The sequence below is a fragment of the Actinomadura oligospora ATCC 43269 genome (genome assembly GCF_000518265.1).
GTDB classification, from domain to species: domain Bacteria; phylum Actinomycetota; class Actinomycetes; order Streptosporangiales; family Streptosporangiaceae; genus Spirillospora; species Spirillospora oligospora.
Window position 1 is genome coordinate 114,539 of sequence record NZ_JADG01000012.1, and the last position, 56,254, is coordinate 170,792.

At 72.7% G+C, this 56,254-nt stretch carries 51 protein-coding genes and 3 tRNA genes (2 of these 54 cut by a window edge); 21 read left to right on the top strand and 33 right to left on the bottom strand.

Going from position 1 to position 56,254, the window contains the following annotated elements; genetic code table 11:
* A protein-coding gene (locus P696_RS0120665) for an aldehyde dehydrogenase family protein (protein ID WP_026413821.1) crosses the window boundary here: on the top strand, positions 1-610 show its end. The gene continues 851 nt to the left of window position 1, outside the view; the window shows 610 of its 1,461 coding nt (coding positions 852-1,461); its start codon lies beyond the left edge, outside the window; its stop codon occupies positions 608-610.
* Between the two features lie 46 nt (positions 611-656).
* Here P696_RS0120665 and P696_RS0120670 read toward each other — a convergent pair whose 3' ends face one another.
* Positions 657-1,460: an SDR family oxidoreductase gene (locus tag P696_RS0120670; RefSeq protein ID WP_026413822.1), complete on the bottom strand. Its 804-nt coding sequence runs from the start codon at positions 1,458-1,460 to the stop codon at positions 657-659.
* Between the two features lie 16 nt (positions 1,461-1,476).
* Positions 1,477-2,829 (bottom strand): cytochrome P450, encoded by a 1,353-nt coding sequence (locus P696_RS0120675; RefSeq protein ID WP_026413823.1) that lies wholly within the window; start codon positions 2,827-2,829, stop codon positions 1,477-1,479.
* 282 nt (positions 2,830-3,111) lie between these two features.
* Between P696_RS0120675 and P696_RS54620 the strand changes: the two genes are divergently transcribed.
* Positions 3,112-4,062 carry a L,D-transpeptidase family protein gene (locus tag P696_RS54620; protein WP_051467936.1) on the top strand — a complete coding sequence of 317 codons (951 nt, stop codon included), beginning with the start codon at positions 3,112-3,114 and terminating at the stop codon, positions 4,060-4,062.
* A gap of 147 nt (positions 4,063-4,209) precedes the next feature.
* Here P696_RS54620 and P696_RS0120685 read toward each other — a convergent pair whose 3' ends face one another.
* From P696_RS0120685 to P696_RS0120705, 5 genes are all read right to left on the bottom strand, one after another.
* On the bottom strand, positions 4,210-7,191 hold the full coding sequence (locus tag P696_RS0120685) for an AMP-binding protein (protein WP_026413824.1): 2,982 nt from the start codon (positions 7,189-7,191) through the stop codon (positions 4,210-4,212).
* A 192-nt stretch (positions 7,192-7,383) separates the two neighbouring features.
* Positions 7,384-9,051 carry an AMP-binding protein gene (locus P696_RS0120690; protein WP_026413825.1) on the bottom strand — a complete coding sequence of 556 codons (1,668 nt, stop codon included), beginning with the start codon at positions 9,049-9,051 and terminating at the stop codon, positions 7,384-7,386.
* 229 nt (positions 9,052-9,280) lie between these two features.
* Entirely contained in the window at positions 9,281-9,646 is a 366-nt protein-coding gene (locus tag P696_RS0120695; RefSeq protein ID WP_026413826.1) for a DUF3054 domain-containing protein, read from the bottom strand.
* A gap of 107 nt (positions 9,647-9,753) precedes the next feature.
* Positions 9,754-9,830: transfer RNA gene (locus P696_RS0120700), tRNA-Met, on the bottom strand.
* 179 nt (positions 9,831-10,009) lie between these two features.
* Positions 10,010-10,086, bottom strand: a tRNA-Met gene (locus P696_RS0120705).
* Positions 10,087-10,180: 94 nt separating this feature from the next.
* Here P696_RS0120705 and P696_RS46975 point away from each other — a divergent pair.
* Entirely contained in the window at positions 10,181-11,482 is a 1,302-nt protein-coding gene (locus P696_RS46975; protein ID WP_051467937.1) for a cytochrome P450, read from the top strand.
* Here P696_RS46975 and pruA read toward each other — a convergent pair.
* Positions 11,430-13,061, bottom strand: coding sequence for an L-glutamate gamma-semialdehyde dehydrogenase (gene pruA, locus P696_RS0120715; protein WP_026413827.1), 1,632 nt, complete (start codon positions 13,059-13,061; stop codon positions 11,430-11,432). The genes P696_RS46975 and pruA overlap by 53 nt on opposite strands.
* 127 nt (positions 13,062-13,188) lie before the next feature.
* Entirely contained in the window at positions 13,189-14,115 is a 927-nt protein-coding gene (locus tag P696_RS0120720) for a proline dehydrogenase family protein (protein WP_026413828.1), read from the bottom strand.
* Between the two features lie 179 nt (positions 14,116-14,294).
* Here P696_RS0120720 and P696_RS0120725 point away from each other — a divergent pair, with 179 nt between their 5' ends.
* Both P696_RS0120725 and P696_RS0120730 read left to right on the top strand, forming a co-directional pair.
* Positions 14,295-15,437 carry a PucR family transcriptional regulator gene (locus P696_RS0120725; protein WP_084337940.1) on the top strand — a complete coding sequence of 381 codons (1,143 nt, stop codon included), beginning with the start codon at positions 14,295-14,297 and terminating at the stop codon, positions 15,435-15,437.
* Between the two features lie 245 nt (positions 15,438-15,682).
* On the top strand, positions 15,683-16,129 hold the full coding sequence (locus tag P696_RS0120730) for a peptidoglycan-binding domain-containing protein (RefSeq protein WP_026413830.1): 447 nt from the start codon (positions 15,683-15,685) through the stop codon (positions 16,127-16,129).
* A 142-nt stretch (positions 16,130-16,271) separates the two neighbouring features.
* Here P696_RS0120730 and P696_RS0120735 read toward each other — a convergent pair.
* The 4 genes from P696_RS0120735 to P696_RS0120750 all read right to left on the bottom strand — a co-directional run bounded on the left by P696_RS0120735 (position 16,272) and on the right by P696_RS0120750 (position 18,912).
* Positions 16,272-16,348, bottom strand: a tRNA-Met gene (locus P696_RS0120735).
* 113 nt (positions 16,349-16,461) lie between these two features.
* The gene (locus P696_RS0120740; RefSeq protein ID WP_026413831.1) at positions 16,462-17,508 is read right to left on the bottom strand and encodes a YlbL family protein; all 1,047 of its coding nucleotides are present in this window, start codon (positions 17,506-17,508) and stop codon (positions 16,462-16,464) included.
* Between the two features lie 28 nt (positions 17,509-17,536).
* The gene (locus tag P696_RS0120745; RefSeq protein ID WP_026413832.1) at positions 17,537-17,944 is read right to left on the bottom strand and encodes a molybdenum cofactor biosynthesis protein MoaE; all 408 of its coding nucleotides are present in this window, start codon (positions 17,942-17,944) and stop codon (positions 17,537-17,539) included.
* 419 nt (positions 17,945-18,363) lie between these two features.
* Positions 18,364-18,912 (bottom strand): PPA1309 family protein, encoded by a 549-nt coding sequence (locus tag P696_RS0120750; RefSeq protein WP_026413833.1) that lies wholly within the window; start codon positions 18,910-18,912, stop codon positions 18,364-18,366.
* A 248-nt stretch (positions 18,913-19,160) separates the two neighbouring features.
* Here P696_RS0120750 and P696_RS46980 point away from each other — a divergent pair, with 248 nt between their 5' ends.
* Entirely contained in the window at positions 19,161-22,295 is a 3,135-nt protein-coding gene (locus P696_RS46980; RefSeq protein WP_170026534.1) for a UPF0182 family membrane protein, read from the top strand.
* Positions 22,296-22,896: 601 nt separating this feature from the next.
* On the opposite strand, the gene P696_RS0120760 is transcribed toward P696_RS46980, so the two are convergent.
* Positions 22,897-23,292: a DUF6069 family protein gene (locus P696_RS0120760; protein ID WP_026413834.1), complete on the bottom strand. Its 396-nt coding sequence runs from the start codon at positions 23,290-23,292 to the stop codon at positions 22,897-22,899.
* 131 nt (positions 23,293-23,423) lie between these two features.
* Between P696_RS0120760 and P696_RS59365 the strand changes: the two genes are divergently transcribed.
* Both P696_RS59365 and P696_RS0120770 read left to right on the top strand, forming a co-directional pair.
* On the top strand, positions 23,424-25,259 hold the full coding sequence (locus tag P696_RS59365; protein ID WP_084337886.1) for a histidine kinase: 1,836 nt from the start codon (positions 23,424-23,426) through the stop codon (positions 25,257-25,259).
* The gene (locus P696_RS0120770; RefSeq protein ID WP_026413835.1) at positions 25,247-25,900 is read left to right on the top strand and encodes a response regulator; all 654 of its coding nucleotides are present in this window, start codon (positions 25,247-25,249) and stop codon (positions 25,898-25,900) included. The genes P696_RS59365 and P696_RS0120770 overlap by 13 nt, the downstream gene beginning before the upstream one ends.
* A gap of 7 nt (positions 25,901-25,907) precedes the next feature.
* Here P696_RS0120770 and P696_RS0120775 read toward each other — a convergent pair whose 3' ends face one another.
* Positions 25,908-26,300 (bottom strand): hypothetical protein, encoded by a 393-nt coding sequence (locus tag P696_RS0120775; RefSeq protein WP_026413836.1) that lies wholly within the window; start codon positions 26,298-26,300, stop codon positions 25,908-25,910.
* A 70-nt stretch (positions 26,301-26,370) separates the two neighbouring features.
* Positions 26,371-27,537 carry a serine hydrolase domain-containing protein gene (locus P696_RS0120780; RefSeq protein WP_026413837.1) on the bottom strand — a complete coding sequence of 389 codons (1,167 nt, stop codon included), beginning with the start codon at positions 27,535-27,537 and terminating at the stop codon, positions 26,371-26,373.
* 269 nt (positions 27,538-27,806) lie between these two features.
* Between P696_RS0120780 and P696_RS0120785 the strand changes: the two genes are divergently transcribed.
* The gene (locus tag P696_RS0120785; RefSeq protein WP_026413838.1) at positions 27,807-28,334 is read left to right on the top strand and encodes a hypothetical protein; all 528 of its coding nucleotides are present in this window, start codon (positions 27,807-27,809) and stop codon (positions 28,332-28,334) included.
* A 71-nt stretch (positions 28,335-28,405) separates the two neighbouring features.
* Here P696_RS0120785 and P696_RS46990 read toward each other — a convergent pair whose 3' ends face one another.
* A complete protein-coding gene (locus P696_RS46990; RefSeq protein WP_034486045.1) occupies positions 28,406-29,095 on the bottom strand; it encodes a hypothetical protein in 690 nt (229 codons plus the stop codon).
* A 73-nt stretch (positions 29,096-29,168) separates the two neighbouring features.
* The gene (locus P696_RS0120795; protein WP_026413839.1) at positions 29,169-30,254 is read right to left on the bottom strand and encodes an NAD-dependent epimerase/dehydratase family protein; all 1,086 of its coding nucleotides are present in this window, start codon (positions 30,252-30,254) and stop codon (positions 29,169-29,171) included.
* Between the two features lie 89 nt (positions 30,255-30,343).
* Between P696_RS0120795 and P696_RS0120800 the strand changes: the two genes are divergently transcribed.
* From P696_RS0120800 to P696_RS0120810, 3 genes are read left to right on the top strand one after another with little or no spacing between them, the layout of a single operon-like run.
* Entirely contained in the window at positions 30,344-31,768 is a 1,425-nt protein-coding gene (locus P696_RS0120800; protein ID WP_026413840.1) for a zinc-dependent metalloprotease, read from the top strand.
* On the top strand, positions 31,765-31,941 hold the full coding sequence (locus P696_RS56090) for a hypothetical protein (protein ID WP_157429819.1): 177 nt from the start codon (positions 31,765-31,767) through the stop codon (positions 31,939-31,941). Before P696_RS0120800 ends, P696_RS56090 begins: the two co-directional genes overlap by 4 nt.
* Positions 31,938-32,492, top strand: coding sequence for an NUDIX hydrolase (locus P696_RS0120810; protein WP_034486048.1), 555 nt, complete (start codon positions 31,938-31,940; stop codon positions 32,490-32,492). Before P696_RS56090 ends, P696_RS0120810 begins: the two co-directional genes overlap by 4 nt.
* A gap of 172 nt (positions 32,493-32,664) precedes the next feature.
* Here the strand turns inward: P696_RS0120810 and P696_RS0120815 are convergent, their stop codons facing one another.
* Together P696_RS0120815 and P696_RS0120820 are read right to left on the bottom strand one after the other, a co-directional pair.
* Positions 32,665-33,450, bottom strand: coding sequence for a hypothetical protein (locus P696_RS0120815; protein WP_245627750.1), 786 nt, complete (start codon positions 33,448-33,450; stop codon positions 32,665-32,667).
* Positions 33,447-33,998, bottom strand: a complete 552-nt coding sequence (locus tag P696_RS0120820; RefSeq protein WP_245627751.1) for a M48 metallopeptidase family protein — start codon at positions 33,996-33,998, stop codon at positions 33,447-33,449. Before P696_RS0120820 ends, P696_RS0120815 begins: the two co-directional genes overlap by 4 nt.
* Before the next feature lie 379 nt (positions 33,999-34,377).
* On the opposite strand from P696_RS0120820, the gene P696_RS0120825 reads away from it, so the two are divergent.
* Entirely contained in the window at positions 34,378-35,169 is a 792-nt protein-coding gene (locus P696_RS0120825; RefSeq protein ID WP_026413844.1) for an SDR family oxidoreductase, read from the top strand.
* 36 nt (positions 35,170-35,205) lie between these two features.
* Here the strand turns inward: P696_RS0120825 and P696_RS0120830 are convergent, their stop codons facing one another.
* Complete coding sequence (locus tag P696_RS0120830) at positions 35,206-36,000, bottom strand: enoyl-CoA hydratase/isomerase family protein (protein ID WP_026413845.1); 795 nt, start codon at positions 35,998-36,000, stop codon at positions 35,206-35,208.
* 206 nt (positions 36,001-36,206) lie between these two features.
* Between P696_RS0120830 and P696_RS0120835 the strand changes: the two genes are divergently transcribed.
* Positions 36,207-37,541, top strand: a complete 1,335-nt coding sequence (locus P696_RS0120835) for an ABC1 kinase family protein (RefSeq protein ID WP_026413846.1) — start codon at positions 36,207-36,209, stop codon at positions 37,539-37,541.
* A 368-nt stretch (positions 37,542-37,909) separates the two neighbouring features.
* Here the strand turns inward: P696_RS0120835 and P696_RS0120840 are convergent, their stop codons facing one another.
* The 3 genes from P696_RS0120840 to P696_RS0120850 all read right to left on the bottom strand — a co-directional run bounded on the left by P696_RS0120840 (position 37,910) and on the right by P696_RS0120850 (position 38,968).
* A complete protein-coding gene (locus P696_RS0120840) occupies positions 37,910-38,179 on the bottom strand; it encodes a hypothetical protein (protein WP_026413847.1) in 270 nt (89 codons plus the stop codon).
* 7 nt (positions 38,180-38,186) lie between these two features.
* Complete coding sequence (locus P696_RS0120845) at positions 38,187-38,465, bottom strand: WhiB family transcriptional regulator (RefSeq protein ID WP_051467986.1); 279 nt, start codon at positions 38,463-38,465, stop codon at positions 38,187-38,189.
* A 125-nt stretch (positions 38,466-38,590) separates the two neighbouring features.
* Positions 38,591-38,968 (bottom strand): hypothetical protein, encoded by a 378-nt coding sequence (locus P696_RS0120850; RefSeq protein ID WP_026413849.1) that lies wholly within the window; start codon positions 38,966-38,968, stop codon positions 38,591-38,593.
* A 308-nt stretch (positions 38,969-39,276) separates the two neighbouring features.
* Between P696_RS0120850 and P696_RS52710 the strand changes: the two genes are divergently transcribed.
* On the top strand, positions 39,277-39,819 hold the full coding sequence (locus tag P696_RS52710; RefSeq protein WP_157429820.1) for a hypothetical protein: 543 nt from the start codon (positions 39,277-39,279) through the stop codon (positions 39,817-39,819).
* Between the two features lie 841 nt (positions 39,820-40,660).
* On the opposite strand, the gene P696_RS59370 is transcribed toward P696_RS52710, so the two are convergent.
* The gene (locus tag P696_RS59370; protein WP_425394159.1) at positions 40,661-40,939 is read right to left on the bottom strand and encodes a hypothetical protein; all 279 of its coding nucleotides are present in this window, start codon (positions 40,937-40,939) and stop codon (positions 40,661-40,663) included.
* Between the two features lie 233 nt (positions 40,940-41,172).
* Here P696_RS59370 and P696_RS0120865 point away from each other — a divergent pair, with 233 nt between their 5' ends.
* Positions 41,173-42,261, top strand: a complete 1,089-nt coding sequence (locus P696_RS0120865; protein WP_026413850.1) for a hypothetical protein — start codon at positions 41,173-41,175, stop codon at positions 42,259-42,261.
* Between the two features lie 216 nt (positions 42,262-42,477).
* Here the strand turns inward: P696_RS0120865 and tesB are convergent, their stop codons facing one another.
* Both tesB and P696_RS0120875 read right to left on the bottom strand, forming a co-directional pair.
* Entirely contained in the window at positions 42,478-43,341 is an 864-nt protein-coding gene (gene tesB / locus P696_RS0120870; protein ID WP_026413851.1) for an acyl-CoA thioesterase II, read from the bottom strand.
* Positions 43,342-43,408: 67 nt separating this feature from the next.
* Positions 43,409-45,496, bottom strand: coding sequence for an ATP-dependent DNA helicase UvrD2 (locus tag P696_RS0120875; RefSeq protein WP_026413852.1), 2,088 nt, complete (start codon positions 45,494-45,496; stop codon positions 43,409-43,411).
* 121 nt (positions 45,497-45,617) lie between these two features.
* Here P696_RS0120875 and P696_RS0120880 point away from each other — a divergent pair, with 121 nt between their 5' ends.
* On the top strand, positions 45,618-45,902 hold the full coding sequence (locus P696_RS0120880; RefSeq protein WP_034486051.1) for a glutaredoxin domain-containing protein: 285 nt from the start codon (positions 45,618-45,620) through the stop codon (positions 45,900-45,902).
* A 160-nt stretch (positions 45,903-46,062) separates the two neighbouring features.
* Complete coding sequence (locus tag P696_RS47000; RefSeq protein ID WP_064744085.1) at positions 46,063-46,734, top strand: transmembrane-type terpene cyclase; 672 nt, start codon at positions 46,063-46,065, stop codon at positions 46,732-46,734.
* 15 nt (positions 46,735-46,749) lie between these two features.
* On the opposite strand, the gene nudC is transcribed toward P696_RS47000, so the two are convergent.
* The 3 genes from nudC to P696_RS0120900 form a co-directional block, all read right to left on the bottom strand.
* Entirely contained in the window at positions 46,750-47,673 is a 924-nt protein-coding gene (nudC, locus tag P696_RS0120890) for an NAD(+) diphosphatase (protein WP_026413854.1), read from the bottom strand.
* Positions 47,674-47,742: 69 nt separating this feature from the next.
* On the bottom strand, positions 47,743-49,125 hold the full coding sequence (locus P696_RS0120895) for a dipeptidase (protein WP_026413855.1): 1,383 nt from the start codon (positions 49,123-49,125) through the stop codon (positions 47,743-47,745).
* Positions 49,126-49,274: 149 nt separating this feature from the next.
* A complete protein-coding gene (locus P696_RS0120900) occupies positions 49,275-49,883 on the bottom strand; it encodes an HD domain-containing protein (RefSeq protein ID WP_026413856.1) in 609 nt (202 codons plus the stop codon).
* 149 nt (positions 49,884-50,032) lie between these two features.
* Here P696_RS0120900 and P696_RS58825 point away from each other — a divergent pair, with 149 nt between their 5' ends.
* The 3 genes from P696_RS58825 to P696_RS0120915 all read left to right on the top strand — a co-directional run bounded on the left by P696_RS58825 (position 50,033) and on the right by P696_RS0120915 (position 54,506).
* Positions 50,033-51,166, top strand: a complete 1,134-nt coding sequence (locus P696_RS58825; RefSeq protein WP_026413857.1) for an ATP-grasp domain-containing protein — start codon at positions 50,033-50,035, stop codon at positions 51,164-51,166.
* 269 nt (positions 51,167-51,435) lie between these two features.
* Positions 51,436-52,923 (top strand): IucA/IucC family protein, encoded by a 1,488-nt coding sequence (locus P696_RS47005; protein WP_051467942.1) that lies wholly within the window; start codon positions 51,436-51,438, stop codon positions 52,921-52,923.
* A complete protein-coding gene (locus P696_RS0120915; protein ID WP_026413858.1) occupies positions 52,920-54,506 on the top strand; it encodes an IucA/IucC family protein in 1,587 nt (528 codons plus the stop codon). The genes P696_RS47005 and P696_RS0120915 overlap by 4 nt, the downstream gene beginning before the upstream one ends.
* A 114-nt stretch (positions 54,507-54,620) precedes the next feature.
* On the opposite strand, the gene P696_RS0120920 is transcribed toward P696_RS0120915, so the two are convergent.
* The 3 genes from P696_RS0120920 to P696_RS0120930 form a co-directional block, all read right to left on the bottom strand.
* On the bottom strand, positions 54,621-54,929 hold the full coding sequence (locus P696_RS0120920) for a hypothetical protein (RefSeq protein ID WP_026413859.1): 309 nt from the start codon (positions 54,927-54,929) through the stop codon (positions 54,621-54,623).
* 63 nt (positions 54,930-54,992) lie between these two features.
* The gene (locus P696_RS0120925) at positions 54,993-55,802 is read right to left on the bottom strand and encodes a class I SAM-dependent methyltransferase (RefSeq protein WP_034486185.1); all 810 of its coding nucleotides are present in this window, start codon (positions 55,800-55,802) and stop codon (positions 54,993-54,995) included.
* Between the two features lie 135 nt (positions 55,803-55,937).
* Positions 55,938-56,254 carry the final stretch of an ATP-dependent helicase gene (locus P696_RS0120930; protein WP_026413861.1) on the bottom strand. It continues 3,058 nt past the right edge of the window, so only the last 317 of its 3,375 coding nucleotides appear in the window; its start codon lies beyond the right edge, outside the window — the gene reads right to left on this strand; it ends in the stop codon at positions 55,938-55,940.

Genomic DNA, 56,254 nt, shown 5'->3' on the forward strand with positions numbered 1-56,254 from the left:
CCAGATCTGCATGTCCGGCGACCGGGTCCTGGTGCACGAGTCGCTGGCCGCCGAGTTCACCGAGCGGTTCGCCGCCAAGGTCGCGGCGCTGCCGTCCGGGGACCCGTCGGTGCCGTCCACGGTGATCGGGCCGCTGGTCACGCGAACCGCCGCCGAGCGCGTCGCGGCGCTGGTGAAGGACGCCGTGGACCGGGGCGCGACGGTCGTCACCGGCGGGGGCGCGCCCGACGGGGCCGTCCACCCGGCGACCGTCCTCACCGGCCTGCCGGAGGACGCCGAGCTCTACCACGGCGAGGCGTTCGGCCCGGTGTGCGTGATCGACACGTTCGCCACCGACGACGAGGCCGTCGCGAAGGCCAACGACACCGAGCACGGCCTGACCGCCGGGATCATCACCGAGAACGGCACCCGCGGGCTGCGCGTCGCGCGCCGGCTGAAGACCGGGATCGTGCACGTCAACGACCAGTCGGTGGGCGACGAGCCGCAGGCGCCGTTCGGCGGGTTCGGCGCGTCCGGCCACGGGCGCTTCGGCGGCCGTTGGGGCCTGGAGGCGTTCTCGAACACCCGCTGGGTGACCGTCGCCACCGAGCAGGCGCACTACCCGTTCTGATCCGCCGGCCCAGCGATCCCGGGGCCCTGAGGCCCCGGGACCGCGGCTAGCTTCGGATGCGGTCGTCGTAGGCCTTGCGGGCCTCGTGGTCCCAGTTCAGGAACACCTTGTCGAGGCGGTACGTCCTCATGACGGCCTCCCGGACGCGTTCCGGGAACAGCTGCCCGAGCCTCGTCGGGAAGGCGAGGTTCGCCGGGACGACGACCTGCGCGCGCGGACGGCCGATGGCCGCGACGACGGCGTCCGCGATGTCCTCGGGCTCGCAGTTCTTCTGCCCGCGCGGCGACGACGTCCCGGCGATGAGCTCGGTGTTGGTGAAGGACGGCAGGACGGCGGTCACGTGGACGCCGCTTCCCAGCACCTCCAGCCGCGTGGCCTCGGTGAACGCGACGACGGCGGCCTTGCTCGCGTTGTAGAGCGCGAGGCCGGGCGTCGGGAGCAGGCCCGCGAGCGAGGCGATGTTCACGACGTGGCCGCGTCCGCGCGGCAGCATCCGCTCGAGGGCGAGCTTGGTGCCGAGCATGACGCCGTGCACGTTGATGTCCACGCAGCGGCGCGCGTCCGCGTCGGACTCCTCGGTCACCGGCCCGATCGGCATGATCCCGGCGTTGTTGACGAGGACGTCGACGGGCCCGTGCGCGACCTCGGCCTCCGCGAGGAACGTCTCGAACGACTCGCGCGACGTGACGTCCACCGGGAGCGCCGTGACGCCCAGCCCCTTCCCTGCGGCCTTCACGGCGGATTCGTCGATGTCGCCGATGACGACCGTCCCGCCCCTGGCCTTGCACGCGCGCGCGGTGGCGAAGCCGATGCCGCGCGCCGCACCGGTGATGACGACGACCTTGCTCATGGCATGCCCTCCAAGCTCATGGCAGACGCTCCAGGTGGACGGGGAGGCCGTCCTTCGGGGACGGCAGGGACGTGGTGTCGAGCGGCCAGGTGTAGCGTCCGGGCACGCTCCACCGGTACCGCAGCAGCCACTGGTGCATGACGCTCTTGACCTGCATCCCGGCGAAGTGCAGGCCGATGCACTTGTGCGCGCCGCCACCGAACGGCGACCAGGCGTACCTGTGCGACCTGTCCTCGCGGCGGTCCGGCGCGAACCGGCCGGGGTCGAACTCGTCCGGGTCCGCCCAGACGCTCGCCATGCGGTGGTTGGTGAGCTGCGGGACGACCACGGTGGTGCCCGCCGGGATGTGGAAACCGAGCACCTCGGTGTCCCGGACGGCCTTGCGCGGCAGCGCGGGCACGGGCGACACCAGGCGCAGCGACTCCTTCATGACCGCGTCGATGCCGGTCATGGCGTCCAGGTCGTCCGGGGTGAGGACGGGCCTGCCGAGCGCGAGCGACTCGTCCCTCAGCCGCTCCTGCCACTCGGGGTACTTGGCCAGGTAGTACGCCATGGTGGTGAGCGTGATGGTGGTGGTGTCGTGCGCCGCCATCAGCGCGAAGATCATGTGGTTGACGACGTCCTCGTCGGTGAACCGGTGGCCGTCGTCGGTCTCGGCGGCGCACAGCGCGGCGAACAGGTCGTCGCCGCCGTCCCGGCGCTTGGCGGGCAGGTGCGTCCGGAAGAACTCCTCCAGCACCCTGCGCGCCTGAAGGCCCTTGTGCCAGCGCAGGCCGGGCACCGGGAAGCGGACGTAGGCCGTCCCGGCGCGGACGGCGTCGATGAACGCGCCGTTGATCCGGTCGGCCTCCGCGCGGTCGAGGTCGATGCCCATGAACACGTCGGTCGCGAGGTCGAGGGTGAGCTGCTTGACGTGGTCGTAGACCTTGAAGCCGCGGCCGGGGACCCACGCGTCCAGGCCCTTGCCGATGCTCGGCGCCATCGTCTCCTGGTAGGTCCGGAGCCGCTGCCGGGTGAACGCCTGCTGCATGATGCGCCGGTGGTGCAGGTGCTCCTCGAAGTCGAGCAGCATGATCCCACGGGTGAAGAACGGCCCGATGAAGAAGCTCCAGGCCGGGCCGTTCGCGAACGCCTTGTCCCGGTTGACCAGCACGGCCTCGGCGGCCTCCGGCCCCTGGACGGTCACCGTCCGCTGGCCGAGCAGCCAGCTCCAGCTGACCGGGCCGAACCGCTCGTACCGGTCCCGCGACAGTTCGACCGGACGCCGCATCGCCTGCAGCGTGCTGCCGACCAGGGGGATCCCCGGCGTCCCGACGACGGGCTTGAGGTCGCTGCCCGCGGGCGGGGCGGCGAGGACGCGCGTGGCCATGCGGTACCTCCCGCGCACGGGACGGGCCGCCCGCTCGCGGCTGCCCGCGGGGCCGATCAGTCCGGTGCGCTACAAAAGTGCTGAATTTGTTCCTCTGTTGTAGCGTGCCGCTTCCCCGCGTGTCCATAGGCTCGACGCTCCGTGTGCCCGGGGGCGGCGCGCGGCTCTGGACGGCCCGCTCCGCGTCCAGCGTCGCCCAAGGGAGATGGGCTGGTAAAGGTTGAGTTCGGCACCGGGTGTCGCCGGACGCGGACGACGCGCGTCCGACCTAACGTCCGGGCCATGCTCGCCGGTCTCGCGCTCGCCGCCACCTCCGTCTTCGCCGTCCCGTCCGTGCCCGCGCTCGCGCCCGTCCCGGCGACACCCGCCGAAGCCGTGCCCGGGACGACCGCTGCGGCCGTCCCGGCGGACCCGTACCCGGGCGATTTCGACGTATCCCCCTTCTCCTACCCCGTGTCACCGCCAGGGCCGGGGAGCACGTCGACGGGGGACGCCTCGTCCACCCCGCCGAGAAACCCGGCCGCTCACCCTCCGAGGGATGTGAGGCCGTCCGAGTCCGCGGCACCGTCCGAGTCCGCGGCGCCGCCCGAGTCCGCGGCACCGTCCGAGTCCGCGGCACCGCCCGCCGCCAAGCCCGTGAGGCCGGTGAAGCGGCGTCCGGCCGTCGACCTTCGTGCCGTCCAGCGACGCCTTGAGGCGCTGCACTACGTCCCCGGACCGGCGAACGGCGCGTACACCGAGTTCACCAAGAACGCGATCTGGGCGTTCCAGAAGGTGAACGGCATGGCCCCCAACGGACGCCTGAGCCACCGCTTCATGCGCGCGCTCGCCCACCCGAAGCGGCCGCGGCGGCTGACCGCCGACCGGTCCCGCAGCCACGTGGACATCGACCTCCGGCACCAGGTCCTCACCGTGTACAAGGGCGGGAGGATCCGGATGATCTCGCACATCTCCACCGGCTCCGGACGCCACTACTGCGAGAAGGGACACTGCGGCATCGCGCGCACGCCCGCGGGCGACTTCCGCGTGACGCGCCGGATCTCCGGCTGGCACAAGTCCCCGCTCGGCTACATGTACCGGCCGCTGTTCTTCCACGAGGGCTACGCGATGCACGGCTCGATGGAGGTGCCGAACCGGCGGGCGTCGCACGGCTGCGTCCGCCTGCCGATGCTCGCGGGCGACATGCTCCCCGAGATGGTGAGGAACGGCGAGCGCGTCCACGTCCACCACTGACACCCGCCAACCAACGACCGCTAACACCCGCTGACCAGCGCTGACGCGACGGCCTGCCGACCAGCGCTGGCGCAGCAGGCTACCCACCGTCGCAGCGCGCAGCAGCTTGCTTGACCGTCGCTGGCGCGGCGGCCTGCCGACGCCGTGCTAGCGCAGGAGCTTGCGGCGGGCGGCGGGCGTGAGTGGACGGTAGGCGCCCGCCGGGTCGCGGTGGTAGGTCTCCCCCGCGTCCGGCTCGGGCACGCCCTCCTCGCGCAGCGCGCGGGGATCGAGCCGGTGGCCGAGCATGACCGGGATGGCGGTCACGACCCGGACGACCGCCGGGCGCAGTTCCGGCTCGACCCGCAGCAGGGTCTCGGCCAGATCGACCGGCTTCAGCTCCGCGCCGGGGCACAGCGTGATCGCGGCGGCGACCAGCTCGGAGTCGCCCGCCGGGACGCCGTAGACGGCGACCGTGTCGACCTGCGGGAGGTCGCCGAGGGCGTCGCGGGCCGGGCCCGGCGGGACGATCCCGGCGGGGGTGCGGATCAGCTCGGCGTCCCGTCCGACCAGCCAGAAGTCGCCGTCCTCGTCGCGGCGGAACAGGTCGCCGGTGACCTTCCAGGCGTCCTCGGGGGCGAACACGCCGCGCAACGGACGCCGTCCGAGTTGCACGGTCTCCGGGCGGACGCGTGCCAGCAGCATCCCGATCTCGCCGGGCGCGCTCTCCTCGGCGAACCCCTCCGGGCCCTCGACGAGCCGTCCGCTCTCCAGGTCGTAGCGGGCGAGCCGGACCTCGGTGCTGCCGGGCAGCGGACGCCCCAGCGAGCCCGGCTTCTTGCCGCTGAGGTTGACCAGCACGGCCTCGCCCTCGGTGGACGCGTAGAACTCCAGCACGCGCGCGGGCGCGAACCGCTCCTCCACGCGCCGCCACAGCCCGCGCGGCATGCCCGACCCGATGAACAGCCGCACCGGATGGTGCAGCTCGGCCGGGTTCGGCGGCGCGTTGACCAGGTCGCGCAGCAGCGTCCAGGTGTAGGACGCGACGGTCACGCCGTAGCGGCGCGCCTCGTCCCAGAACGTCTCGGGGTCGTAGGCGGACGCGAGCGCCAGGCGCGATCCGGCCGCGGCGGCCCCGCCGAGGCTCATCATCAGCGCGGACGGATGCTGGAGCGGCGTGATCGAGAAGACCGTGTCGGCCGGGGACAGCGCCGCGGACGACGCCGTGCCGAACGCCGACAGCGCCCACCGCCGGTTCGTGATGCGGTTCACTCGCATGTGCTCACCGTCACCGGCGAACAGGACGAACGCGGCGTCGCCCGCGCGGCCGGGGTTCGGCCGGTACCAGGCGGGCAGCGGCACGGTGTCCGGGTCGATCTCCTCCATGTCGGGGATCTCCGGGGCGTCGCCGCGCGTCTGCACGCCGCCCAGCAGGTGGACGGGCAGGTCGAGCGCCGCGGCGGCGGACGCGTTGTCCGGGTCGGCGATGACGCGCGTGACCCCGGCGAGGGCGGCCTCACGCGCGGTGTCGCCGTCCGGGCGCAGCAGCACCGCGACCGCGCCGAGCCTGCTCAGGGCGGCGACGAGCGCGAGCGCGGTGGGACGCGTGTGCATGAGGACGCCCACCGGGTCGCCCTGCCGGACGCCGATGTGGATGAGCCCCCTGACCACGGCGTCGATGCGCTTCTTCGCGGCCTCCTGCGTGTAGGCGCGCCCGTGGTAGAGGAAGAAGACGTCGTCCGGCGCGCGGTCGTGCTGCTCGTCCAGGAGGAGGCCGAGCGACATGCGGGTGTCGTGCTGGATGCGTTCCAGGCGCGCGAGCCTCGGCAGGTTCTGCGTCGCCTCGTGCGCGAGCAGGCGACTGCCCTGGACGGCGCGCGTGGCCGTCCGGACGGCGGACCGCAGCGTGTTCGCGCCGACCCCGAGGGCGAGGTTGAAGCCGTACCCGGCGGCTCCGCCGGGCGGCGCGGGCGGGACGGCCCTCTCGTCACCGACACCTCCGACACCTCCGACACCGCCGTCCACCTTGCGCACCTCGGGCGGCAGGTCGGCGGTGCCCGCGCGCCACCGCGTCCACTCCGCGACGGTCGGCCAGGTCTGCGCCATCGCGAGGGATCCGACGACGAGCCCGAAGTGCCCGGCGCGCAGCGCCATCTCGTACACCTCGGCGCGCGGCGAGGCCCGCCGGATGCCGCGGACCATCGGCGGCGAGGCGATCTCGTCGACCTCGCCGACGAACGTCAGCACCGGGCAGGTGATGTCGGCGAGGGTGACCAGGCGGTCACCGATGACGAAGCCGCCGGTCAGCATCCGGTTGTGCTGGATGAACTGGCGGACGAACTCGTTCAGCGCCGGGCCCGGCCAGGCGACCCAGCCGGTGCGCTCGAGGAACTGCCGCTGGCGTTCGCGCGGCGCGAGCGCCTCGCGGTCGTGCAGCTGGAGCAAGAAGTCGACCCGGCTGCGCACCGACTTCACCGGGCTGAGCAGCTGGAACCCGGTGCGCGTCACCCAGCCGGGGACGTCGAGGTTGCGGAGCAGCGCGTCCGGGACGCGTCCGGCGGCGTCGGTCGCGAGCCAGCTCGGCAGGCCGAACGGCAGCGCCACGGACGTGTCGGCCGGGCTGCCGAACGTCACGACCGACTCGATGCCGCGGCTGCGCCGGTAGGCGGCGGTCTGGTAGACGAACATGCCGCCCTGCGAGTAGCCGCCGAGGTGCACGTCGCGTCCGGTCGCGGCGCGCACCCGGTCGACGGCGTCGCTGACCGCGAGGACGTGGTCGGTGACCGTCCGCTCGAGCCCGCCAGGCTCGCGCTCGGGCGCGCCGAAGTCGACCACCCACGGGTCGACGCCGAGCCGGTGCAGCTCGGCGACCGCGCTCACCCGGGACGAGATGTCGTACACCTCGGCCGTGATCATCAGCGGCGGGACGAGCAGCATCACCGGCCGCTTATCGTCCTCGACGGTCTCCGCTTCCCCTCCGGAGGGGAAATAGTGGCGGAGCCGATAGGTGCGCCGCTGCGCGACGATCTCGCTGGGCGAGGCGTCCTCGTCGGTGGCGAGGCCGCCGAACCGCGCCACCTCCAGGGCGTTCTGCGCGGTCGACCCCAGCCGCGCGCCGAGCCGGAGCAGGGACCTCGCACCAGGGGGCATCGTCGACCTTCCGCCGGTAACGCCACGTAGACCACCATCGACTGTTTTATCAACAAGTGATGGTGCCGGGGTGTGATCTTGTCCTTGACGAAGGTGCAACGTGCCGAAGCTCACCCCCTGTTCCCGGACGGGCACGCTCGCCCGCCCGGACACAGAAGCCTCACCCCGCGGCGAGAACCCTTCGGCCCAGCGCTACCCGGCCAGGCGGGCGTTCGGCAGGCGGCCCGCCTGGAACTGCTCCCACATGTAGCGGCGGCGCGGCTTGCCGCTGGACGTCCGCTGGATCAGCCCGGTCCCGACGATGATCGTGACCTCGACGTCCTCGCCGACGCGGCGGCGCAGCATCTCGCGGACGTCGCCCACCCACGCCTCGTCGTTGGTCTCGGCGAACAGCGCCAGCCCCCGCTGGCCCGCGCCCGGCACGGCCGTGACCGTGATGCGCCCCTTGCCGAGCCTGCTGACCTCGGCGATGCGCGCCTCCAGGTCCTCGACGTAGACCGACCGTCCGCGCACCTTGATGCTGTCGCCCATCCGCCCGAGGACGAACAGCCGTCCCTCGTGGAAGAACCCGGCGTCCCCGGTGAAGACGGACCATCCCTGACCGGACGGGCCGTCCCCGAACCGCGTCGACTTGGCCTCGGCGCCCGCGTAGTAGCCGGGGCACGCGGACGCGCCGCCCACGACGATCTCGCCCAGCAGCCCGTCGGCCAGCTCGTTCCCGTCGTCGTCCAGGATCCGGACCGGGACGTCCTCCTCGGGCGTGCCGCAGCCGACGATCCAGCCGGACTTCGCCCCCTTGGAGTGCGCGCCCACCTCGTGCTGCTCCAGGATCCGCACCGGCTGCCCGAACGCCAGCGACGCCGGGTCCGGACGGACGGCCAGCGGCAGCCGCCAGGCGTGGTCCATGGTGACCAGCAGCGTCGTCTCGGCCATGCCGTAGGCCGGGTTGAACGCCTCGCGGTGGAACCCGAACGGCTCCAGCAGCTCGGCGAAGACCTCCAGCGAGTGCGGGTCGATCGGCTCGGCCCCGATCAGCGCCATCCGCCAGCCGGACAGGTCGACGCCCTCGAGCTGCTCGGGCTTCACCCGGCGCGCGCAGTAGGCGTAGGCGAACGGCGGCGCGGCGGTGTGCGTCGCGGTCGCGAAGCAGCGGATCCAGCGTGCGGGGTCGCGGATGAAGTGGTCCGGCCGCATCAGCCTCAGGTCGCACTGCAGCGCGATCGGGGTGATGAAGCAGCCGATCAGGCCCATGTCGTGGTACAGCGGCAGCCAGGTGGCGACCTCGTCGCCGTCCTGGAACCCGGCCGTGCGCGCGATCAGCTCACAGTTGGCCTCGAGGTTCTCCCAGGTGACCATCACGCCGCGCGGCGCGCCGGACGACCCGGACGTGAACTGCAGGATCGCGAGCTCTCCGGCGGGCTGCACCTCGGCCTCGTGCTCGGCCTGGCGGGGCGCCCACGGCTCGCCGTCCAGCCCGGCGTCGGCCATCGCGCGGGCGGCGAGGGGGGCCAGGTCGTCGGACGCGATGGTCAGGACCGGCCTCGCCTGCCGCAGGATCGCGGCGACGTGCGCGACGTAGTCGTCACCGTCCTGGAACAGCGGCGGGGTGACCAGGCAGACGGTGGCGCCGGCCGCCCACACCCCGAAGTAGGTCTCCACGCAGGTGAAGTCGGTCGGCAGGACGACGCAGACCACGTCGCCGGGCCGCACCCCCGCCTCGATCAGCGCACCCGCGGTGCGCCGCGCCGCGGACGCCAGCCGGCCGTAGTCGTGGTGGTCCCAGCCTCCGTCGTCGGTGGCCAGGCTGACGCCGCGTCCGGTGTTCGGCTTGTCCAGCCAGTTCCGCAGTGCGGATGCCATCGGTGTCCCCTTATGCGCTTTCTCCCGGTCACTCCCGTGACTCGTGGGTAACTTCACCAGCGTCCGGCCGTCCGCGTCAACAGGGGCCGAGCACCCACGTCGGCAGGCTCGGGACGGCCACGCGACAGCCCTGCCCGGCTCGTGTGTCCTGGCTGTTCAGCGGCCTTCAGCGGCCCTTCGGCGGCCCTTCAGGAACCGCCCTTGGACGGCCGGTCCCGGGCAGCGGTGTTCAGGCCGTCCGGGTGCGGCGGTGGACGAGCGTGGCGACGGCGCGCCAGCCGAGCAGCACCAGCCCGAGGAACAGCGTCGCGACGATCACGAACGCGACGGCGACGCCCTGCCCGGACACGACGCGCAGCAGCATGCCGCCCGCGACGGCCGCGACCCAGATCCCGAGGCCGGAGGGCACCAGCCTCGCCGGGTCGTGCCAGGCCCGGGTGGCCAGCCAGCCGATGAGGGCGCCGGTCAGGAACGGCCACGCCGTGTTGAGGAACCCGGTGACGCTGGACGCCTCGTCGTGTGATGCCCGTCCGATCGCCACGAAAACGAGCACGCACACCGCGTCCAGAACCGCCGCTCCCGCCACATTCCGCATATCCCCAGGCTAATGTGCCTGCCCGGCAGCCCCGAACCGCCCCGGAAACGAACGGACCCGGAAAACGCCGAAGGCCCGATCCGGATTCGGATCGGGCCTTCGGCTCTTGGTAGCGGGGGCAGGATTTGAACCTGCGACCTCTGGGTTATGAGCCCAGCGAGCTACCGAACTGCTCCACCCCGCGGCGATGTCTCAACATTATGGGGTCCCGGTTCCTTAGGCAAACCGGCGGCTCGGGCGTTGACCAGGGGAGGCCGGTATCTCTCAGGCGGCCCCCGGCATGACCGAAGCGGCCAGGCCGAAACGAGACCTCAGGGGAAACGCCGAGGGCCCGGAACCGTATCGGTTCCGGGCCCTCGGATTTGGTAGCGGGGGCAGGATTTGAACCTGCGACCTCTGGGTTATGAGCCCAGCGAGCTACCGAACTGCTCCACCCCGCGATGACGTGCTCACCCTATGAGGTCCCGGCCCCTTAGGCAAACCGGCGGCGCGGGCGTTGAATGGCGGGACCCGATACTCCCCGGGAGGCCCGGCATGACCGAAGCGACCGGCAACACGACCGGCAACACGACCGGCACCGAAACGACCGACGTCTACGACCCGTTCGATCCCGCCTTCCAGGCCGACCCCTATCCGGCCTACCGGCGGCTGCGCGACGACGATCCCGTCCACCGGCACGCCGACCCGCCGTTCTGGGCGCTGTCCCGCTTCGAGGACGTGTGGGAGGCCGTCCGCGACCACGAGACGTTCTCGTCCGCGCGCGGCCTGACGTTCTACGAGGACGAGATCGGGAAGCTGGGTCTCGCCCCGACGATGGTGATGCTCGATCCGCCGCGGCACACCGTCCTGCGGCGGCTGATCAGCCACGGGTTCACGCCACGCCGCACCGCCGCCATGGAGGACACGCTGCGCGCCTTCGTGCGCGCGCGTCTGGCCGAGATGAGGCGGCGGGAGGCGGACGGCGAGACCGTCGACCTGCACCGCGACTTCTCCTCGCCCCTGCCGACGTTCGCGCTGGCCGAACTGCTGGGCGTCCCCGAAACCGACCGGGCCCGGTTCGGCCCGTGGGTCTCGGCGCTGACGACCTTCCAGGACCAGGGTTTCGACACGTCCGCGATGGTCGAGGGCTCGGGCGCGCGGGCCGTGGCGGAGATGTTCGAGTACTTCAGCGGCGTCATCGCCGAGCGGCGCGCCAGGCCGGGCGACGACCTGATCAGCGTCCTGACGGTCGCGGAGGCGGACGGCGAGAGGCTCACCGACTGGGACGTCCTCGGGTTCTGCTTCGTGATCGTCGCGGGCGGCAACGACACGACGGGGAACCTGGTCTCGCATGCCGTCGCGCTGCTGTCGGGACGTCCCGACCAGCGCGAACTCCTGCGGGCCGACCCGTCGCTGATCCCGAACGCGCTGCTGGAGTGCCTGCGGCTGGAGGGCTCGGTGCAGGCGCTCGGGCGGACGACGACGCGTCCGGTCACCGTCCGCGGCGTCGAGATCCCCGCCGGGGAGAAGGTGATGCTGCTCTACGGCGCCGCGAACCGGGACGAGCGGGAGTTCGGGCCGTCCGCCGGCACCCTGGACGTGAGGCGGAGCATCCCGCGCCACCTCGGGTTCGCGAGCGGCGTCCACTTCTGCATCGGGTCGCACCTGGCCCGGCTCCAGGCGCGCGTGGCGCTGGAGGAGCTGCTGGTGGCGCATCCGCACGTGGAACTGGACCAGCCCCGGGCGAAGAGGATCATGTCTCCCTTCACCCGGGGCTGGGTGTCTCTGCCCGCCCGCCTGGGGGTCAGCCCATGTGCGGGTAGCGGTAGTCCGTCGGCGGGACGAACGTCTCCTTGATGGAGCGCGGGGACGTCCAGCGCAGCAGGTTCAGGATCGAACCGGCCTTGTCGTTCGTCCCGGACGCCCGGCCGCCGCCGAACGGCTGCTGGCCGACGACCGCGCCGGTCGGCTTGTCGTTGATGTAGAAGTTGCCGGCGGCGAAGCGCAGCACCTGGGCGGTGTGCGCGGCGGCGGCGCGGTCCTGCGCGATGACGGCGCCGGTCAGCGCGTACGCCGACACCGACTCCATCTGCGCCAGCATCTCGTCGTACTTGTCGTCGTCGTAGACGTGGACGCCGAGGATCGGGCCGAAGTACTCGGTCCGGAAGATGTCGTTCTCCGGGTCGTCCGACACCAGCACGGTCGGCCGGACGAAGAAGCCCTCGGCGTCGTCGTAGGAGCCGCCCGCGACGACGTCGACCTTCGGGTCGGCGTGCGCGCGGTCGATCGCGGCCTTGTTCTTGGCGAACGAGCGCTCGTCGATGACCGCGCCCATGAAGTTCGCCAGGTCCGTGACGTCGCCCGTGGTCAGCGACTCGACCTCGGCGGCGAGCTCCTCGCGGAAGCCGTCCTCCCAGATCGACCGCGGCACGTAGGCGCGGGACGCGGCGGAGCACTTCTGGCCCTGGTACTCGAACGCGCCGCGGACGAGCGCGGTCTTCAGGACGGCCCGGTCCGCGGACGGGTGCGCGACCACGAAGTCCTTGCCGCCGGTCTCGCCGACCAGGCGCGGGTAGGTGCGGTACTTGTCGATGTTGCCGCCGACGGTCTTCCACAGGTGCTGGAAGGTGGCGGTCGAGCCGGTGAAGTGGATGCCCGCGAGCTCGGGGTGCGCGAGCGCGACCTCCGACACCGCGATGCCGTCGCCGGTGACCAGGTTGATCACGCCCTTGGGCAGCCCGGCCTCCTCCAGCAGCTCCATGGTCTTCACGGCCGCGTAGGTCTGCGTCGGGGACGGCTTCCAGACCACGACGTTGCCCATGAGCGCGGCGGCGGTCGGCAGGTTCGCGGCGATCGCGGTGAAGTTGAAGGGGGTGATCGCGTAGACGAACCCCTCCAGCGGACGGTGGTCGGACCGGTTCCACACGCCGGGCGAGGAGACCGGCTGCTCGGCGAGGACCTGCCGGGCGAAGTGCACGTTGAAGCGCCAGAAGTCGATCAGCTCGCAGGCGCTGTCGATCTCGGCCTGCTGCGCGGTCTTGGACTGGCCGAGCATGGTCGCGGCGGCGATCGTCTCGCGCCACGGCCCCGACATCAGGTCGGCGGCCTTCAGGAAGATCGCGGCGCGGTCGTCGAAGGACAGGTCGCGCCAGGCCGGGGCGGCCTTCAGCGCGGCCTGGATCGCGTCGCGCGCGTCGTCCTGCGTGGCGGTGCCGAAGGTGCCGAGCACGGACGCCCTCCGGTGCGGCTGGACGACCTGGACCTTCTCGCCCGCGCCCATCCGCCGCTCGCCGCCGATGGTCATCGGCAGGTCGATCGGGGCCTGCGCCTGCAGCTCGGCCAGCTTCGCCTCCAGGCGGGCCCGCTCGGGGCTGCCGGGCGCGTAGCCGAGGATCGGCTCGTTCACCGGTGCTGGGACGTTGGTCACGGCGTCCATGGGACCTCCTGCGGAGTCGGTCGGGTGGTCGGCGGGGGTGCTCACCGCGGTCGGCGGCGGACGGATCGGCGGCGGACGGGCCGGCGCGTCGGCGTTGGGCGCGTCGGCGGAAGGCGCGTCAGCGGGGTCAGCGGGAGATGAAGGAGCGGAGGAAGAAGGCCAGGTTGGCGGGGCGCTCGGCCAGGCGGCGCATGAAGTAGCCGTACCAGTCGGAGCCGTACGGGACGTAGACGCGCATGTCCTCGCCGGACTCGGCCAGGCGGCGCTGCTCGCCCGCGCGGATGCCGTACAGCATCTGGAACTCGTAGCTGCCGGGCTCGCGGTCGTTGCGGTGCGCGAGGTCGAGCGCGATGTCGATGATGCGCGGGTCGTGGCTGCCCACCATCGGGTGGCCCTCGCCCTCCATCAGCGTCTTCAGCGCCCGGACGTAGGCCCGGTCGACGTCCTTCTTGGACTGGTGGGCGACCGACTCGGGCTCGGCGTAGGCGCCCTTGACGAGCCGGACGCGCGATCCGGGGCCGGTCAGCTCGGCGAGGTCGCCCTCGGTGCGGTGCAGCATCGCCTGGATCGCGACGCCGGTCGCGGGGAAGTCGGCGCGCAGCTCGCGCAGGATGCCGAGGGTGGAGTCGACCGTGGTGTGGTCCTCCATGTCGAGCGTGATCGTCATGCCGAGGCCGTCCGCGGCGGCGGCGACCGTCCGGGCGTTCTCCAGCGCGATGGCCTCGCCGTCGCCGGGCAGCGACTGGCCGAGCGCGGACAGCTTCAGCGACGCGTCCGCGCCGGAGGTCAGGCCCTCGACGGCGAGCGCCTTGAACAGCTCCAGGTAGGCGTCACGGGTGGCGTCGGCCTGGGCGCGGTCGGTGGTGTCCTCGCCGAGGTGGTCGAGGGTGACCTTCAGGCCGTCCGCGTTGAGCTCCTGGATGGCCAGGATCGCCGCGCCGAGGTCCTCCCCGGCGACGAAGCGGTCGACGACGCCCCGGGTGAGCGGAACGGAGGTGACGAGGCCGCGCATCCGCGCGCTGCGCGCGGCCGCGAGAAGGATGGAAGCGAGCACGGGGAACCTCCGGTTTCCGGCGAGTCGGTCGGGACGAGTCGGCATGAACGTGACAATGGGGTCGCGAGTCGGACGACACGGACCCTCACTTCGACGCTAGGCCCTCCTGACCTGCGCGGATATAGTCAACTGTCACTTGATGGCAGCCGGTTGTTCAGACATGTGTATGAGGGGTGACGGTGGCCGGAGCGGGGGACCTCCAGGAGCTGACCGAACTGGTCGCCGACCTGCTCGGCGCGCCCGCGACGCTCGAGGACCGTGACTTCCATCTCGTCGCGTACGCAGCGCACGGCGGGGCCATCGACCCCGTCCGGATGGAGTCGATCCTGCACCGGCGCGCCACCGAGGAGGTCCGGTCCCGGTTCGAGCGGTACGGGATCGCGCGCGCCACCGGGCCGGTGCGGATCCCCGCCGACCCGGCGGCGGGCGTGCTCGGCCGGGTCTGCCTGCCCGTCCGGTGGCGGTCGGTCACCTACGGCTACCTGTGGCTCCTGGACGACGAGGGCCGTATCGGCGACGACCTGCTCGCGCGCGCCGCGCCGCTCTCCGAGCGCGCCGGGCTGCTCATGGCCCGGCAGTCCCGCGAGCGCGCCGACCTGGGCTGGCAGCTCGCCGACCTGCTGTCCGCGCACGCCGAGGTGCGGACATCGGCTGCCGCCGCGCTCGCCGAGGCGCTCGAACCGCCGCTCGTCGTGGCCGTCCTGCGCACCCCGGACGCCGAGCCCCAGCCCCTGAACCCCTGGCTGCTGCCCCGGTCCGTCCTGACCACGACATGGGAACGCGACCACGTCCTGGCGATCCCGCATGACGCCTCGTCCACCGAGACGATCGTGGCGCGGGCCCGCCGCCTACTGGAGGAACGCGGCTCCGGGCCCGTCGCGGCCGGGCTGTCCGACCCCTGCCCCGACCTCGCGCGCGTGCGTGAGGGCTGGCTCCGCGCCCGAGTAGCCGCCCGCGCGGCTGGAACGGCCGCCGAGGCGGCGGGCGAGGCGGCGGGCGGGGTGACTCGCGCGTGGTCTGATCTGGGGGCGCTGCGACTGCTCAGGCTCGGGGACGACGATTCGCTGGCCCAGACCGTCCTGACCCCGGGGATCTCGCGCTTCCTGGAGCCGAAGCACGCGGAACTCGCCCGGACGGCCCTCACCTACCTCGACCACGCGGGCAGCGTCCACGCCACGGCCGCGGTGCTGAACGTCCACCGGCAGACGCTGTACCACCGGCTGCGGCGCATCGAGGAGATCACCGGGCTCGTCCTGTCGGACGGGCGTGACCGCCTCACCCTGCACCTCGCACTGACCATCGCCCCCCACCTCGGCCGCTGACCCGAGGCGGACCGGCCTTCGCGGGACGGATCGCCAGGGGCGGGGTCGCGGGAGCGGGGTCGCGGGCGGCGCCCGCTGGGCGGGTGGGCGCGGGGCGTGGGGCGTGGGGCGTGGGAGCGCCGCCGGTCATACGCGGGTGTCCCGCCGGACACAGGCGGATGCGCTGCCAGGGCGCTTGTGCGACGACCCCTGTCAGGAGTTGTCTGACAGGAGAGTCAAATCCACCATGGGGAGGTGGGAACGGCATGGCGAACGCATGGCCGGAGCTGCACAGGGGAAGCCGCGGGCCGGACGTCACCACGGTGCAGTACATCCTGCGCGCGGCCCGTGAGGCCTCGCGGCACCTGAAGCCGGACGGTGACTTCGGTCCGAAGACCGAGCACGCCGTCCGGGAGTTCCAGGAATTCGCCGGGATCGCCGTCGACGGCATCGTCGGCCCGGTGACCTGGGGCAAGCTCACCGACGGCCACACCGTCGACTCGACCGTCCGGCGGGGGGACGAGGGCGACTTCGTCCGGGCCGCGCAGACCGAACTGGTGAAGCAGGGCTATCTGAAGGCGGGCGGGGTGGACGGCGACTTCGGCCCGAAGACCGAGGCGGCCGTACGCCGCTTCCAGGAGGACGTCGGCCTGAACGTGGACGGCGTCGTCGGGCCGAAGACCTGGCGGCAGCTGGTCACCCACAGGAGCTGACCGGGTGATCTCGGACACCCGGACGCTCCCGGCCCCCTGAACCGTCCCAACCGTCCAAGGGGCTTTCGCCCGGACGTCCGAAGCGCGCGGGCGGTGAAACGCCGAAGGCCCGGAGCCATTTCTGACTCCGGGCCTTCGAACCTGGTAGCGGGGGCAGGATTTGAACCTGCGACCTCTGGGTTATGAGCCCAGCGAGCTACCGAACTGCTCCACCCCGCGGCGATGTCTTAACTCTAGGGCATGAACGGGAGTGGACCAAATCAGTTTCCCGAAGTGGCGCGCTGGGGGCGTCCCGGGAGCGTCCCGGAGCGTCTCGGGAACCCGTCCGGACGCTATTTCGTGCAGGCGGGAATAGCGCCCTGACCGGAGTTCAGGGCGTTCAGCGACTGGATCGCGCCGTGCAGCGTGTCCGCGCGGACGAGCCGGAGGCCGCCCGGGCGCGCGCCCAGCGCCTCGGCGCAGTTGTCCTTCGGGGTGAGGAAGACCGTCGCCCCCGCGCGGCGCGCCGCGATCATCTTCTGCTGGATGCCGCCGATCGGGCCGACCTGGCCCTCCGGGGTGATCGTCCCGGTGCCCGCGATGAACTTGCCGCCGGTGAGCGGCCCCGGGGTCAGCTTGTCCACGATGGACAGCGAGAACATCAGGCCCGCGCTCGGCCCGCCGATGTCCCCGACGCTGATGTTGATCTTGAACGGGAACTTGTAGTCCTCCGCGAGGACCACGCCGATCACCGGCTTGCCGTCCTGGCCCTTGGCGGTGGTCAGGTCGACCTTGGCCGGCGTGTTCGCCCGCAGCACCTCGAGGGCGGCCCTCCCGCCGACCCCGGCCTTGGCCATCTGGGCCTTGACCTGGTCGACGTTCGCGGTCTTCACGCCGTTCACCGCGGTGATCTCGTCGTTCGGCTGGAGCTTCCCGGCGGCGGGCTTGTCCTTCTGGACGGAGTTGACCAGGACCCGCGTCGGGACCTTGATGCCCAGCTCCTGCAGCGCCGCGGCCTCGGCGTTCTCCTGCGAGTCCTGCATCTGCCGGGTGTTCTCGGCGTCCACCTGCTGCTGCGACTCGTGCTTGGGGAAGATCGTCTCCTCGGGCACGATCGCGGTGTCCTTCGACAACCAGCCGCGCAGCGCGGTGAACAGGTCGATCCGCGCGTCCGGTCCGCCCCGGTAGGTGACCGTGACGAAGTTCAGGTGGCCGGTGGCGGGATAGGTCTGCCGTCCGTCGATCTGGACGAGCGGCACGCCCTTCCCGTTGTCGCCCAGCGTGTTGGCCGTGGGGCCGGGGTACAGCGCGACATACGGGACCGGGAGCAGTGCGCCGACGATCACCAGCGCCAGCAGGAGCGCGCTCGCGACGGCGAGCGTGACGGCACGACGAGACATGTCGGAAAGCCTACGGGCACGCCCGGAGTCAGCAGGCCCCGACCCACTCGTCCCCGCCGTCGGCGAACCCCTGGTGCTTCCAGATCGGCACCTCGGCCTTGAGGTCGTCGATCAGCCGCCGGCAGGCCGCGAACGCCTCCCCGCGGTGCGGGCAGGACGCCGCGACCACCACGGCCAGGTCGCCGATCTCCAGGTCGCCGACCCGGTGCGCGGCCGCGATCGCCCGCACGGGGAAGTCGGCCGCCACCTTCTCCATCACCCGCCGCAGCTCCCGCTCCACGGTCGGGTGGGCGCTGTAGGACAGGCTGCTGACCTCGCGCGCGTGATCATGGTCGCGGACCGTCCCGACGAACACCGCCGTGCCCCCGGCCGCCCTGTCCTGGACGACCGCGAACACCTCGTCCACCGACAGTGGGGTGTCGCGCACCTCGCACATCCGGACGACGTCGAAGGCGTCCGCTCCGGGGGCTCCCGGGTCGGGTTCGGCTGGGGAGTGGGTCGCCTCGCTCACGCGTCGCAGCCTACTCGACCACCCCACCCGACCCCAGGTCGGCCGTGGCATCGCGCACGATCGAAGAACCCACCCGAAACCGACGTGCCGAGGTGATCGCGCGTGACCGGAGTGGTCCCGTGACCGGAGTCGTCGCGTGACCGGAGTGGTCCCGTGACCGGAGTGATCGCGTGACCGGAGTGATCGCGTGACCGAGCCGGTCGCGGGACCGGGGTGCGGGACCGGGGTGGTCTCGCGGGATCGGGTGAGCGCGCGTGGCGGATGGGGCCACGCGCGGTCGGCGCCGTCGCCATGCCTCGCGCGGCGACGGGGACCGGCGGTTCGGGTGGTCGTGGTGGGATCTGTCAGGCGTGTTCGGGGTGCTCGGCGGGGACGTCCGGCTCGAGGGTCGCGGCGAGGGCGTCGGCGAGCGCGGGCACGAGGTCGGGGCCGACCAGCACCTCGTCGTCCATCTCGTGGCGGCGCAGCCGGAGCGCGGAGTGCCGCTCGCCGTCGCGCAGCACGCCGACGATCATGCGGACGTCCTCGCGGCCCGGGTGGCCCGCGGCGTAGGAGGCGGCCTCGTCCGGGTCGGCCGGGATCTCCTCCTCGGCCTCCGGCGGCAGGACGACCCGCTCGATGACCAGCGCGCAGCCCGCGACCGCGTCCGGCCAGGCGATGGTCGCCAGCGCGTCCTCCACGGACGCCTGCGCGGGCAGCTCGGGCTGCTCCAGCGCGGCGAGGGTGTCGCCCTGCCCGGAGTCCGTGGCCAGCCCCAGTTCGGCGGCGAGGTCGGGCTCGGTGGTGCGGATCTCACTGCCGTAGACCAGCGCGTACAGCTTGGGCGCCGCGTCCCATCCCTGCTCGGCGGCGTGGCGTTCCAGGTCCTGGACGACTTCTTCGAGGTGGCTCACAAGGCCATCTTCCCCCGTCCGCGCGCGTGCGTTGGCCGCGACCTCCCGGCCCCTGTCCGCGAATGCGTCCGGCACGGTTCCGGCTCGCCCCACTCAGCCCGAACGCATTTGTAGGCCCGAACCCACTTGGCGGCGGGTTATCCACAATTGGACGTGGAACTGGGGACGTCGCGGGACCACTCGGTAGGTTTCTAGGACAGCACCGGCGGGGGATGCCGGTGGGGGCGCGATCTGAACGGAGGGGCCCGTTGACCTTCCGGACTCCCGGAATCCGGCGGCGGCTCGGCGGTGGCCGGTCCCGGCTGCTGCTTCCCACGCTCGTGACTCTGACCGTCCTGGTGATCGCCTTCACGGTCGTCACCGCGATCTGGACCAACCTGCTCTGGTACCGCTCGGTCGGCCTCTCGTCCGTCTACACGACCCAGCTGTGGGCGCGCGCGTCGCTGTTCTTCGGCGGCGGCCTGCTGATGGCGCTCGTGGTCGGGGTGAACATGGCGGTGGCGCACCGGCTGCGCCCGGCCTACCGGCCGCTGTCGGTCGAGCAGCAGGGGCTCGACCGGTACCGGACGATCCTCGATCCGCGACGCCGGGCGGTCACGGCCGCGACGCTGCTGCTGCTCGGCGTGCTCACCGGCGCGTCCGTGGCCGGGCGGTGGCCGGTCTGGCTGGCGTTCCTGAACCGGACGAGCTTCGGCGTCCGCGATCCGCAGTTCCACAAGGACATCTCGTTCTACGTCTTCACCTACCCGTTCCTGCGGCTGGTGCTGGGCGTCGTGTTCGCGACCGTGATCCTGTCGATGCTGGCCGCCGTGATGGTCCACTACCTGTACGGCGGGCTGCGGCTGCAGGGGCCGGGCGACAAGGTCAGTCCGGCGGCGCGCGCGCACCTGTCGGTGCTGATCGGCCTGTTCGTGCTGCTGAAGGCGTTCGCCTACTGGTTCGACCGGTACGGCCTGGTGCACTCCGAACGGGGCGTCCGCACAGGGGCGTCCTATACCGACGTCAACGCGCTGCTGCCCGCGAAGACGATCCTCGCGGTCATCGCGATCGTCTGCGCGCTGTTGTTCTTCTCCAACCTGCTGCGGCGCGGCATGACGCTGCCCGGGGTCGGCCTGATCCTGCTGGTGCTGTCGGCGCTGCTCATCGGCGGCCTGTACCCGCTGTTGATCCAGCGCTTCCAGGTGAAGCCGGACGAGCAGAACAGGGAACGCCGCTTCATCCAGCGCAACATCGACGCGACCCGCGCCGCCTACGGCGTCAACGGCGTCACGCTCGAGCCGTACGGCGGCCATCCGGAGAACGACCAAGGCAAGCTCGCTGCCGCCGCGCGCGACCTGTCCGGCGTCCGGCTGCTCGACCCGGTCGTGATCAGCCCGACCTACCAGCAGCTCCAGCAGAACCGCGAGTTCTACCGCTTCCCCGACACCCTGGACGTCGACCGCTACCAGGTGAACGGCCGCCCGGAGGACTCGGTCGTCGCCGTCCGGGAGCTGTCCGGCCCGCCGAAGGGCCAGAACAGCTGGGTGAAGGACCGGCTGATCTACACCCACGGCTACGGCTTCGTCCGCGCGCCCGGCGAGCGCCTCACCGCCGACGGCACCCCCGACTTCCAGCAGAAGGACATCCCCCAGAAGGACCTCACCGGCGCCCCCGTCGGCACGCCGCAGATCTACTTCGGCGAGCGGACGACCGACTACTCGATCGTCGGCGGCCGGGGGCAGAAGGAGTTCGACCACCCCGACCCGTCCAACAGCTCGCAGCAGGTCAACACGACCTACGCGGGCCGGGGCGGCGTGCGGATCGACTCCGCGCTGAACCGGACGCTGTTCGCCGCCAAGTTCCAGGACTGGAACCTGCTGCTCTCCGGGGCGATCAAGAAGGACGCCCGGATCCTCTACCACCGCACGCCGCGCGAGATCGTGCACCGCGCCGCGCCCTGGCTGACCCTCGACGGCAACCCGTACCCGGTCGCGGTCGGCAACCGCATCCAGTGGGTGCTGGACGGCTACACCACGTCCAACGGCTACCCGTACTCCCAGACCCTCGGCCTCCAGGACGCCACCCGCGACACCATCACCGACACCCGCTCCGCCGTCGCCAAGCAGGCCGACCACAAGATCAACTACCTGCGGAACTCGGTCAAGGCCACCGTCGACGCCTACGACGGCACCGTCCACCTCTACCTCTGGGACGACCAGGACCCGATCGCCAGGACGTGGACGAAGGTCTTCCCCGGCACCGTCGAGCCCAGGTCCGCGATCCCGCCCGACCTGCTGAACCACCTGCGCTACCCGGAGGACCTGTTCAAGGTCCAGCGCCGCATCCTGGCCCAGTACCACGTCACCCAGGCGGACGCCTTCTACGGCGGCCAGGGTTTCTGGGACGTCCCGGAGGACCCGTCCCCCGCCAACAAGGGCAAGACGCAACCCCCGTACTACCTGAGCCTCCGCATGCCCGCGCAACCAGGCGTCCAGCCCCAGCCCGCCCAGCGCCCGGCCGCCGGGCCGAGTTCCCCACAACCCGGCGGCCGTCCGCGCACGACCGCGGCCATGTCCCCTCTGACCCCGAGCCCCGCACCGTCCACCGCCGCCCCGCAAACCGGACCACAACCACCACAATCGGGCGGCGCCCAGCCGGGGGCCCAGAGCGGTGGCCAACCGGGCGCGTCGAACGGCGCGCAAGGAGGCGCGAGCGACCAGTCCGGGCAGCCACGCTTCTCTCTGACCTCGGTGTACACGCCGCGAGGCCAGCGCTACCTGTCGGCCTTCCTCACTGCGGACTCGACTCCCGGCGATCCCGGCTATGGCAGGCTGCGCCTGCTGGAGATGCCGACCGCCGACCAACCCGGCCAGCCGCGCCCGCAGGGCCCGGGCCAGGTGCAGCAGGCGTTCGAGAACGACCAGGCCATCCGGAACCTGCTGTTCCCCACGCGCAACAGCGGCACCGAAACGAAGCTCGGAAACCTGCTGTCCCTGCCGTTCGCGGGCGGCCTGCTCTACGTCGAGCCGCTGTACTCGCAGACGACCCAGAGCAACCAGGCCCCGTATCCGACCCTCCTGGCCGTCCTGGTCAAGTACGGCGACCGCGTCGCCTTCGCCAGCCGCTCCGACAAGCCCCAGGCCGACACGGACCTCCTCCAGTCCGCGATGAGCAGCCTCTTCGGCTCCGGCACCGGCCAGTCCCCCGGCACCCAGCCGGGCCAGCCCGGCAACGGCAAGCTGTCCCCCGAGGCGCAGAAGGCGATCAACGACCTGTCCAAGGCCGTCGACGACTACAACAACGCCCGGTCAAAGGGCGACTACCCCGCCATGGGCGACGCCTGGAACCGCATCGTCCAAGCCCGCAACGCCCTGACCACCGCCACCCAGAAACCCCCCAAGTAACCCGACACCACCAGCCCCCAGGCGGCCCCACCCGCCCGACTCCGTACCCCCCCCCACCCCAGCAGACAGACGCCACCCCTACTCCCCCTGGCGCGAACGGGTACCCGGTCGATGCCCCCCGAAGCCACACCGCCCCCGTCCGACCACCTGACTCACGGACGGCGGACGGCGGACGGCGGACGGCGGACGGCGGACGGCGGACGGCGGACGGCGGACGGCGGACGGCCAGCATCCGCTTGAGGCCACGACCGCGCGACGTCCCCACCCCGTTCAACCCACCCGTCGGCCCCTGGCGGGAGAAAGAGCAACGGCTTCGGCATGGCGACCGCCGGACGAGGGTGCGGCCCGGGGCCCTGGGCGGGGGCGGTGAGCGGCGGGCCCGTAGGCGGCGGGCCCGTAGGCAGCGGGCGGGCGGACGAGGGTGCGACCGGGGGCAGTGGTCGGCGGTGGTTGGGGGGCGGTGGTCGGCGGGCGTGGGTGAGAGGTGGGGCCGGGCTGGGGTGGGTCAGTCGCAGGATTCGGGGAGGGCGAGTGGTTGCGGGCGGGTGAGGCGGCCGGGCTGGGCTGGGGTTGGGTGGGTCGAGCACGGGTGAAGGGCGGGTCAGGTGGTGGTGGGGGTGGGGCGGGGGCGTAGGCCGAGGATCACTACGGCGCCGACGGTGAGGTGGAGCAGGACGAGGATGAGGGTGGAGGACACTCCGACGGCGCTGTTGGACGGGCCGGTGAGGGACGCGGCGAGCACGCCGGGGGCGACGATCGGCCAGACTCGCTCGGCGCGGGGGGAGCGTCGGCGCAGGATGGCCAGGAGGATCCAGCCGGAGAGAGCGGCGAGGACGCTCGTCAGGACGATCATCAGAGGTCCGACGGTGCTGGTTCCGTCACCCATGCGGACGGTCAGGTCGATCCCGGCCACGGGGACCGCCACGGTCCACACGGCGAGCGCGGACGTCGCGGCGGCGGCGATGGTGAGGAGGGGCTGCTTGAGCGAGGAGTTCATGCCGCCGAGCTTGGCCCGCGCGGCCGCGCCCGGACATCGGGCGGTCGGTCGCGGGTTGTCCGCCCTCGGGGCGGGGTGGGTCCGACTTTGGTAGGTGCCGCCCGTTCTGTCCTGGCCGTTAGCTTGGCCCGATGAGCGACTCCCGAGGTCCGCGTCCGGTTGAGGCGGCGAGTGTGATCGTCGTGGTGGGCGCGCTGACCGGCGCGTCCGTGTGGTGGCGGCCCGCCGGGGCTCCACTGTGGCTGGACGTCGCGTTCGCGGTGTTGAGCCTGGTCGCGGCGGTCGTGCAGTGGCGGTGGCCGGTCTCCGGCACGCTCGCCGCCACCGTCCTCGCGGCGGTGTCGCCCGCGGCGACCCCGGTGGCGACGACCGGCGCGCTGCAGGTGGCCCAGCGGAACCGGTTCGCCGTCGCGGCGGGCGTGGCATCGGCGGGCTTCGGCGCGCATGTCGTCCGGGGGTGGTGGCGTCCCGACTCCGGCATCTCCCTCGGCTGGTGGCTGGCGCTGATCCTCGCCACCTACGGAGCGCTGCTCGGCTGGGGAGCGCTGGCCCGGTCCCGCCGCGCTCTGCTCATCTCGCTGCACGAGCGGGCCGTCCGCGCGGAGGCCGAGCAGGGACGGCGGGTCGCCGAAGCGCGCATGGCCGAGCGGCGCACGCTCGCCCGGGAGATGCACGACGTCCTGGCCCACCGGTTGTCGCTGGTCGCGACGCATGCCGGAGCGCTGGAGTACCGTCCGGACGCCTCTCCGGAGCAGGTTGCCAAGGCCGCCGGGGTCGTCCGCGCCGGGGTGCACCAGGCGCTGGAGGAACTGCGTGAGGTGATCGGCCTCCTGCACGAGGACGACGCCGACCCCGCGACCACGCCCCAGCCCACCCTCGCCGACCTCCCCCGCCTGATCGACGAAGCACGCGAAGCCGGACAGCCCATCGACCTCCGCGACGAGCTGAGCCTCACCCCGGACGACGCCTCCCCCACCGGTCGAGACACGTCCGCCCGTCCGGGCACGGCCTCCGCTCGCCCGGACGCCACGTTCCCGCCTGCCATCGGACGGGCCGCCTACCGGGTCGTCCAAGAAGGACTGACCAACGCGCGCAAGCACGCCCCCGGCCAGCCGGTCGCGGTCCTGCTGCACGGCACCCCAGGCACCCGCCTGCTCATCGACATCAGCAACCCGCTACTCACGGCGGCCAGCCCAAGCGCAGCAACCACCCAGCCCCCACCCCCGCCGCGCACACGAACTCCCGACGCCCTCACCACGCAAACCGCGTCCGCATCAAAGGCACCACCCCCGCGCACAGACGACGCACAATTCACAGCCGCACTGGGCGCAGCGGCCTCACGCGCGGACGGTCGGCCAAGTACCGCCGCGGCAAGCGCACGGCAACCGGGCACAGGCGACGCACAGAGCGCCGCTACGCCGGGTTCACAGGCACCACGCGCAGACGGTCAGCAGAGCACCGCCGCACCAAACACACAGCATCCGTCCGCAGACGGCGGGCAGAGCACCGCCGCACCAAACACACAGCATCCGTCCGCAGACGGCGGGCAGAGCACCGCCGCACTGGGTGCAGGAGCCCGCCGCGCGGACGGAGGGCAGAGCAGCGCTGCGCTCAGCGTGCGGCAACTGCGTACGGACGGCGTGCAGGGGGCGGGCGTGCAGGGTCGACACGCGGGCGGCGGCGGGGTGAGTGGGGGTGCAGCAGGCGCACAGGGTTCGGGTGCGCGCGCTATGCCGGGAGCACAGGTTCCGCGTGCGGGTGGGGGGCGGACGGAGGTCGCGCCGGGGCCGCGTGAGGACACGGCGGGCGGACTGGCGGCGGCAGGCGCGGGGGCTTCGGGGTTGCCGGGGGCCGGGGTCGGGTTGGTGGGGCTGACCGAGCGGGTTCGGGTGGCGGGTGGGCGGCTGGATCACCAGGTGACGGAAGGACGGTTCGTGCTGCGCGCGTCGCTACCATGGCCCGCGTGATCCGGGTGCTGCTGGTCGACGACGATCCTCTGGTGCGGGCGGGGCTGTCCATGATGCTGGACGGCGCGGCGGGCATCTCGGTGGTGGGCGAGGCCGCGGACGGCGGGGAGGCGGTCGCCGCGGCCGACGCGCACGCGCCGGACGTCGTCCTGATGGATCTGCGGATGCCCGGCGTGGACGGCATCACCGCGACCCGCAGGCTGCGCGCCCGTCCCGCCCCGCCGGAGGTGATCGTTCTGACCACCTTCGACGCGGACGAGGACATCCTGCGCGCGCTGCGGGCCGGGGCGGGCGGCTTCCTGCTCAAGGACACGCCGCCGCCCCAGCTGGTGGAGGCGGTCACGCGCGTCGCCGCCGGGGACCCGATCCTGTCGCCCCGCGTCACCCGGCGGCTGATGGAACGCACCATCACGCAGACCGGCACGTACGAGCGGGCGCGGGCGACGCTGGCCGCGCTCACGCCCCGCGAGTCCGAGGTGGCCGTGGCCATCGGACGAGGCCGGACCAACGCCGACATCGCCGCCGAACTCGCCATGAGCGTGACCACGGTCAAGGCCCACGTCTCCAGCATCCTGACGAAGCTCGCTCTGGACAACCGCACCCAGATCGCCCTTCTCGCCCACGACGCGGGCCTGACCTGAACCGCGCTCAGTCCTTCTTGAGCAGATCCCTCGTGGTCTGGTCGACGCGGTGGATCCGCCCGTCCGCCGCGAGGTGGCCGAACATGTAGATCTCCGAGCGGAAGTCGCCGCCCTTGCCCGTCGTGACGTCCAGCGTGTAGCGGACGGCGAAGCGGTCGCCCGACAGCACGGCCTCGTGGACGTCGACCGACCCCACGTCCGACGGTGTGACGCGTTTCCGCAGGCCGCGGACGTGGGCCAGCATCCGCTCCCGGTTGATGACGAGCCCGTCGTTGCAGTACTCGAAGTCGGGGACGAAGTAGCGGGCGAGGACCTCGGCCGGGTCCTCGTCCGGCTCGACCATGTCCCGCGTGTAGGCGACCAGGAACTCCGACAGGTCATGTTCCGAGCGAATGGCCATGAATCCACCCTCGTAGGTGTACGACATACGCTTACGACCCGTACAACGTACCCCACCCCCGCACGGTTCCCTAGGCGCAGAGGGCGGTCTCGACGGCCTTCTCCATGTCGTCCTCCTGCGCGGGCAGGCCGCCCGGGTCGAGGTTCACCATGACCGTCGCCTGCCGTCCGGACGTCGTGACGCCGCCCAGGGCCTCGAAGCCGAGGATGTCACCGCCGTGCCGCCAGTAGAGGCCGCCGCAGGGCAGGGGGTGGCTCTCCAGGCCGAGTCCGTAGGCGCGGCCGCCGGAGTCGCCGGTCGGACGCGTCCTCATCATCTGCCGCAACTGGGCCGGAGGCAGGAGCCTGCCGCGGACCAGGGCGTCCAGGAAGCGGTTGAGGTCGGTCGTACCGGAGATCATCCCGCCGCCCGAGCTTGCGACCGACGGGTTGAACTCGGTGATGTCCGTGAGCGGCGCGTCCGGCCCCGGACGGACGTAACCGCGCGGGTGCGGGCCGGGGATCGTCGCGTCGTCGCCCGGGACGCGGGTCTGCCTCAGCTTCAAGGGCACGATGATCCGCTGCCGGATCTCGTCCCCGAAGGAACGGCCGGTCACGCGCTCGATGAGCATCCCCGCGAGCAGGTAGTTGGTGTTGGAGTAGCGCCACCCCTTGCCGGGCTTGAAGGTCGGCGGATGGGCCAGCGCGAGTTTCACCAGGTCACGGACGTCGTAGTGGGCCAGCGGGTCACGGATCACCTCCTTCAGGTCGAAGAAGGAGAGATAGTCGGGCACCCCGCTGGTGTGCTGCAGCAACTGCCGGACGGTGATCCTCCGCCCGTCGTTGCCGTGCCCGCGGACGACGCCCGGCAGGTAGCGCTCCACCGGCGCGTCGAGGACGACCCGGTGCTCCGCCACCAGCTGGAGGACGACCGTCGCCACGAACGGCTTGGTCATGCTGCCGATCCGGAAGCTGACGTCGCCGCGCATGGGCGCGCCGCTCTTCACGTCCGCGACACCGCTGGTCAGGACCGTCCTGTTCCCCCGACGGTCCCGGATCTCCATCAGCGCTCCGGGCGCGCCGTCGGCCGTCGTCAGCCGCCGCATGATCTCCCGCAGGCGGACCGTGGACGCGTCCGTCGTGCGGGACTCGGCGGCGGCCCGGCGGCCCGTCCGCCCGTCCACGGGTGCGACCACCGCGACACCCGCCGCGGCCGTCACGGCGAGCGCCCCGCACAGCACGCGCTTGTGCTTGATCATTCGTGTTCCCTCCATCGCGAGGCCCTCACGCTAGGAAGCACGGCTCCGAACGCGCTTCACCCTCGAGAGCCAGCTTCCCGATCGCCCCACGGGGTGCGTCCGGCACCACCCACCCGCCCCGCGACATAGACCAGCGCTCGTTCGGCATAGGCGAACCGCCCCGCGGCGGCGGCCTTCGGGGTGAGATCTCCGCAAGCGTCCGTCACTTTCAGCGACGATCCTGAAGCTCTAAGTTGTCGAGCGGGAAATTCGACCACCGAAGGGGAGAGATGAAGCGGATCACCAAGCTGGCCATGGGGGCGTTCGCGGGGGCCGCCGTCGCGCTGGCCCCCCTGGCACTCACCGGCACGGCGAACGCGGACACCGGCACGAACCCGGAGACGACGGTCATCACCCTCAAGCAGGACGCCGGGACCCGGACGCACGCCGCCGGGTCCCAGGTCATCCACTGCGCGCTCGCGGCCCGCAACCCGCACCACTCCCACCACGCGGACGCCGCGAACCGCGGCATGGTCAACGCCGTCGGCTCGGTGAAGTGCGACCACGCGGTGGCCCGGATCAGCATCCGCGTCGGGCTCTACAAGCACGGCCGGCTGTACCGGCAGAGCCCCGTGAAGGCCAACGCGGGCAAGACGTCCGTCACCCAGAACGCGGCCCGCCGGTGCGTCGCCCGCCAGGACTACACGGGCGTCGCCATCGCGGACGTCACCGCTCCTCCCGGCTACCGCCCGTCGCACGCCAAGGGCAGGTCCATCGGCAAGACCGTCCGGATCGCCGCCTGCAAACGCGGCGGCTGACGCCCAGCCGGCCCGGCCCCTCACCCGGCCGGGCCACGCCCGCGCGTTTCGGCTGGGCCACGCTTCGGTGATCAGCCGACGCGGTCGTCGGGGGTCACCGGGACGCCCTCGATCCGGTCGTCGCTCAGGAGCGCGCCGATGAGCCCGGACGAGCCGCCCACATACGTCGAGTCGAGATCGACCTCGGTCGCCGCGCACCAGCTGTGATCGTCCGGCCAAAAGAGGTTCGGCGACTGCGGGAGGAAGTAGCCGTCCCCGCGCTGCCCCAGCTCGGTGGCCGCGTCCAGGGGGCCCGCGAAGAGCAGGTAGTCGCGGTGGGGCAGGCGCACCCGCGGGGCGGACGCGAAGACCTCGCCGGGAATCCAGCCCCAGCCGTCCCACAAGCAGAACCAGCAGGATCCGGGCGTGCCGGTGTGCGCCGCCAGAACCGGCACGAGCGCCGCCAGCTCGGACGCGGGCAGCTCCCCCATCCGGGGCTCCTCGTCCCAGATGTCCCGGGACGTCCTCGCGGCCAGCTCCTCGAAGCGCGTCGCGGAGGAGACGCCCGTCCCCGCCCCGTGCGCGATCTCCGACCACCGGACGGCCCGCTCCGCCGCCGACCAGGCCGGATGCAGGATCCGCACATAAGCCTCGAAGCCCGCCGGAACGAGCCCCCGGACCCCGGCCGCGAACTCCCCCATCCCGTCCACGACCCAGGACGCGGCGTCCGCGACGTCCGCCGAATCCCCGATCAGCCGCAGCCGGCCCCCACCCGCGTCCATACCGGCATTCTCACCGGCCCCGCCCCCTGCCGGAAGCACGACCGAACCCGCATGTCGCCCCAGAAACCGCTGGTCAGACGCGACGACGGCGGCGTGCGCGGCGGATCGCGGCGGCGGCGCCGATGGCGGCGACCGTTGCTCCGGCCGCGGTGGCCATCGTGGCCTCCTTGCCGCCCACGCGGCGTCCGACGACGGCGTGGCGCCCGGCGGTCTCCTCCATCAGGACGCGCAGGGCCGTCGCGTTGTCGTAGGCGGGCTTCCACCCGGCGGCGCGCAGGCGCGCGGCGTCCACGACCCAGGGGTAGGCGACGTAGTGCAGGTCGGTGGCGGGCGCCGGGGTCATGCCCAGGCGGTGCAGGCGCTGCGCCATGCCGAAGGTCACCGCGGCGGGCAGCTCGAAGCCGCGCTTGCCGGTGATCTCGGCGACCTCGTCCATGCCGAGCCAGCCGTCGCAGCCGACCGCGATCGGGCCGGGCAGGTCCTCCACCACGACCGTCTCCAGCGCGGACGCCAGGTCCTCGACGTGGCAGAACTGCCAGGCGGGCTCGCTGCCCTTGACCGTCAGCAGCCGCGGGGCCTCGAAATGCCTGGTCACGACCGTGTCGACGCCCGGGCCGACCAGCGCGGCCGGACGAACGACCGTGACCGCCAGCCCCGGATGGCTCGCGGCGGAGGACGCGGCGAGGTCCTCGATCTCCAGGTAGTCGCCCGCGATGGACTCGGTGGCCTCGGCGAGCAGCGGCGCGTCCTCGCGCAGCGGGACCTCGTTGTCGGCCAGCGCGCCGTAGACCATCGCGCTCGTGACCAGCACCACCCGGCGGACCCGGGCCGCCGCCGCGGCCGTCACCACGGTCTGGGCGCCCCGGACGTTGTGGGTGCGGCGCTCCTTGGCGTCCAGGTCGGGCGAGCGCTCGATGTCGAGGTTGACGATCACGTCCACGTCCGAGAGCCGGTTCGACAGCAGCGGGTCACGGATGTCCACGACCCGCCAGGTCGCCCCCGGCACGTCGCCGCGGTGGCCGTCGACGGCCACGACCTTGCGGATCTCCTCACGCTCGGCGAGCCGGGCGGCCAGCAGCCGCCCCGCGCCCGACGCCGCGCCGGTGACGGCGACGACCGGGCCCTTGCTACGCCGAGGGCGAACCTTGCCCGTTGCCACGGGAGCGCCCCCTTCTCTGTGTACGCGACCTCGCCGGGACCGGCTAACGTTGCGGATATGAGCCCATCATGCATGCCGGGGGCAAACCGATGAATGACACTCCGTTCGGCTTCAACCGTCCCGGCGACGGCGACGACGACAAGCCCCGGGACCCGTTCGGCGGGATGGGCGGCGGCATGGGCGGCGACATGGGCGGCGACATGGGCGACATGCGGCAGTTCGCCGACATGCTGCACCGCTTCGCCGACATGATCGGCACCCAGGGCGCGCCGGGGGCCGGTTCCGGCGGCCCCCTGAACTGGGACCTTGCCAAGAACATCGCACGCCACACCGTGGTCGAGGACGGCGGCGACCCGTCCGTCCTGGACTCCGAGCGCACCAAGGTCGTCGAGGCGCTCCGCCTGGCCGACCTGTGGCTGGACGAGGGCACCACGCTGCCCGCCGGGATCCGCTCCCCGCAGGCGTGGAGCCGGTCCGAGTGGATCGAGAACACCCTCCCCGTCTGGGAGAAGGTCTGCGACCCGATCGCGTCCCGGATGGTCGAGTCGATGGGCGGCGCCCTCGGCGGCGGCCTCGGCGAGGACGTCCCGGCCGAGATGCAGGCGATGGCCGGCCCGCTGATCGGGATGGTCCGGCAGATGGCCGGGGCCATGGTCGGCGGCCAGACCGGGCAGGCGCTCGGCGCGCTCGCCAAGGAGGTCACCTCCTCCAGCGACGTGGGCCTGCCGCTCGCCCCCGCCGGGGTCGGCGCGCTGCTGCCCGCCGCCGTCACCGCGTTCGGCGACGGCCTCGAGGTCTCCGAGGACGAGGTCCGGCTGTACCTGGCGCTGCGCGAGGCCGCCCACCAGCGGCTGTTCGCGCACGTCCCGTGGCTGCGGACGCACCTGCTCGGCGCCGTCGAGGACTACGCGCGCGGCATCACCGTCGACCTGTCCGGGATCGAGCAGGCCGTCTCCGGGCTGGACCTGTCCAACCCCGAGGCCCTCCAGGAGGCGCTCGGCGACGGGATCTCCCTGACGCCCGCCGAGACCCCGCAGCAGAAGGCCGCGCTCGCCCGCCTGGAGACCACGCTCGCGCTGGTCGAGGGCTGGGTCGACACGGTCGTCAACCGGGTCGCCGACGGCCGGCTGCCCGAGGCGGTCAAGCTCGCCGAGGCCGTCCGGCGGCGGCGCGCGACCGGCGGCCCCGCCGAGCGCACCTTCGCCACCCTCGTCGGCCTGGAGCTGCGGCCCCGGCGGCTGCGCGAGGCCGGGGCGCTGTGGCGCACGCTCACCGACGTCCGCGGCGCGGACGGCCGGGACGCGATCTGGGAGCACCCCGACCTGCTGCCCACCGCCGACGATCTCACCGACCCCGACTCCTACGTCCACGGCGACCCCGATGCGCCGGGCCTGTCGGACGCCGACCTGTCCGCGCTCACCGAGCAGCGGCCGTCCGAGAAGCCGTCCGACGAGGACGGCGAGGGCGAGAACGGCAAGGACCAGGGCAAGGGCGACGCGGAGCCGGGCGCATGAACACGGGCCGTCCCGCCTCCCACGTCCACGGCTGCTCGCTGACCCCGTCCCGGGCCGCCGTGATCCGCCGCCGGACGTCCCGCACGGCCCTGTGCTGGCAGCGCCCCAGCGACCAGGAACGCCGCCGCCACCAGCGCACCGACTCCCGCTACCCGCGGGTGGGGCGGGTGTGACCGCTCCCCCGACGCCGTCGGTGCACGCCGACGCCGTCCGCGTCCTGTCGGCGTGGACGGCGCCGGACGCCGGGCAAGGCCGCGTCCGCGACGCGTTCCTCGATCACCTGGCCGCCCACCCGGACGGCACGTGGCGCGAGTGTGTTCCTGGTCACATCACGGCGAGCACCCTCGTCCTGGACGCGTCGCGCTCCCACGTGCTGCTGACCCTGCACGCGAAGGTCAAGCGGTGGCTCCAGCTCGGCGGGCACTGCGAGCCGGGCGACGCCACGCTCGCGGACGCGGCGCTGCGCGAGGCCACCGAGGAGTCCGGGATCCCCGGCCTCGTCCTGTCGCCGGGCCCGCTGCGGCTCGACCGGCACCTGGTGCGCTGCCACCCCGAGGGCTCCTGGCACCTGGACGTCCAGTACGTGGCGGTCGCGCCGTCCGGCGCGCGCGCCGAGCGAAGCGACGAGTCGGACGATCTCCGCTGGTTCTCCGTGGACGCCCTCCCCGAACCGACCGACGATGTCGTCCGCGCCCTGGTCACCGCCGCCCGCACCACCCACTAGCCGCCGGACGCCCTCGCCCAAGCGCCCAAGCCCGCGACCGAGTCCTAGACGCTAGCGTCCGCCAACGAGCCGCCCGGCACGCGGGCGGCCGGGGTTCGGGACGGCTGAGCGTCGGCGTGGTCGGAGGCTTGGGCGTCGAGCTGATCAGCGCGCACCCGGCCGGGGCCGGGTGTCAGGCGACGGGGCGGCCTTCCAGGAGGGCGCGGGTCGACTCCCAGCCCTCCAGGCGGGGATCGAGGAGCGCGACGTCCGCGGGGGTGCGCAGGCGGTGCCAGCTCGGGCCCTGCGGGATCCGGCCGTGCCGCGGAGCGGCGGCGCGGAGCCGGGACAGCGCGTCCGGGACGTCCAGATCCGTGCTGGTCAGGGCGTCCGCGAGCCAGGACGGCAGGGGCAGCCGGGCCGCCAGCGCGACGATCCCTCCCCCCGCGGACTGGCAGGCGGCGGCCGGGGCCTGCCCGAGGGCGCGGAACAGCTTGCCGAGCAGCAGCGGCGGAAGATCAGGAGCGTCCGGGGAGAGCAGCGCGGCCTCGGTCGCGCCGAGCGCGTGCAGCGCGGCGAACGCGCCGGGCAGGGTCGGCTCGCGGACGATCGGGGTCCCGGGCCAGGTCAGCGCCTCGACGTCGGGCTGGTCCGGCGGATCGAGGACGAGCGCGGCGGTCACCAGTTCCAGGCCCGCGACGACCTCGTAGGTGTCCTCGAGCAGGGCGAGCCGGTACTCCTCGGCGTCCACGCCGGGCGGCGGCTGCGCGTCCCCACCGGACGACCGCACCGCCAGAACCCCCGCATACCGGACGGCCCGCACCGGCGAGTACTCCCGCTCATCTTCCTCGTCCCGCGCGAACGCCTCGGCCTGCTCGCGCGGCTCACCCCGTGCGAACGGCACGTTCTGCTCGTGCGCCTCGGCCTGGGCGGCGGTCTCGACCTGCGGAAACGGCTCGGCCTGCGGGCTGCCGGTCAACCGGCCACCCCGTGGCGGAGATCGTCCTCGTCGGACGCGCCGGACTCCATGGGGAGGTGGGCCGCGGCGGCGACGCCCTCCAGGTAGCCGCGGGCGCGGTCGGCCTTGGGGTAGTGGGCGACGAGTTCCCAGAAGTCGGCGCCGTGCCCGGGGACGAGAAGGTGGGCCAGTTCGTGGACCAGGACGTAGTCCACGACCCAGGACGGCATCCCGCGGAGCCGGGTGGAGAGGCGGATCGTCCCGTCGTCCGGGGTGCAGGATCCCCAGCGGGTGCGCTGGTTCTCCACCCACCGGACGCTCGCCGGGACGGCCCGGCCGTCCAGGTAGCGCCGGGACAGCTCGTGCGCGCGCGTCTCCAGATCGGAGTCGCTGGGACGGCGGCGGCGCTCACGATCAGCGAGCCGCTGGAGGATGGTCGCGATCCACTGCTCCTCTTCCGCCTTGCTGAGCCGGGACGGCAGCATGACCACGACCTTGTCCCCGTCCCGATATGCGGACACCGTCCGCCGACGTCTGCTGCTCCGGCGGACCTCAACGTTTGGGGGCACGCAAGAACCGTACCCAAAACTTTGCGCCCGCCACAGGGGGGGTTGGCCGTTTTCCCAGCTCAGAACCGATGTTTTCCCCGCCCGGGAGCCGTCTGCCACCCCCTTCCCGGCACCCTGGACAACACGCCGGAAGGATTTTCCGGGAATTCGGTCTGACCGAAATACGTACGGAGCGTGACGAGAGATCGCACCCGCCGGGCCCCTGCCGCACACCGCTGGAGGCCCCTGGCGGACGTCTGGGCGGGCCTCCGGACGTGTGGCCAGGTGGGAGTCGGATGACCGTCCTCGCGGGACCGCCCTGTCACACCGATTCCGTTCGATCCGTCATCCGGGTAGACGGGGCGAAACCGCCACCGTCCCCTCGGAACGGAGAAAAGTCATGACGGCACCGATTCTGGTCACCGGCGGCACCGGGACGCTCGGCTCCCTGCTCGTCCCCCGGCTGCGGGACGCGGGACACCCGGTGCGGGTGCTCACCCGGCACGCCCGCCCGGCCGCGGACGGCGTCGAGTACGTGGCATGCGACCTGCTCCAGGGCGACGGGATCGACGAGGCCGTCGCCGGAGCGGAGATCATCGTCCACCTGGCGGGCGGCCCGAAGGGCGACGACGTCGCGACCGGCAACCTCGCCGGGGCCGCGAAGCGGGCGGGCGCCCGGCACCTGGTGTACGTCTCGGTCACCGGGGTCGAGGACGTCCCGGTCGCGTGGCTGCGCACGAAACTCGCGTCCGAGCGGGCCGTCGCCGGTTCGGGCGTGCCCTGGACGACGCTGCGTCCCGCCCAGTTCCACAGCCTGGTCCTCGGCATCGTGGAGAAGATGGCGAAGATGCCGGTCGTCCCGGCCCCGGGCGCGCTGCGCTTCCAGCCCGTGGACGAGCGGGACGTCGCCGCCCGGCTGGCCGAACTCGCCCTCGGCGAGCCGTCCGGCCTGGTCCCCGACCTCGCCGGACCGGCCGACCTCACCCTGCCCGAGCTGCTCACCGGCTACCTCGCCGCCGCGGGGAAGCGCCGGCCGCGGCTGCCCGTCCCGATGCCGGGCAAGATCGGCCGCGCCTACCGGTCCGGTCTCAACCTCGCCCGCGAGGGCGCACTCCGCGGCACCCGCACCTGGGAGGACTACCTCGCCGAGCACGTCGCGGCGGACCGCAGGCCCGAGCCCGCCTCCCGCTGACCGTCCCCCCGCGCCGCGACGGGCGCGGGTGATCGATCAGCGGCCGGTGAACTTCGGGGTCCGCTTCTCGCGCTGGGCGGTGAGGCCCTCGACCATGTCGTCGGTGGTCATCGTGAGGGGCTGGGCGAGGGCCTCCCAGCGGAGGGCGGTCGCCATGTCGGGGTGGCCGCCGTTCGCGAGGGCGGCCTTGGTGAGGCGGGTGGCGATCGGGGCCTGCGCGGCGACGCGGTCCGCGACGGCGAGGGCCTCGGCCAGGACGTCCTCGCGCGGGACGGCCCGGTTGACCAGGCCGTTCGCCGCGGCCTCGGTCCCGGTGAGGACGCGTCCGGTGAGCAGCATCTCGCGCGCGAGCGGCAGGCCCGCGACCTCCGGGAGGAGCCAGGTCGCGGCCATGCCGGGGTGCAGGCCGAGGGCGGTGAAGGGCGCGAGGAGCTTGGCGTCGGCGGCGGCGTAGCGCAGGTCGCAGGCGAGCGCGAGGCAGAGTCCGGCGCCGACCGCGTGGCCGTTGACCGCGGCGATCGTCGGGACCTCCAGGTCCCGGATCATCAGCCAGGTCCGGTAGTAGTCGGTCATCCGGGCGCGCAGCTCGGGCAGCGCCGCCGCGTTGGTGTCGGCGAGCCAGGACAGCACGCCGCCCGAGGTGAACGCGGTTCCGGCGCCGGTCACGACGACGCAGCGCAGGCCGGTGTCGGCGCGCAGTTCGGTGAGCGCGTCCCTCCAGGCGACGGTCATCTCGTCCGACATGGCGTTGCGCCGGGACGGGTCGTTCAGCGTGAGGACGGCGACACCGTCCGGACGGCGGTCCACCAGCAGGACGCGATCTTCAGCCATGGCCGAACCGTACCGCGCGCTCCCCCACCGGCGCCGCGAGGGCGGCACTGAGGCCGTGAGGGGCCGGGCAGCATAGCGGCATCGCGCGTGAGAAAGCGCACACTTACAGCGTCTTCGCAGGTAGTCGAGGTGCGGCAGGATCCGGCCGCCCCCTTTGTCCTGGATCGTTGTGGCGGGAACGACCGCCGTCCCCGACAATGGTCGCCGTGAGCGATCTTCCCCGCCGCGCGGTGACGCGGTCCGCAAAGCTGGCGTCCCTCCCGCTCGGTTTCGCCGGGCGCACCGCTCTGGGCGTCGGGAAACGCACTTTCGGCAAGTCCGCCGAGGCGGTCGCCGTGGAGATCCAGCAGCGCACCGCCGAGCAGCTGTTCAAGGTGCTCGGGGAGCTCAAGGGCGGCGCGATGAAGCTGGGCCAGATGCTCTCGATCTTCGAGGCGGCGCTGCCGCCGGAGATCGCCGGGCCGTACCGGGCCACTCTCACCCGGCTCCAGGAGGCCGCGCCGCCGCTGCCCGCCTCGGCCGTCCACCGGGTCCTGGCGGAGGGGCTCGGCGAGGACTGGCGGGACCGCTTCCAGGAGTTCGACGACGAACCGGCCGCCGCCGCGTCCATCGGGCAAGTGCACCGCGCGATCTGGGAGGACGGCCGGGACGTCGCCGTCAAGGTCCAGTACCCCGGCGCGGGCAAGGCGCTGATCAGCGACTTCAACCAGCTGGCCCGGCTCGGCCGGCTGTTCGGCGTGCTCATGCCCGGCCTGGACGTCAAGTCGATGCTCACCGAGCTCAAGGAGCGGGTGGTCGAGGAGCTCGACTACACCATCGAGGCCGAGTCGCAGACGCTCATGCGCGAGGGCTTCCCGGCGGACGACCCCGACTTCTACATCCCCGAGGTCGTCGCGCAGGCGGGCGACGTCCTGGTCACCGAGTGGATCGACGGCACCCCGCTCTCGAAGATCATCAGCGACGGCGACCAGGACACCCGGGACCACGCGGCGCTGCTGTACTGCCGGTTCCTGCTGTCCGGGCCGAGCCGGTGCGGGCTGCTGCACGGCGACCCGCACCCGGGCAACTTCCGGCTGCTCCCGGACGGCCGGCTCGGCGTCCTCGACTTCGGCGCGGTGGACCGCATCCCCGAGGAGTTCCAGTACCGGATGGGCCGGCTGCTGCGCATCGGCACCCTGGACGACATCGACGAGATCGAGGCCGCGCTCCGCGACGAGGAGTTCATCCGCGAGGGCGTCGATGTCGACATCGAGGGCCTTGAGGCGTTCCTCGCCCCGATCACCGAGCCGTTCGTCACCGAGACCTTCAGGTTCAGCCGCGAGTGGCTGCGCGACATGGCGGCCCGCGTCACCGACCTGCGTCCGACCAACGTCGTCCGGCAGCTCAACCTGCCGCCGGAGTACGTGATCGTCCACCGCGTCCTGTCGGCCGGGACGGGCGTCCTCTGCCAGCTCGAATGCGAGATCCCCGCCCGCGCCGAGTCCCTCCGCTGGGTCGCCGGGTTCGCCGACGAGGAAGAGGAAGCCGAACCCGTCGCCTGACCGAACCCGTCGCCCGACCGTGCCCGTCACCTACGCGAGCCTGTCGTCTGCGCGTACCAGTCGCCCGAGCGAGCCCGTCGCCCGAGCGTGCCCGTCGCCTGCGCGAGCCCGTCGCCTGCGCGAGCCCGTCGTCTGCGCGAGGCTGTCGCCTGCGCGGATCGGGAAAGCAGAGCGGGGCCGCGCACCGATGTAGTGCGCGGCCCCGCCTTTTCGCGTCCGGCCAACGAGAGGGAGAGCCGGGCGCGCGGCGGCCGTATCGGGAGGCACACAAACCCGCCAAACCATCCAAGAAAGAACGGATCGGGCCTACCACCGAGACGGCTGGGCATCCGGGCCGCCGCCCCCGACGGGGACGGCGGCCGTTTCGGTCAGTCGAGCGGACGGCGCGGGGCCGGGGCCAGCAGGGCCCGGCTCACGCGCGCGGCGCGGAACTGCGCCTGACGCTTGGCCCGGCGCATCGCCCGCACCCGGGCCGCCCGGAGTTCGGCGGCGTCGGCCGCGTCCACCCCGGCGGGTATTCGCTCGCGCGAAAGGTCCTGGCTGAGCAAGTTCATCTCGGTCTCCTGGGGGACGGGGCGGCGCGACGCGAGGGTCGCGCCGCCCTGTGCCTCGATGTGAACGGTCGGGATCGTGGTCATCGCCGGGTCACGCGGTCACCTGGTCGGGAAGCGGGTGCTTCCGGGGACGGCCGCGCGGCCGCTTGCGCGGGACGACGACGCCGCGGACGAACAGCTCGCCTCCCCACACACCCCAGGGCTCCTTGCGCTCGAGCGCTCCGGCGAGGCACTCGCGGCGGAGCGGGCACTCCAGGCAGAGCGCCTTGGCGAGCTCGACGTCGGCGGGTGCCTCGGCGAAGAAGAGCTCCGGGTCGGTCCGGCAGGGCAGAGTGAGGTCCTCTTCGCTCATCGCGAGGGCCCCCTGCATCACGGTCACCCTGTTTCCTCTCGTTGGATCTCAACGGGTTCGTGTCGTCGGGTCTGTCTGGACAAAGAGAAAGGCCGCGGATTCCGGTGTCGGAATCCGCGGCCCGGGGGCTCGCCGGTCTGGTTCTAGACCGGTCGTAGCCTCCGGGGGTACGGACCCGACTCGTCGCCCTCCGGGGAGGTGACGTTCACGTGGGTCGTGGCCGGAGCGGTGCGCTGAGCGCTTCCCGCGGGTTCGGCTGCGAGGACACTGCGCCCCTGCTCATCACGGGACACCTGCTGCATCAGACCGCGCAGTCGCAGCCCGAACCCGAACAGGCCGAAGCCCTCGAGATCGGTCGCGATCCTGCTGATCGTCCGCTTGACACCGCCGCCGAGTTTCGCCATGTCACCGAGAATCCCGGTGGGGACGGAGAGGGCGGTGGCGCCGGCATAGGCGGCCGAGAACGCCGGGCAGGGAGCGATCCCGCTCTGCCACATGCTCATCGAGATCGTGTTCTTCACCGGACCACACACCACCTTCCTGGTTCTCGTGCCGACCGCCGGACCAAGATCCAGTCGTTCGACTGCCGAATGTTCACAGCGAGCGTACGGCGCTCCGCGGGAAATCAGCAAGATATTTTTGACCTGCGGTTTTGTGGCCCGTCTCACCGGAACCCCAACCCCGTCCCGCGCGTCGCGCGAACGCCCAACGCTGCGAACAGCCTACCGGCCCCCACCGACAATGATCATGTCCCCGACCGGAACAGGCCGCCGGAAGAGTTCGCCCACCCTTCCCCCGGATGTCGGTGGGGCAGGGCAGGATGTGCGACATGTCCGACAACGAGGCCCTGCTCCGGCGCATCGAGGGTGACCGCGACCTCGCCGACCTGCTCACCTGGCCCGGCGACTTCGACATCGAGCGCCGCGATCCGGTCGAGGACCTCTTCCTCGCGTCCGGAACGTCCCTGACCCCGATCGCGGGGGACGGCGCGGGCGGCTCGTTCTTCCTCTGCGGCGGCGTGGACGGTCCCGTCCTCTACGCCGACTCCGAGGGCGGGGCGTCCCTCATCGCCGCCGACCTCACCGAGGCCGTCACGCTCATCGCCGTCCTGCCCTACTGGCGCGACCTCGGATACGGCTGGACGGTCGAGGAGTCCGAAAACGACCTCCTCGAGGACCAGCCGGACTTCCCCGAACACCGCGCCGAACTCCTCGTCCTCCTGGACATCACCCCGCCGCCGAACGAGCGGCTCATCGAACGCTTCCGCACCGCCGTGCGACGCACCGTCCCCGACTTCCAGCCGAAGACCCGCCACGACGACCCCGCAGGCCCCTACGAAGCCACCTACGCCCCCTTGTTCGACAAGCTCTGACGAGACGGCTCGTCGCCGAAGGCTGGCTGACGGCGCGGTCCGGTTCCGGCACACGCGTCGCCGCGGGCGCCGCCGCCCCGGCCCCGCTGGTCCGGAATCGTGCCGCGCCCCACTTCCGTCCGCCACGACCTGGTCCCGGGACGTCCCGACACCCGGGCCGTTCCGCGCGCCGCCTGGTCCGGCGCCGTCCGGCACGTCCTGCGAGAGGCCCCGGCGGACGCGTTCGGCTTCGGCGAAACCCAGGTTGAGGACGACACTGGCCGCCTACCTCGCCCGGGTTCGGGGCGTCCGCGTCGCTCCCCGGCCCACCTGCTGATCTGCTCCGGGTACACGCAGGCGCTCCACCTGCTGGCGGACGTGTTCGCCGAGCTCGGCGTCCGCACGGTCGGCATGGAGACGCCCGCCATCGGCGACCACGTCACGATCACGGCCGCGAAGCTCCAGGTCGCCGACATTCCGGTCGACGCGAAGGGCCTCTCCCACACCACGCTGGACGCCAAGGTCGCCGTGTGCACCCCCGCGCACCAGTTCCCCTCGGAACGAGCATGTCGTCGTCGCGCCGGGCCGAACTGGCCTAAGCGGACGAGACCCTGGGCTGGATCGTCGAGGACGACCACGACGGGGAGTTCCGCTACGACCGGCGTCCCATTGGAGCGCTCCAGTCACGGCGTCCGTCCCGCACGGTCCACGTCAGCTCCACCAGCAAGACCCCGGGCCCGACCGTCCGGCTGGGCTGGGTCGCCTGCCCCCCGCCCTAACCTGACCACCGCACGTGCCCCCGTCCCAGACCATCCACGTACGACACCTCAGGCGTCAGTGACGCGAATGAGGCCCTCCTGCATCACCGAGACAACAGGTCGCCTTCGCGGGTGAAGACCTGGCCGCGCGCCAGACCACGGGCGCGGCCAGCGAAGGGGGTGTCTTGGTAGTACATGAGCCCGTCGTCGGCCCTGAAGGGCTTGTGGAACCACGTGGCGCGATCACCTACTTGATCACCAATCCCCCTCATGACCTGCACATCAGTTGTCACCCTGCCCTCAACGTGCCGCGATCGACACGGCTTCAGGGGCAGCGGCGGCGATCCCGTAGTCGTCGTTCCTCGGTCACCAGGGCGTTCCATAGAGCCGGGTCCCACTCGTGCTCCGAGGGCACCTGCAAATCGAAGTCATCACGCCTCTGCCAGGGGGCGTCTTCGGCCCTGGCTGCGTTGACCAGTTGCTCTCCCGGCGTGCGGACGTAGCAGGGCAGTCCGTGGTGGCATCCCGTTTCCGCTGGATATGAGTATTCGTACTCAGGCGCGCAAAGATCGTTTCAGCCAGGGTGAGGGGCGAGCACCAAGATCGGAGAACCCCTTTGAGAACGACTGCTCTGGCCCTGGCGACGGCGGGAGCCGTCACCGCCACGTTGCCGACCGTCCCGGCCGCGCAGGCCGCGACGAGCCCTGCCTGGCGGGCCTCCGTCCAGCACGCGTCACTGCGCAACGGGTCCCGGCTGCTGACGGTGGGCAAGACCACCTGGGCCTTCGGCGGCCGCAGCTACCAGGACGGCCGCGCCACCGCGTTCCGACGCGACGGATCCGCCTGGCGGCAGGTCGCGCTGCCGTCGCAGGCACGCGGTGAGATCGTCGCCGCCGACGCGAGTTCGGCCCACGACGTGTGGGCCGCCACGCTCCGCACCAAGAACGGGCAGCCCGTCGCGATGCGCTTCGACGGCAAACGGTGGAAGGCCGTTCAGGCGCTCGGGAACACGGTCGTGACCGCCGTGACGGTCGTGGGCCCCCGGGACGTGTGGATCTTCGGGACCGACGGGCCGACGGACCGCCGCCCCGTCGCCTGGCACGGCACCCCGCGCGGCTGGAAGAGGACGACCACGCCGTTCGTCGTCTGGAGCGCCGACCTGCGCTCGGCCAGGGACCTGTGGGCCGTGGGCTGGCGGAGCGGCGGCGGGCAGGCCGCCGGACGCTTCGACGGCAAGCGCTGGCGCTCGGTCCCCGACCCGCGCGGCTCTCTCCCCGCCGCGCTGCGCGACCCCGCCAAGGCCCAGCTCGCCTACGGCAGGCTCATGGCCGCGAAGGGCACGCTGTGGCTGGCCGTGAACGCCAACCTGTGGTCCGAGTGGCGCACCGACGCCTACCTGCTGCGCTTCGACGGCAAGCGCTGGCGCTCGGAGCGGCTGCCCAAGACCGTGGCGTGGCACCAGAGCGGCTCGTTCGTCCCGGACGGCAAGGGCGGACTCTGGATGTTCGCCTACACCGGCGACCAGCGGTCGTTCCTGTTCCGCCGCACGGCCTCGGGCTCCTGGAGCAGTTCCCTGGTGAAGGCGCCGGGCCTCCGGTACGTCGACCTGGGCGACCTCGCGCCCGCCCCGGACGGCGGCCTGCTCGGCTCGGCCGGCTGGGACACCCGCACCACCGCGACCGGCGGGGTGCTGTCCTACCGCTGACCCGTGACCGGTCCTCGATTGGTCTAGACCATGACCAAGGTCGGCGCACTACCGGCACACAATCTTGATGAGGGATGCGCAAGGACGGTGGGGGACGCCGTCGGACGGTGGCGGGTGCGCGGTGCTGTGCGCGCCCGCCTGAGTCCAGCGGTCGGCGGCCGGGTGGCGACTTCGGCCGACGCGCCGAACTCACATCAAGAAGCGTGTTCTCGCTGGTCAGGCGTCGGTTACGCGGATTAGGCCCTCTTGCATTACGGAGGCGACCAGGTCGCCTTCGCGGGTGAAGATCTGGCCTCGGGCCAGGCCGCGGGCGCCGCCGGCGAAGGGGGTGTCCTGGTAGTAGAGGAGCCAGTCGTCGGTTCGGAAGGGCTTGTGGAACCACATGGCGTGGTCCAGGGAGGCGCCCATGGTGCGTTTGTCGCCCCAGGCCAGGCCGTGGTTGAGGAGGACGGTGTCCAGGAGGGTCATGTCCGAGGCGTAGGTCATGAGGCAGACGTGGAGGAGGGGGTCCTCGGGGAGGTCGTCGTCGACCTTGAGCCAGACCTTGGACTCGGGGGTGGCGAGGGTGGTGTCCTTGGCGGCCTCCCAGGTGAGGGGGGTCGCGTGGCGGACGTCGAAGGGGCGGCGGTTGACGAACTCGGTGGCGGCGCGCTCGCCGAAGACCGGGATGAGGCGGTCGAGGGCGGTGGGGAGGGACTCGGGGTCCGGGGCGTCCGGCATGGGGGCGTGGTGGGTCGGGCCGGGCTCGGTGATCTGGAAGGACGCCGAGAGGCTGAAGATCGCCTTGCCGTGCTGGATGGCGAGGACGCGGCGGGTGGTGAAGGAGCGGCCGTCGCGGACGCGGTCGACCTGGTAGACGATCGGCACGGACGGGTCGCCCGGGCGGATGAAGTAGGCGTGCAGGGAGTGGACGGCGCGGGTCGGCGGGACGGTGCGTCCGGCGGCGACCAGGGCCTGCCCGGCGACCTGGCCGCCGAACACCCGCTGCTGCCGGTCCTCGGGGCTGCGGCCCCGGAAGATGTCGTTCTCGATCTGCTCGAGGTCGAGGATGTCCAGCAGCGCCTTCACTGATTCCTTCACGCGGATCAGTGTCCCAAACGGGGGCGTGTGAGCGGGCTCTCACCCCCGCCGACCGGCGATTTCCCGGTCAGCGGCCGGTGAGCAGCGACAGCACGTCCCGGCCGAAGCGGTCGAGCTTGACCCGGCCGACGCCGGGGATCTGGGCCAGCTCGTCCAGGGTGGACGGGGCGCGCTCGGCGATCGCCTGGAGGGTGGAGTCGGTGAAGATCACGAAGGCGGGTTCGCGGCGCTCCTCGGCGGTGCGGGCGCGCCAGTCCTTGAGCGCGAGGAGGATCTCCTCGTTCAGCTCGGCGGGGCAGTCCTCGCAGCGTCCGAGCTTCTGCTCGATCGCGGCGGTGAGCGGACGGCCGCAGACCCGGCACGGCTGCGGGCCCGAACGGCGGGTGCGGCGGGACGCGGCGCGGTCGACGCGGGCGGGCGTCGGAGTGCCGGCCTTGCCGGTCAGGCCGTCCAGGAAGCGGGACGGCTGCCGGTAGCGCTCGCCGCCGGGGTCGCGGGACAGCGCCCACGACAGGTGCAGGTGCGCGCGAGCGCGCGTGACGCCGACGTAGAGGAGGCGGCGTTCCTCCTCGATCTGCTCGGGCGTCTCGGCGTACTTGATCGGCATCATGCCGTCGGTGAGGCCGATGAGGAAGACCGCGTCCCACTCCAGGCCCTTGGTGGCGTGCAGGGACGCGAGGGTGACGCCCTCCAGGGTCGGCGCGTGCTGCGCGGCGGCGCGTTCCTCGAGCTCGGCGACGAAGGCGTCCAGCCCGGCGGACGGGTTGTCGACGGCCATGTCCTCGGCGAGCTGGGCGAGGGCGGCGAGGGACTCCCAGCGGGACCGGGCCGCGCCCGCGCCGTCCGGCGGGGCGTCGGTGAGGCCGGCACCCATCAGGACGTGCCGGACGGTCTGGATGAGCCCGAGGCCGTCCAGCTCGGCGTCTCCCCCGGCGCGGGCCGCGCCGCGCAGGCGGACGACGGCCTCGCGCACCTCGGGACGTTCGAAGAACCGCTCCGCGCCGCGCACGACGTACGGGACGCCCGCGTCGCTCAGCGCCTCCTCGACGCGGGCCGACTGCGCGTTGATCCGGAACAGGATCGCGATCTCGCGCGCCGGGACGCCCTCCTCGATGAGCTTGCGGCAGCGCCGCGCGACGTCGGCGACCTCGGACGTGTCGTCCCCGTACTCGCTGAAGACCGGGTCCGGGCCGTCCTCGCGCTGGGCGACGAGTTCGAGTTTGTGGCGTTTCGCGGCGTCGCCTCGGGCCCGTCCGATGACATCGTTGGCGAGCTTCACCACCTGCGGCGTCGAGCGGTAGTCGCGGACGAGCCGGACGACCTTCGCCGCGTCGTGCTCCTTGGTGAAGTCGAGCAGGTAGGACGAGGTCGCGCCGGTGAAGGAGTAGATCGTCTGGTTGGGGTCGCCGACGACGCAGAGGTCGTCGCGGTCGCCGAGCCAGGTGTCGAGGAGCATCTTCTGGAGGGGGTTGACGTCCTGGAACTCGTCCACCACGAAGAACCGGTACTGGTCGCGGACCTGCCGGAGCACCTGCGGCTCGTCGTGCAGGACGGCGACGGTCAGCTCGAGCATGCCCTCGAAGTCGAGCAGGTTGCGCTCGCGGCGCAGCCGGTCGTACTCGGCGTAGACGCGGGCGACCTCGACCACGTCGGTGGACGGCTTGCGGCCCGCGCGGGACGCGGCGTCCATGTAGTCCTCGGGCCGGTGCTGGGTGACCTTGGCCCACTCGATCTCCGACGCGATGTCGCGCAGCCGGGACGGGTCGGACTCGCGGATGCCGCACTCGCGCGCCGCGTCCCGGACCAGCCCGAGCTTGGACTCGATGATCTTCGGCGGGTCGCCGCCGACCACCTTCGGCCAGAAGTAGGACAGCTGCCGCAGCGCGGCGGCGTGGAAGGTGCGGGCCTGCACGCCGGGCGCGCCGAGCGCGCGCAGCCGGGACCGCAGCTCGCCCGCGGCGCGTGTGGTGAACGTCACCGCGAGCACCCGCTGCGGGGTGACGACCCCGGTCAGCGTCGCGTACGCGATCCGGTGCGTGATCGCGCGGGTCTTGCCCGTGCCCGCGCCCGCCAGCACGCACACCGGCCCGCGCGTCGCCTCCGCCACCGCCCGCTGCTCGGGGTCCAGCCCCGCCAGCACCGCCTCCGCCTGCATGCCCCCATGGTGTCAGGCCGGACGGAATGCTCGGGGACGCCCGCGTGTTGAGCCCGGAGAACGATCGCGTGCACGACCCGGCACGATCCCAGTCCGTCCAGGTGAGGAGCCGACGAGAGCGATGACGACGCAGGCCGCCGAGAAGTCCGACCAGCAGGGCCGGATCACCATGTACACCACCACGTGGTGTGGTTTCTGCCGCCGCCTCAAGACCCAGCTGGGCCGGGACGGCATCGAGATGGTCGAGGTGGACATCGAGCGCGACCCGAAGGCCGCCGAGTTCGTGATGAGCGTGAACGGCGGCAACCAGACCGTCCCCACCCTCGTGATCAGGACCAAGGACGCGGGCGAGGTCGTGCTGACCAACCCCAGCGCCAAGGAGGTCAAGCGCCTCATCGGCGCCTGACCCCGCACCAGGTCGGCCGCCCGTCCCGGGTCTGACCGCGCACAGCACTCCCGCGAGGCCCTTCCGTTCGGATAACGGAAGGGCCTTCGGCATTCCGGGGAGATGTCCGTTATGGCTAGCCTGGCCCCCTGCGGTGACGCGAAGGGGATTCACGTTGGACGTGGCGGACGTGCTGTCGCTCGGTTCGGGGCTGGCCTGGACGGCGACCTACCTGCTGATCATCTGGACGAACTGGCGCGAGAAGACCTACGGCATGCCGATCGCCGCGCTCGGCGCCAACCTCGGCTGGGAGTTCCTGTTCTCGTTCGTCCGTCCGGGCGACGGGATGCAGCTGGTGGTCAACTACGTGTGGTTCGGGTTCGACGTGGCCATCCTGGCCCTCGTCGTCGCCTACGGCCCGCGCGAGTTCCGCTTCCTGCCGCGCTGGGGATTCCTCGCGATGCTGGCGTCCGTGCTGGTCATGGGCTATCTCGGCGTGGACCTCGTCAGCCGCCAGTTCGACCACGGGCTCGCCACGTTCGCCGCGTTCGGGCAGAACCTGATGATGTCCGGGCTGTTCCTGTCGATGCTGATCGCGCGCGGCTCGACGCGCGGGCAGTCGGTCTGGATCGCGCTCACCAAGGGCGTCGGGACGGCCCTGGCGTCCGGCGCGTCCTGGATCTGGGCGCAGGACGAGCCGTGGCGGCACGGCTCGCTGCTCCCCTACCTGATGATCACGACGGCCGTCCTCGACCTCGCCTACCTCGTCGCGGTCTACGCGGTCGCGCGGCGCGAGGCGGGCGGCTCGGCGTCCGCGCCGCTCCGCCTCAACCGCGTCCCCGAACCCGTGTGACCGTCCGACAAGACGTCAGAAGGCGGGCATCTTGGGGAGCGGGCCGCCGTACCAGCGCATGATGAGCTGCGCGGCGATCGACAGCGGGCCGGGCGCGACGATCCGTCCGGCCGCGATCGCCTCGGTCAGCTCATCCCGGGTGTACCAGGCGGCGTCGCGGATCTCGACCAGGTCCGGGACGAGCGGGACGGTGCCGTCCGCGACCGCGCTGAAGCCGATCATCAGGCTCTGCGGCAGCGGCCACGGCTGGCTGCCCAGGTAGCGGACGTCCCGGACGTCCAGCCCGACCTCCTCCCGCACCTCGCGGGCGACGGCCTGCTCCAGAGACTCGCCCGGCTCGACGAACCCGGCCAGGACGGACCGGCGGTCGTCCGGCCACTGCGGGCCGCGGGCCAGCAGGACCCGGTCGTCCTGGTCGGTGACCAGCATGATCACGGCCGGGTCGAGCCGCGGGAAGTGGTCGCTGTCGTCGCTCGGGCAGTGCCGGACGTGCCCGGCCTGCCGGATCTCGGTCTTCGTCCCGCAGCGCGGGCAGTACGTGTGCGTGTCGTGCCAGTGCTCCAGCGAGACGGCGTGCGTCATCAGGCCGGAGTCGCGGTCCGGCAGCAGCACGCCGACGCGGCGGAGGCCGACCGGGTCGGCGCCCTCGATCGACGGGAGCGGGGCGGCGACGGCGAAGTACGCGGTGCCGTCGCCGTCCACGCCGAGGAAGTACCGGTCCCCGGACGGCGCGTCCCCCGGAGCCAGCAGCACGACGGTCGGCTCGTCGCCGACGACGGCGTTGACCTCGCCGCGCCAGACGACCAGGACGCGGGTGCGCGGATCGCTCCACGCGGCGTCCAGGAACACGTCGTCGGAACGGCGGTCGCCGGCCCGGTCGAGGGTGCCGCGCGCCAGCGCCAGCCACTCGAGCGGGCCCTGCGCCGAACCGCCGCCCATACCGTCCGTCATGCCGTCCACCGTGCCGTTCTCTCTGCCGTTCCGGGGGGTTTCGCTCACCCGGTCACGCTAGCGCAGGGCCGTCGCCAGCTCGTCCCAGAGGTAGGCGGCGGCCTCGGCGCCCTTGAGCAGCAGCGGCATCTCGACCTTCTCGTTCGGCGCGTGGATGCGGTCGTCGTTCAGGCCGACCGCGACGAACACCAGCGGCGCCTCGAGGATGTCGGCCAGGTCGGCCTCCGGGCCGGAGCCGCCCTCGCGGGTGAACAGCACCTGCGTGCCGAACGCCTTCTCCATCGCGCGCCGCGCGGCCTCGACGCCCGCCGAGTCGATCGGCGAGAAGCACGGCCGGACGCCGCCGCCCGGGGCGTGCACCTCGACCTCGACGCCCGCCGGGGTGTTCGCCTCGACCCACGCGACGAACGCGTCCCGGATCTTGACCGGCTCCTGCCCGGCGACCAGCCGGAAGGAGATCTTGGCGTGCGCCTCGCGCGGCACGATGGTCTTGCCGCCGGGGCCGGTGTGCCCGCCCCACATGCCGTTGATCTCGGCGGTCGGACGCGCCCAGATCCGCTCCAGGGTGGTGAAGCCCGCCTCGCCGTAGGCGGCGCGGCTGTTCCCGGCGGTCTCCAGCCAGGCGGCCTCGTCGAACGGCAGCCGCGCGAACAGCTCCCGCTCCTCGTCGGTCAGCGGGATGACGTCCTCGTAGAAGCCCGGGATCGTGACCCTGCCGTCCGCGTCGTGCAGCTTGCCGAGCAGCTCGACCATGGCGTGCAGCGTGTTCGGGACGGCCCCGCCGAACGATCCGGAGTGCAGGTCGACCTCGGCGCCGCGCAGCGTGATCTCCGCCTCGGTCAGGCCGCGCATGCCGGTGCACATGGACGGGACGTCCGCGGCCCACATGGTCGTGTCGGAGATGATCACGGCGTCGGCGGCGAGCCGCGCGCGGTGCTCGGCGAGCAACTCGGCGAAGTGCACCGAGCCGGACTCCTCCTCGCCCTCGACCAGCAGCTTGATGGTGACGGGCGGGGCGCCGGCCCCGTTCGCGGCGAGGTTCGCGCGCAGGCCCAGCGTGTGGAAGAAGATCTGGCCCTTGTCGTCGGACGTGCCGCGCCCGACCAGCTGCTCGCCGCGCTCGACCGGCGTGAACGGGTCGGTGTCCCACTCCTCCAGCGGCGTCACCGGCTGGACGTCGTGGTGACCGTAGACCACGACGGCCGGGGCGTCCGGGTCGGCGGCGGGCCACTCGGCGTACACGGCGGGCAGCCCGGCGGTCGGCCACACCTCCACCGTCGGGAAACCGAGGCCCCGCAGGTAGTCCGCGAGCCAGTCGGCCGAGCGGCGCACGTCGTCGTGGTGGGCCGGGTCCCCGGAGATGGACGGGATCGCCAGCCACTCCTTGAGATCCGCGAAGAACTGGGCCTTGTTGGCCTGGATGAACTCCACAACGTCCACTGACAATGCTCCCTTGCAGATGCTTTGCCCCCGAACTCTAGGGGACGTCAGAGCCGGGCGTTGCGCTGGAGAACGGGCATTGACGCCCGGGGTGTCCGGACTGTTGCCGCCATCAGGCGGTGGCGGCGTCGAAGCGCTGGTGACAGCCCTCAGACGTTGAGGAGCATCAGTTCGGTGGTGAGGTTGCGGCGGGCGGCCGCCTCGAAGCGGGCGTGGCCCTCCGGGGTGTGGAAGAGGTTCGGGAGGTCGAGGAGGCCGCCCAGGATCTCGGCGCGGCCGGTCCGGAAGATCTCCTCGGGGACGAAGGCGTACTCGTCGCGGACGGCGGCGGCGTAGACGGCGTAGCGCTCCGGGTCCGCGCCGAGGATCGCCAGATCGGCGTCGCAGAGCACCTGGCCATTGCGGTCGTCGTCGTCCGGGGCGTGCGTCTCGGTCAGCTCGACCAGGCGGGCGACCTCGGCGACGCGCGCGGGCCCGAGGTCGGTGTCGGCGAGCATGCGTTCGGCGAGGCGGGCGCTGCGCACCTCGTTGTCGGCGCGCTGCGGGTCGTAGACGGCGTCGTGGAACCAGGCGGCGACGCGGACGGCGTCGGGGTCGCCCGCGTGCGCGGCCAGCTCGTCCACGAGGTCGAGGACGGACGTGAGGTGCGCGAGGTCGTGGTGCCTGCGGTGCGGTTCGGCGTAACGGGCGGCCAGCGCCTCGCCGATGTGCCGGGTGGCCGGTCCGGCGAGCGCGACCCATCGGTCGACGGGGTCCATGGCTGCGTCCCATCCCCTCTCGGTTCCGTCCGGCATGGCTCCATCCAACACGCGATGGCGCCGTTCTTGCACACCGGACGGGGCCCCGCGACTATGGTGGCGATTCGAATTAGGCAAGGCTAACCTCACTTGTCGTTGGGAAGGGTGCCGTGGCCGCCGCGCTCCACCTCGTCTCCGGGAAGCTCACCGCCTCGGTCGCGCACGGGTTCCTGCCCGCCGCCGCCGCGCTCGGCCTGGACGTGACCGTGCTGACGGACCGTCCGGACGCGCACGCCGAGGTCTTCGACGGCCCGGTCGTCCGGTGCGACGTCTCCGACTTCCGCGAGATCGTCGCCGTGGGACGGCCGGACGCGGTGTTCACCAACTCCGACTTCCTCCAGGCCCCGGCCGCGCTCGCCGCCGCCTACCTCGGGCTGCCGGGCAAGGACTGGCGAGCCGCCGTCCGCGCGAAGAACAAGCACGAGACGCGGCGCGGCCTGGCGGACCTCGATCCGGTGTTCGCCGCGCCCGCCGACCGCGTCCCGCCGGACGCGCCGTACCCACTCGTCCTCAAACCGCGCGAGGGCGTGGCCAGCGAGGACGTCTTCCTCGTCGCGGACGCCGACGAGCTCGCGACCCGGCTCGCGCGGATCGGCACAGGCCGTCCGCTGATCGTCGAGGAGTACCTGCCGGGCGCCCTGCACACGCTCGAGACGCTCGGGGACGGGCATGAGCTGCGCGTCCTCGGCTCGTTCCGGACGCGGCTGTCCCCTCCCCCGCACTTCGTCGAGGAGCGGCTGGAGTGGGCCCCGCCGCCGCCCGAGACGCCGCAGGTCCTCGCGCAGCTGGACGCGCTGGGCGTCGGGTTCGGGGCGTGCCACACCGAGTTCGTCGTCCACGAGGGGCGGGCGCGGATCATCGAGGTCAACTACCGGGCCATCGGCGACCACTGCGACTTCCTGCTCGCCGACCTGCTCGGGGTGCCGCTGTTCGAGTGGATCCTCCGCGTCCACCTGGGCGAACGCCTCCCCGCGGCCCCGGCGCGACCGGACCGGTACGCGGTCGCGGACTGGGTGCTCGCGGATCGCGCGGGCACGTTGTCCTCGGCGCCGGACGCCGTCGAGCTGCGGGAGGGCCCTGTGCGGTTGACGTACCGTCCGACGCGTCCGGTCGGCGTGGACGCGCCGCTGACCCGCACCAACCGCGACTACCTCGGGACGATCCGCGCGATCGGACCGTCCCGCGACGCGGTCGAGGCCACCGTCGCCCGCTTCCGCGCCGCCCACACCTGGACCATCGCGTGACCCCCGACCCCACCCACAGCCCCACCCCCGCCCATGGCTCCGGCTCCGCTCCAGGTTCCGGCTCCGCTTCCGATTCTGGCTCCGAGCCCGGCTCTAGCTCCGCTCCCGGCTCCGGCTCTGCGCCCAGTTCCGGCCCAGGCCCCGGTACCGAGTGCGCTTCGGCCCCCGTTCCCGGCGCGCGGCGGCCTGGCCTTGAGGATTCGCCTTCCAGAGGCCGGGCCCGCCGCGTCCCCCGTCCGTCGGCCGAGGGGGTTCTCGCGGCGCGCGCCATGGACGCCCTGCTGCGCGAGGACTACGGCGGCCTGCGCTCGTACGCGCGCGACGGCGTTCTCACCCCGCCGGGTTCCGCGCCTATCAAGCTGCGCGCGGACGGATCGGCGGGCGGGCTGCATCCGGGTTTCTTAGCGCGCGCGGTCGTGGACGTCGATCAGGAGCTTCGCCTCGCCGATGTGCTCGCGATCGCGCGCCGGGTCGCCGACCCTCAGGACGACGTTCCGGCGTTCGTCCGCGAGTGCCGGGAGGCGCTGACCGCGACGCTGCTCGGCGAGGGGACGCGTCCGGAGATCATGCGGCGGCTCGCGGAGGCCGATCCGCTCGGGCCGGGCGTGTTCTACGAGACGCTCGCCGCGCACACCGAGCATCCGGTGTACCCGTGTTCGCTCGCCCGCGCCGGGCTCACCCCGACTGACCTGCGACGATACGCGCCCGAGTGCGCCCCGGAGTTCCCGCTGCGCTGGGCGCGGGCGCCTCGGCACAAGATCATGGCCATCGGTGAGCCGCCCTCCTGGTGGCCCGATCCGGAGCTGTTCCCGGTGCATCCGCTGGCGGTTTCGGCCGTGCGGAAACACGCGGAGGTGCTGCCGAAGGCGTTTCGTCTGGTGCGTCCGACGTTGTCCATGCGGACGCTCGCCGCCGCCCCAAGCGTCCACGTGAAGGTGCCGCTGCCGACGAGCACGCTCGGGCTGCGGAACCGGCGGACGATCGTCCCGGGCACGCTGCACGACGGCGCGCTCGCCGAACGGCTGCTGCGCCTCGTCCTCGCCGAGGAGGACCACCCCGTCCTGCTGGCCGACGAGCAGACGTACGCGCACGCGGGGACGCCGCTGCTCGGCTACCTCGTGCGGCGTTTCCCGGACGAGACGGCGAACGCGCACATCGTGCCGGTCGCCGCGCTCACCGCGCCGCACCCGGGCGGCGGCCTGGTGATCGAGCGCTGGGACGTCCGCGACCTGTTCGGCCGGTACCTGGACGTCCTGCTGGCCTGGAACGTCGCGCTGTTCCGGCGCGGGATCGCGCTGGAGGCGCACCAGCAGAACGTCGCGCTCGTCCTCGCGCCCGGCGCGCCGCTGCGGCTGCTGCTGAAGGACAACGACGGGATGCTCGTGGACCCCGACGTCCTCGGCGCGCCCTGCCGGTTCGAGGACCACCGGATGCGCACCGCCGACCGCGAGGCCCTCGCCCGCGTGTTCATCACGATCACCCTCCACCTGTGCGCCGCCGCGCCCGCGTTCGCGCTGGCCGAGCACGGCCTGCTGCCCCGCGCGGACGGCCTCGCGATGATCCGCGACCGGCTCGACGCGCTGCTCGGACGGCGGTCCGACGCGTTCCTTCGCGCGCGCGTGCTGGACGCGCCGACCCTGCCGGGCAAGGCGATGGTCACCGCCGGAACCCTCGTCGACAAGGGCCGCACCGGCGCCGCCGACATCAACAAGCACTACGGCCCCGACGGGCCGAACTACCTACGGGACCTCACGTGACGCTGACCCACCCCGCCGCCGTGGCCTCCGCCGCGGACGGCACCTCGGCCGCGCTCCTGAACTGCCTCGTCCGCGAGGTGTGCGGGCCGGAACGGCAGCTCTTCCCTCGGGACGACCGCCTGGTCATGCGGCTGCCGCGCGTCGGGGTGCTGCTGCGCGCCGGGCTCGCCCGTCCGCCGCACGGGCCGACGTTCCGGCTCGTCCCGCCGTTCGAGGAGGGGCGCGACGGCGGCTGGATCGCGGCGGACTGGGCGCGGCTCGCGTCCCTGATCGCCGGTGAGCTGGAGCTGTCAACCGGTCACGCGAACCCCGAGTTCATGTCCCAGGTCGAGGACAGTCACGGCGCGCTCACCGCCATCCTGGCCGCGCGGTCGCGGACCGACGACAGTGCCGACGCCTACGTCGAGTCCGAGCAGTCGCTGGTGCTCGGGCACCGGTTCCATCCGTCGCCGAAGGCCCGGCAGGGCGTACCCGAGCAGTGGCTCGGGTACGCGCCGGAGGTCCGGGCGCGGTTCCGGCCGCGATGGCTGGCCGTCCCGGAGTCGTTGCTGGTGGAGGAGGGTGACCCGGGGGCGTTCGCGGCGCTCGAACCGTTCGCCGCGCCGGCCGGGTGCCGCCTCCTGCCCGCGCATCCGTGGCAGCTCGACCTGCTGCGGGACGATCCGCTCCTGCGCCGGGCGTTCGCGGACGGTCTCGTCCGCGACCTCGGTCCCGGGCCGTCGGACGCCTACCCGACGTCGTCCGTCCGCACGGCGTACCTGCCGGACACCGACGCGTTCCTCAAGTTCAGCCTGGACGTGCGGATCACCAACTGCGTCCGGAAGAACGCCTGGTACGAGCTGGCGGGTGCGGTCGCGCTCGACCGGCTCCTGCGCCCGGTGTTCGCCGCGCTCGGCGCGACGCTCCTGGCGGAACCGGCGTATCGGACGCTCGCGCTGGCCGGTCGCCGTCTCCACGAAGGGCTCGGCGTGATCGTCCGGCAGGGTGTGCGCGGCCTTCCCGGGCATCCACGGCTCGCCGCCGCACTCGCCACCCCGGACGGCTTGGCCGCCCTGCCCGCCGTCCACACCGCCCCCCTGGCCTGGTGGGACGCCTATGTCTCGCACGTCGCGCCACCCGTCCTGCGCGCTTATCTGGAACACGGCGTCGTCCTGGAGCCGCACCTACAGAACGTGCTCGTCTGCGTGGACGACAACGGGATGCCCGTCCAGGCGGCGTTCCGCGACCTCGAAGGCACAAAAGTCGTCACCGGACGCTGGGACCTCACTCACCTCCCCGCGCGCGTGCGCGAGGCCGTCACCTACGACGCGCACCAGGGCTGGGACCGCGTCATCTACTGCCTTCTCATCAACCACCTGACCGAGGTCGCCGCCGCTCTCGCCGACCTGCACCCCGATCTCGAACCCGACCTGTGGCGGACGGCCCGGACGCACTTCACGGGCGACCATCCCCTCCTGCGCGCTGTGCTCGCGGGCGTCCCGGTCCCCGCGAAGGCGAACCTGCGGACGCGCTGGTCCCGCTCCGCCGACCGGTCGGCCGAATACGTCCCGGTCGCCAACCCCCTCCGCGCGGAACACCCGTGATCGAGGAGTACTGGCCTGCCGCAGGGGCCCGCGCGACTTCCGCTTCGTGAAGGAACCCCCCGGACCGGCACCGGCCAAATCAGGCGGCGCGCACTGCCGGGGTAGGGGCGCGGGTCAGGCGGCGGCGCCCGTTCGGGCGGCCATGCAGATGCGGGCGAGGTCGTTGAGGGCCTCGGCGCGGCGTTCGTCCAGCGAGCGGCCGTCGCCGGGGGCCGACTCGGCGAGGGTGTCGATGACCAGGGAGAAGACGGGCCACTCGGCGGGGCCGATGGCGCCGCGGAAGTCGATCTCGCCGTCCGCGAGGTCGTCGAGGTCGAGGTTGCGCGCGAAGGTGGCGAGCGCGGCCTCGGCGGCGACGATCCCGATCCGCATCGCGAGCGCGGCCGGTTCGCGCTCCAGGGGAAGAGCGGTGCTGGATGCCATGGCGGACAACATAGAACACCTGAGCGAAGATCGTCGAACGTTTGGTCGAGAAACCCGACCGGTTCAGCCCGCTATCGCCTGAATGAAGGCGTGCGCGTGAGTGAAGTGGAGGTTGCCGTCCATGAAGGCGGGCCGCATGCCGGTCGGCGCGCCCCCGGCGAGCTCGGCCTCCAGCTCCTTGCGGATCGCGGCGGACGTCTCGTCCGGTGTCCGGGTGAACGCCAGCCACGGGTCGAGCGGGCGGACGACGTCGAAGCGTTCGACGCGGCGGACCTCGGCCCCGGCGGCGGTGAGCATCGCGGCGATCTCGGCCTCGGTGCGCAGGGTCGCGTGGGACGGGTCGCGCAGCCGCTCGATCCTGTCGGGGTCGCCGGTCGCGCCGTCCGGACGGACGGTCTCGGCAGGGCCCGGACGGACGATGTCGGCGACGACGATCGCCGCGCCCGGCCGGGCGACGCGGACCATCTCGCGGACGACCGCCTCCGGGTCGTCCACCTGGTGCATCGAGAACCGGGTGAGGACGAGCGTGAAGGAGCGGTCGAGGTAGGGCAGGCCGTTCGCGTCTCCCCTGGTGAACGTCATGTTCGTGACACCGGACGCGTCGGCGGCGCGCTTGCCCTCGGCGAGCATCGCGGGGGTCAGGTCGAGCGCGGTCACGTGGCGGACGCGCGCGGCGATGGCGCGCGAGACCAGGGCCGTCCCCGCCGCGACCTCGAGGACGACGTCGTCGAGGTCGAGTTCGGGCTCCATGAACCGGACGAGCCGTCCGAGCTGGGCGGTGAAGGCGGAGTTGCGGCGCGGGTCGGCGAAGCCCTCCGCCTGCCTCGTGAACTCGCGCACGATCTTGTCGCCGTGCTTTTCGACAGGGGACACCGCCACGCCGCCTCCTAGGGTTCCCCGGGATCTTCCCCGTTTCCTCCGGCTCTGAACGGCGCGGCGGCCACCTGTTCCGGCGGCAGGCAGGGCGGCCGGTCGGGCCGCGGATCAGGCGGTGGGTCAGGCCGCGGGTCAGGCGGCGGGGACCTTGTCCAGCAGGGCCGCGAGGCCCGCCCCGTCGAGCAGGTCGGCCGGACGGATCGTGTGGTTCGCCTTCACGTAGTGGAAGGCCGCGCTGACCTGGTCCAACGGGACGCCCGCGAGCTCGGCCCAGGCGACCCGGTAGGCGGCGAGCTGGACGGCGGCGGCGTCGGCCTTCGCGCCGTCCGGGGGCAGGCCGGTCTTCCAGTCGACGACCTCGTAGGTGCCGTCGGCGTTGCGGAACACCGCGTCCATGCGGCCCCGGACGAGCCGGTCGCCGATGATCGTCTCGAACGGGACCTCGACGT

Bases quoted from the DNA above. Each gene is read 5' to 3' on its own strand.
- P696_RS0120670 (WP_026413822.1), bottom strand. From the start codon at position 1,460: ATGAGCAAGGTCGTCGTCATCACCGGTGCGGCGCGCGGCATCGGCTTC.
- P696_RS0120675 (WP_026413823.1), bottom strand. From the start codon at position 2,829: ATGGCCACGCGCGTCCTCGCCGCCCCGCCCGCGGGCAGCGACCTCAAG.
- P696_RS54620 (WP_051467936.1), top strand. From the start codon at position 3,112: ATGCTCGCCGGTCTCGCGCTCGCCGCCACCTCCGTCTTCGCCGTCCCG.
- P696_RS0120685 (WP_026413824.1), bottom strand. From the start codon at position 7,191: ATGCCCCCTGGTGCGAGGTCCCTGCTCCGGCTCGGCGCGCGGCTGGGG.
- P696_RS0120690 (WP_026413825.1), bottom strand. From the start codon at position 9,051: ATGGCATCCGCACTGCGGAACTGGCTGGACAAGCCGAACACCGGACGC.
- P696_RS0120695 (WP_026413826.1), bottom strand. From the start codon at position 9,646: ATGCGGAATGTGGCGGGAGCGGCGGTTCTGGACGCGGTGTGCGTGCTC.
- P696_RS46975 (WP_051467937.1), top strand. From the start codon at position 10,181: ATGACCGAAGCGACCGGCAACACGACCGGCAACACGACCGGCACCGAA.
- pruA (WP_026413827.1), bottom strand. From the start codon at position 13,061: ATGGACGCCGTGACCAACGTCCCAGCACCGGTGAACGAGCCGATCCTC.
- P696_RS0120730 (WP_026413830.1), top strand. From the start codon at position 15,683: ATGGCGAACGCATGGCCGGAGCTGCACAGGGGAAGCCGCGGGCCGGAC.
- P696_RS0120740 (WP_026413831.1), bottom strand. From the start codon at position 17,508: ATGTCTCGTCGTGCCGTCACGCTCGCCGTCGCGAGCGCGCTCCTGCTG.
- P696_RS0120745 (WP_026413832.1), bottom strand. From the start codon at position 17,944: ATGTGCGAGGTGCGCGACACCCCACTGTCGGTGGACGAGGTGTTCGCG.
- P696_RS0120760 (WP_026413834.1), bottom strand. From the start codon at position 23,292: ATGAACTCCTCGCTCAAGCAGCCCCTCCTCACCATCGCCGCCGCCGCG.
- P696_RS59365 (WP_084337886.1), top strand. From the start codon at position 23,424: ATGAGCGACTCCCGAGGTCCGCGTCCGGTTGAGGCGGCGAGTGTGATC.
- P696_RS0120770 (WP_026413835.1), top strand. From the start codon at position 25,247: ATGGCCCGCGTGATCCGGGTGCTGCTGGTCGACGACGATCCTCTGGTG.
- P696_RS0120775 (WP_026413836.1), bottom strand. From the start codon at position 26,300: ATGGCCATTCGCTCGGAACATGACCTGTCGGAGTTCCTGGTCGCCTAC.
- P696_RS0120780 (WP_026413837.1), bottom strand. From the start codon at position 27,537: ATGATCAAGCACAAGCGCGTGCTGTGCGGGGCGCTCGCCGTGACGGCC.
- P696_RS0120785 (WP_026413838.1), top strand. From the start codon at position 27,807: ATGAAGCGGATCACCAAGCTGGCCATGGGGGCGTTCGCGGGGGCCGCC.
- P696_RS46990 (WP_034486045.1), bottom strand. From the start codon at position 29,095: ATGGACGCGGGTGGGGGCCGGCTGCGGCTGATCGGGGATTCGGCGGAC.
- P696_RS0120800 (WP_026413840.1), top strand. From the start codon at position 30,344: ATGAATGACACTCCGTTCGGCTTCAACCGTCCCGGCGACGGCGACGAC.
- P696_RS56090 (WP_157429819.1), top strand. From the start codon at position 31,765: ATGAACACGGGCCGTCCCGCCTCCCACGTCCACGGCTGCTCGCTGACC.
- P696_RS0120825 (WP_026413844.1), top strand. From the start codon at position 34,378: ATGACGGCACCGATTCTGGTCACCGGCGGCACCGGGACGCTCGGCTCC.
- P696_RS0120830 (WP_026413845.1), bottom strand. From the start codon at position 36,000: ATGGCTGAAGATCGCGTCCTGCTGGTGGACCGCCGTCCGGACGGTGTC.
- P696_RS0120840 (WP_026413847.1), bottom strand. From the start codon at position 38,179: ATGACCACGATCCCGACCGTTCACATCGAGGCACAGGGCGGCGCGACC.
- P696_RS0120845 (WP_051467986.1), bottom strand. From the start codon at position 38,465: ATGCAGGGGGCCCTCGCGATGAGCGAAGAGGACCTCACTCTGCCCTGC.
- P696_RS52710 (WP_157429820.1), top strand. From the start codon at position 39,277: ATGTCCGACAACGAGGCCCTGCTCCGGCGCATCGAGGGTGACCGCGAC.
- P696_RS59370 (WP_425394159.1), bottom strand. From the start codon at position 40,939: ATGGAACGCCCTGGTGACCGAGGAACGACGACTACGGGATCGCCGCCG.
- P696_RS0120875 (WP_026413852.1), bottom strand. From the start codon at position 45,496: ATGCAGGCGGAGGCGGTGCTGGCGGGGCTGGACCCCGAGCAGCGGGCG.
- P696_RS0120880 (WP_034486051.1), top strand. From the start codon at position 45,618: ATGACGACGCAGGCCGCCGAGAAGTCCGACCAGCAGGGCCGGATCACC.
- nudC (WP_026413854.1), bottom strand. From the start codon at position 47,673: ATGGGCGGCGGTTCGGCGCAGGGCCCGCTCGAGTGGCTGGCGCTGGCG.
- P696_RS0120900 (WP_026413856.1), bottom strand. From the start codon at position 49,883: ATGGACCCCGTCGACCGATGGGTCGCGCTCGCCGGACCGGCCACCCGG.
- P696_RS47005 (WP_051467942.1), top strand. From the start codon at position 51,436: ATGGACGCCCTGCTGCGCGAGGACTACGGCGGCCTGCGCTCGTACGCG.
- P696_RS0120920 (WP_026413859.1), bottom strand. From the start codon at position 54,929: ATGGCATCCAGCACCGCTCTTCCCCTGGAGCGCGAACCGGCCGCGCTC.